Origin of the sequence: Clostridium estertheticum (assembly GCF_018861295.1) — a bacterium.
GTDB lineage: Bacteria > Bacillota > Clostridia > Clostridiales > Clostridiaceae > Clostridium_AD > Clostridium_AD estertheticum_D.
Genome location: NZ_JAHLDM010000006.1, coordinates 57,672 through 115,342 on the forward strand (window position 1 = coordinate 57,672; position 57,671 = coordinate 115,342).

General features: G+C 31.1%; 51 protein-coding genes and 1 pseudogene (2 of these 52 cut by a window edge). 37 read left to right on the plus strand and 15 right to left on the minus strand.

Annotated elements, in window-relative coordinates; all coding sequences use genetic code 11:
• Nucleotides 1-1,388 carry the 3' portion of a glycoside hydrolase family 31 protein gene (locus KPL54_RS08080; protein ID WP_216106085.1) on the plus strand. The gene continues 1,108 nt to the left of window position 1, outside the view, so 1,388 of the gene's 2,496 nt are visible here — the last part of the coding sequence; the start codon falls outside the window, past its left edge; the stop codon is at nt 1,386-1,388.
• 195 nt (nt 1,389-1,583) lie between these two features.
• The gene (locus KPL54_RS08085) at nt 1,584-3,089 is read left to right on the plus strand and encodes an MFS transporter (protein ID WP_216106086.1); all 1,506 of its coding nucleotides are present in this window, start codon (nt 1,584-1,586) and stop codon (nt 3,087-3,089) included.
• A 216-nt stretch (nt 3,090-3,305) separates the two neighbouring features.
• On the opposite strand, the gene KPL54_RS08090 is transcribed toward KPL54_RS08085, so the two are convergent.
• Nucleotides 3,306-4,307, minus strand: coding sequence for a YhdH/YhfP family quinone oxidoreductase (locus KPL54_RS08090; protein ID WP_216106087.1), 1,002 nt, complete (start codon nt 4,305-4,307; stop codon nt 3,306-3,308).
• A gap of 176 nt (nt 4,308-4,483) precedes the next feature.
• Between KPL54_RS08090 and KPL54_RS08095 the strand changes: the two genes are divergently transcribed.
• Nucleotides 4,484-4,921 (plus strand): MarR family winged helix-turn-helix transcriptional regulator, encoded by a 438-nt coding sequence (locus tag KPL54_RS08095; RefSeq protein ID WP_216106088.1) that lies wholly within the window; start codon nt 4,484-4,486, stop codon nt 4,919-4,921.
• Between the two features lie 126 nt (nt 4,922-5,047).
• Here KPL54_RS08095 and ulaG read toward each other — a convergent pair whose 3' ends face one another.
• Genes ulaG through KPL54_RS08120 form a run of 5 tightly spaced genes read right to left on the minus strand, consistent with a single transcriptional unit; the run spans nt 5,048 to nt 9,512 of the window.
• A complete protein-coding gene (gene ulaG / locus KPL54_RS08100) occupies nt 5,048-6,112 on the minus strand; it encodes an L-ascorbate 6-phosphate lactonase (RefSeq protein WP_216106089.1) in 1,065 nt (354 codons plus the stop codon).
• Between the two features lie 26 nt (nt 6,113-6,138).
• The gene (locus tag KPL54_RS08105) at nt 6,139-6,432 is read right to left on the minus strand and encodes a PTS sugar transporter subunit IIB (protein WP_071612497.1); all 294 of its coding nucleotides are present in this window, start codon (nt 6,430-6,432) and stop codon (nt 6,139-6,141) included.
• 27 nt (nt 6,433-6,459) lie between these two features.
• Nucleotides 6,460-7,926 (minus strand): PTS ascorbate transporter subunit IIC, encoded by a 1,467-nt coding sequence (locus KPL54_RS08110; protein ID WP_268037948.1) that lies wholly within the window; start codon nt 7,924-7,926, stop codon nt 6,460-6,462.
• A 23-nt stretch (nt 7,927-7,949) separates the two neighbouring features.
• Complete coding sequence (locus KPL54_RS08115) at nt 7,950-8,498, minus strand: PTS sugar transporter subunit IIA (protein WP_216106090.1); 549 nt, start codon at nt 8,496-8,498, stop codon at nt 7,950-7,952.
• 30 nt (nt 8,499-8,528) lie between these two features.
• Nucleotides 8,529-9,512 carry a sugar-binding transcriptional regulator gene (locus tag KPL54_RS08120; protein ID WP_216106091.1) on the minus strand — a complete coding sequence of 328 codons (984 nt, stop codon included), beginning with the start codon at nt 9,510-9,512 and terminating at the stop codon, nt 8,529-8,531.
• A 320-nt stretch (nt 9,513-9,832) separates the two neighbouring features.
• On the opposite strand from KPL54_RS08120, the gene KPL54_RS08125 reads away from it, so the two are divergent.
• The 25 genes from KPL54_RS08125 to KPL54_RS08240 all read left to right on the plus strand — a co-directional run bounded on the left by KPL54_RS08125 (nt 9,833) and on the right by KPL54_RS08240 (nt 39,083).
• The gene (locus KPL54_RS08125; RefSeq protein ID WP_216106092.1) at nt 9,833-10,711 is read left to right on the plus strand and encodes an L-ribulose-5-phosphate 3-epimerase; all 879 of its coding nucleotides are present in this window, start codon (nt 9,833-9,835) and stop codon (nt 10,709-10,711) included.
• Complete coding sequence (gene araD / locus KPL54_RS08130; RefSeq protein WP_216106093.1) at nt 10,695-11,384, plus strand: L-ribulose-5-phosphate 4-epimerase; 690 nt, start codon at nt 10,695-10,697, stop codon at nt 11,382-11,384. The genes KPL54_RS08125 and araD overlap by 17 nt, the downstream gene beginning before the upstream one ends.
• Before the next feature lie 28 nt (nt 11,385-11,412).
• A complete protein-coding gene (locus KPL54_RS08135; protein ID WP_216106094.1) occupies nt 11,413-12,462 on the plus strand; it encodes a hypothetical protein in 1,050 nt (349 codons plus the stop codon).
• 91 nt (nt 12,463-12,553) lie between these two features.
• Nucleotides 12,554-14,134 (plus strand): bifunctional metallophosphatase/5'-nucleotidase, encoded by a 1,581-nt coding sequence (locus KPL54_RS08140; protein ID WP_216106095.1) that lies wholly within the window; start codon nt 12,554-12,556, stop codon nt 14,132-14,134.
• 129 nt (nt 14,135-14,263) lie between these two features.
• Nucleotides 14,264-15,124: a hypothetical protein gene (locus tag KPL54_RS08145; RefSeq protein WP_216106096.1), complete on the plus strand. Its 861-nt coding sequence runs from the start codon at nt 14,264-14,266 to the stop codon at nt 15,122-15,124.
• Between the two features lie 474 nt (nt 15,125-15,598).
• Entirely contained in the window at nt 15,599-16,819 is a 1,221-nt protein-coding gene (locus KPL54_RS08150; RefSeq protein WP_216106097.1) for a ComEC/Rec2 family competence protein, read from the plus strand.
• Nucleotides 16,820-17,032, plus strand: a complete 213-nt coding sequence (locus KPL54_RS08155; protein ID WP_216106098.1) for a DUF3006 domain-containing protein — start codon at nt 16,820-16,822, stop codon at nt 17,030-17,032.
• Nucleotides 17,033-17,444: 412 nt separating this feature from the next.
• On the plus strand, nt 17,445-18,290 hold the full coding sequence (locus KPL54_RS08160; protein WP_216106099.1) for a class II fructose-bisphosphate aldolase: 846 nt from the start codon (nt 17,445-17,447) through the stop codon (nt 18,288-18,290).
• A gap of 11 nt (nt 18,291-18,301) precedes the next feature.
• Nucleotides 18,302-19,318, plus strand: a complete 1,017-nt coding sequence (iolC, locus tag KPL54_RS08165; RefSeq protein ID WP_216106100.1) for a 5-dehydro-2-deoxygluconokinase — start codon at nt 18,302-18,304, stop codon at nt 19,316-19,318.
• A 25-nt stretch (nt 19,319-19,343) separates the two neighbouring features.
• Nucleotides 19,344-20,132 carry a 5-deoxy-glucuronate isomerase gene (locus KPL54_RS08170; RefSeq protein WP_216106101.1) on the plus strand — a complete coding sequence of 263 codons (789 nt, stop codon included), beginning with the start codon at nt 19,344-19,346 and terminating at the stop codon, nt 20,130-20,132.
• A gap of 35 nt (nt 20,133-20,167) precedes the next feature.
• A complete protein-coding gene (iolD, locus tag KPL54_RS08175) occupies nt 20,168-22,102 on the plus strand; it encodes a 3D-(3,5/4)-trihydroxycyclohexane-1,2-dione acylhydrolase (decyclizing) (protein WP_216106102.1) in 1,935 nt (644 codons plus the stop codon).
• Between the two features lie 19 nt (nt 22,103-22,121).
• Nucleotides 22,122-23,135, plus strand: a complete 1,014-nt coding sequence (gene iolG, locus KPL54_RS08180) for an inositol 2-dehydrogenase (protein ID WP_216106103.1) — start codon at nt 22,122-22,124, stop codon at nt 23,133-23,135.
• A gap of 30 nt (nt 23,136-23,165) precedes the next feature.
• Nucleotides 23,166-24,062, plus strand: a complete 897-nt coding sequence (gene iolE, locus KPL54_RS08185) for a myo-inosose-2 dehydratase (protein WP_216106104.1) — start codon at nt 23,166-23,168, stop codon at nt 24,060-24,062.
• A gap of 45 nt (nt 24,063-24,107) precedes the next feature.
• On the plus strand, nt 24,108-25,463 hold the full coding sequence (locus KPL54_RS08190) for an MFS transporter (protein WP_216106105.1): 1,356 nt from the start codon (nt 24,108-24,110) through the stop codon (nt 25,461-25,463).
• Between the two features lie 191 nt (nt 25,464-25,654).
• Entirely contained in the window at nt 25,655-28,573 is a 2,919-nt protein-coding gene (locus KPL54_RS08195; protein ID WP_216106106.1) for a metallophosphoesterase family protein, read from the plus strand.
• A gap of 372 nt (nt 28,574-28,945) precedes the next feature.
• Complete coding sequence (locus tag KPL54_RS08200) at nt 28,946-29,617, plus strand: hypothetical protein (RefSeq protein WP_253203391.1); 672 nt, start codon at nt 28,946-28,948, stop codon at nt 29,615-29,617.
• Nucleotides 29,581-29,775, plus strand: a complete 195-nt coding sequence (locus KPL54_RS26020; protein ID WP_253203392.1) for a hypothetical protein — start codon at nt 29,581-29,583, stop codon at nt 29,773-29,775. The genes KPL54_RS08200 and KPL54_RS26020 overlap by 37 nt, the downstream gene beginning before the upstream one ends.
• A 6-nt stretch (nt 29,776-29,781) precedes the next feature.
• On the plus strand, nt 29,782-30,024 hold the full coding sequence (locus KPL54_RS26025; RefSeq protein WP_253203393.1) for a transposase: 243 nt from the start codon (nt 29,782-29,784) through the stop codon (nt 30,022-30,024).
• Nucleotides 30,025-30,365: 341 nt separating this feature from the next.
• Nucleotides 30,366-31,121: a DeoR/GlpR family DNA-binding transcription regulator gene (locus KPL54_RS08210; RefSeq protein ID WP_216106107.1), complete on the plus strand. Its 756-nt coding sequence runs from the start codon at nt 30,366-30,368 to the stop codon at nt 31,119-31,121.
• A gap of 662 nt (nt 31,122-31,783) precedes the next feature.
• The gene (locus tag KPL54_RS08215) at nt 31,784-33,205 is read left to right on the plus strand and encodes a sugar porter family MFS transporter (protein ID WP_216106108.1); all 1,422 of its coding nucleotides are present in this window, start codon (nt 31,784-31,786) and stop codon (nt 33,203-33,205) included.
• 197 nt (nt 33,206-33,402) lie between these two features.
• A complete protein-coding gene (locus tag KPL54_RS08220) occupies nt 33,403-33,894 on the plus strand; it encodes a PTS sugar transporter subunit IIA (RefSeq protein WP_253203394.1) in 492 nt (163 codons plus the stop codon).
• A 307-nt stretch (nt 33,895-34,201) separates the two neighbouring features.
• On the plus strand, nt 34,202-35,359 hold the full coding sequence (locus tag KPL54_RS08225; protein ID WP_216106109.1) for an iron-containing alcohol dehydrogenase: 1,158 nt from the start codon (nt 34,202-34,204) through the stop codon (nt 35,357-35,359).
• 63 nt (nt 35,360-35,422) lie between these two features.
• Nucleotides 35,423-36,562 carry an acyl-CoA dehydrogenase family protein gene (locus KPL54_RS08230; RefSeq protein ID WP_216106110.1) on the plus strand — a complete coding sequence of 380 codons (1,140 nt, stop codon included), beginning with the start codon at nt 35,423-35,425 and terminating at the stop codon, nt 36,560-36,562.
• 142 nt (nt 36,563-36,704) lie between these two features.
• Nucleotides 36,705-37,481, plus strand: coding sequence for an enoyl-CoA hydratase-related protein (locus KPL54_RS08235; RefSeq protein WP_152752042.1), 777 nt, complete (start codon nt 36,705-36,707; stop codon nt 37,479-37,481).
• Nucleotides 37,482-37,526: 45 nt separating this feature from the next.
• Nucleotides 37,527-39,083, plus strand: coding sequence for an acyl CoA:acetate/3-ketoacid CoA transferase (locus KPL54_RS08240; RefSeq protein ID WP_216106111.1), 1,557 nt, complete (start codon nt 37,527-37,529; stop codon nt 39,081-39,083).
• Between the two features lie 63 nt (nt 39,084-39,146).
• Here KPL54_RS08240 and KPL54_RS08245 read toward each other — a convergent pair whose 3' ends face one another.
• The gene (locus tag KPL54_RS08245) at nt 39,147-39,803 is read right to left on the minus strand and encodes a hypothetical protein (protein ID WP_216106112.1); all 657 of its coding nucleotides are present in this window, start codon (nt 39,801-39,803) and stop codon (nt 39,147-39,149) included.
• Nucleotides 39,804-40,155: 352 nt separating this feature from the next.
• On the opposite strand from KPL54_RS08245, the gene KPL54_RS08250 reads away from it, so the two are divergent.
• The 6 genes and pseudogenes from KPL54_RS08250 to KPL54_RS08275 all read left to right on the plus strand — a co-directional run bounded on the left by KPL54_RS08250 (nt 40,156) and on the right by KPL54_RS08275 (nt 45,978).
• Nucleotides 40,156-41,163, plus strand: coding sequence for a phosphodiester glycosidase family protein (locus tag KPL54_RS08250; protein WP_216106113.1), 1,008 nt, complete (start codon nt 40,156-40,158; stop codon nt 41,161-41,163).
• A 17-nt stretch (nt 41,164-41,180) separates the two neighbouring features.
• The gene (locus KPL54_RS08255) at nt 41,181-42,197 is read left to right on the plus strand and encodes a hypothetical protein (RefSeq protein ID WP_216106114.1); all 1,017 of its coding nucleotides are present in this window, start codon (nt 41,181-41,183) and stop codon (nt 42,195-42,197) included.
• 118 nt (nt 42,198-42,315) lie between these two features.
• Complete coding sequence (locus KPL54_RS08260) at nt 42,316-43,419, plus strand: serine hydrolase domain-containing protein (protein ID WP_216106115.1); 1,104 nt, start codon at nt 42,316-42,318, stop codon at nt 43,417-43,419.
• A gap of 27 nt (nt 43,420-43,446) precedes the next feature.
• Nucleotides 43,447-43,635, plus strand: a pseudogene (locus KPL54_RS08265) (D-alanyl-lipoteichoic acid biosynthesis protein DltD); the annotation flags it as partial.
• A 155-nt stretch (nt 43,636-43,790) separates the two neighbouring features.
• On the plus strand, nt 43,791-44,717 hold the full coding sequence (locus KPL54_RS08270) for a leucine-rich repeat domain-containing protein (protein ID WP_216106116.1): 927 nt from the start codon (nt 43,791-43,793) through the stop codon (nt 44,715-44,717).
• A gap of 403 nt (nt 44,718-45,120) precedes the next feature.
• On the plus strand, nt 45,121-45,978 hold the full coding sequence (locus tag KPL54_RS08275; RefSeq protein WP_216106117.1) for a polysaccharide deacetylase family protein: 858 nt from the start codon (nt 45,121-45,123) through the stop codon (nt 45,976-45,978).
• A gap of 325 nt (nt 45,979-46,303) precedes the next feature.
• Here KPL54_RS08275 and dltD read toward each other — a convergent pair whose 3' ends face one another.
• From dltD to dltA, 4 genes are read right to left on the minus strand one after another with little or no spacing between them, the layout of a single operon-like run.
• A complete protein-coding gene (dltD, locus tag KPL54_RS08280; RefSeq protein ID WP_216106118.1) occupies nt 46,304-47,503 on the minus strand; it encodes a D-alanyl-lipoteichoic acid biosynthesis protein DltD in 1,200 nt (399 codons plus the stop codon).
• Nucleotides 47,500-47,742, minus strand: coding sequence for a D-alanine--poly(phosphoribitol) ligase subunit DltC (gene dltC, locus KPL54_RS08285; protein WP_216106119.1), 243 nt, complete (start codon nt 47,740-47,742; stop codon nt 47,500-47,502). Before dltC ends, dltD begins: the two co-directional genes overlap by 4 nt.
• Nucleotides 47,743-47,756: 14 nt before the next feature.
• Complete coding sequence (dltB, locus tag KPL54_RS08290; protein WP_216106120.1) at nt 47,757-48,905, minus strand: D-alanyl-lipoteichoic acid biosynthesis protein DltB; 1,149 nt, start codon at nt 48,903-48,905, stop codon at nt 47,757-47,759.
• Nucleotides 48,906-50,381 carry a D-alanine--poly(phosphoribitol) ligase subunit DltA gene (gene dltA, locus KPL54_RS08295; protein ID WP_216106121.1) on the minus strand — a complete coding sequence of 492 codons (1,476 nt, stop codon included), beginning with the start codon at nt 50,379-50,381 and terminating at the stop codon, nt 48,906-48,908.
• Nucleotides 50,382-50,755: 374 nt separating this feature from the next.
• Between dltA and KPL54_RS08300 the strand changes: the two genes are divergently transcribed.
• The gene (locus tag KPL54_RS08300) at nt 50,756-51,262 is read left to right on the plus strand and encodes a hypothetical protein (RefSeq protein ID WP_216106122.1); all 507 of its coding nucleotides are present in this window, start codon (nt 50,756-50,758) and stop codon (nt 51,260-51,262) included.
• A 94-nt stretch (nt 51,263-51,356) separates the two neighbouring features.
• Here KPL54_RS08300 and KPL54_RS26725 read toward each other — a convergent pair whose 3' ends face one another.
• The 3 genes from KPL54_RS26725 to KPL54_RS08315 all read right to left on the minus strand — a co-directional run bounded on the left by KPL54_RS26725 (nt 51,357) and on the right by KPL54_RS08315 (nt 55,334).
• Complete coding sequence (locus tag KPL54_RS26725; RefSeq protein ID WP_216106123.1) at nt 51,357-52,658, minus strand: cytidylate kinase family protein; 1,302 nt, start codon at nt 52,656-52,658, stop codon at nt 51,357-51,359.
• A 41-nt stretch (nt 52,659-52,699) separates the two neighbouring features.
• Nucleotides 52,700-53,116 carry a MarR family winged helix-turn-helix transcriptional regulator gene (locus KPL54_RS08310; RefSeq protein WP_216106124.1) on the minus strand — a complete coding sequence of 139 codons (417 nt, stop codon included), beginning with the start codon at nt 53,114-53,116 and terminating at the stop codon, nt 52,700-52,702.
• 229 nt (nt 53,117-53,345) lie between these two features.
• Complete coding sequence (locus KPL54_RS08315) at nt 53,346-55,334, minus strand: methyl-accepting chemotaxis protein (RefSeq protein WP_216106125.1); 1,989 nt, start codon at nt 55,332-55,334, stop codon at nt 53,346-53,348.
• 317 nt (nt 55,335-55,651) lie between these two features.
• Here KPL54_RS08315 and KPL54_RS08320 point away from each other — a divergent pair, with 317 nt between their 5' ends.
• Together KPL54_RS08320 and KPL54_RS08325 are read left to right on the plus strand one after the other, a co-directional pair.
• Nucleotides 55,652-56,380: an ABC transporter ATP-binding protein gene (locus KPL54_RS08320; RefSeq protein WP_216106126.1), complete on the plus strand. Its 729-nt coding sequence runs from the start codon at nt 55,652-55,654 to the stop codon at nt 56,378-56,380.
• Nucleotides 56,373-57,557 carry an ABC transporter permease gene (locus tag KPL54_RS08325; protein WP_216106127.1) on the plus strand — a complete coding sequence of 395 codons (1,185 nt, stop codon included), beginning with the start codon at nt 56,373-56,375 and terminating at the stop codon, nt 57,555-57,557. Before KPL54_RS08320 ends, KPL54_RS08325 begins: the two co-directional genes overlap by 8 nt.
• A gap of 29 nt (nt 57,558-57,586) precedes the next feature.
• On the opposite strand, the gene putP is transcribed toward KPL54_RS08325, so the two are convergent.
• Nucleotides 57,587-57,671: the final stretch of a sodium/proline symporter PutP gene (gene putP, locus KPL54_RS08330; RefSeq protein ID WP_216106128.1), read on the minus strand. Its footprint extends 1,400 nt past the window's final position; only the last 85 of its 1,485 coding nucleotides appear in the window; the start codon falls outside the window, past its right edge — the gene reads right to left on this strand; it ends in the stop codon at nt 57,587-57,589.

Genomic DNA, 57,671 nt, shown 5'->3' on the forward strand with positions numbered 1-57,671 from the left:
ATGAAAATGGGAAAGAACCTCATAAAGACAGATTTTGGGGTGGAAAAGCTTCCTTTGTTGATTTTACTAACCCAAAAGCTAGAGAATTATGGAAAAAGCACCTCAAACAATCATTTATAGATAAAGGTATTGTCTGTATTTGGAATGATAATAATGAATATGAAATAAACAATTCTAAAGCTTTATGTGAATTTGAGGGTGAGAAAATTACTATAAACGCTATAAGACCATTAATGCCTAATTTAATGGCAATGGCTGCAAAACAAGCACTTAAGGAAAGCTGTCCTGATGTAAGACCTTATATTACAAATAGAGCTGGTTTTGCAGGAATCCAAAGATACGCTCAAACATGGGCTGGTGATAATAGTACAAGCTGGCATAGTTTGAAATTTAACATCCCTGTAATACTCGGAATGGGTTTATCAGGAGTGGCAAATCAAGGTTGTGACATTGGTGGATTTTATGGTCCAGCTCCAGAACCAGAATTATATGTTAGGTGGGTTCAACATGGAATATTTCAACCAAGGTTTTCAATACATTCATGTAATACAGATAATACAGTAACAGAACCTTGGATGTATCCTTCTTATACAAAATATATAAGGGAGGCAATAAAATTAAGGTATAATTTAGCACCTTATTTATACTCTTTACTATTTGAAGCGTCTACTAAGGGATCACCAATAATGAGGCCATTGTTTTATGAATTTCAAGAAGATACAAATACTTATGATGAGAGCTTTGATTTTATGTATGGTAAATCAATGTTAGTCGCAAGTATTTATGATAAGGGAGCAACTACAAGAAAGATTTATTTGCCGAAAGGGTGCATGTGGTATGATTGGTACACTAAAAAAATGTATGAAGGTGGACAAACAATAGAAATTGAAACTTCTATTGATAAAATACCATTGTTCTTTAGAAGTGGTTCTATAATACCACTTGCGGAAGATATAATGAATTTGCATTTGCAAAATATTGATAGTTTAAATATATTAGTAGAACCTTGGCAAGATTGTGAATTCACATTATATGAAGATGATGGTACCTCTAATAAATATGTTAAGGGTGAATATTTGAAAACTTGCATCAAAGTAAAAAGTGATGAACATGGAGATGTAGAAATTGATTTTAATAAAGAAGGATCCTACGTTACAAAGGTTGAAAACTTAAATTTAAGTGTAATATGTAGAGAACTTGCCCCAGTTAATATAGCTGTAGATAACAAAAATATTATATTTTACTTAGATAGAGGAAACTTTGAAAGCAGTCAAGAGGGTTGGTATTTTGATAATGAACAAAAAACAGTAAAAATAAAGTATAACAACCATTTAGGTAATTACAAGGTAAGCATTAGTTATGCTGTAAAAGATCTAATTTCAATATAGGCTTAATTTAAAAGGAATTTTATCATAAAAACAATCTAGCTACTAATTTTAGTAGCTAGATATATTAAATATAAGAAAGAGGAGTCAAATATGAAAACGTTTATTGACAAAGGCAGCTTTGAATAAAATAACATTTTGGTATTTAGGTAAATTGTTAATTATTTAAATAAATCAAATTGAAGAGAGGTAATTAAAATGTTAAAAAAATCAAAAAAGATTACAATAGGTGTGGGTCTTGGTTATGGATTAGTTGATGCTATGGGTGGAGGTGCTTTTACAATTATTAGTGCTTTTTTACTCTTCTTCTATATAACTTTTGCCGGATTATCGCCACTACAAGCAGCTTCTATTATTGCTATTGCTCGTATTGTAGATGCAATTGTTAGTTTAGGCATAGGAAGTATAACAGACAACTTTTATAAAACAAAATTAGGACAAAAGTTTGGACGTCGTCGTTTCTTTTTATTGATTGGGGTACCTTTAATGGCAGTTTATGCAACGTTATGGGTAACAGGTATGGGATACTTATATTATCTAATCTCTTATTTATTGTTTGAAATGATTGCTGCTATGATATTAATTCCATATGAAACATTGCCATCTGAAATGACAAAGGATTTCAATGAAAGAACTATACTTTCTACAGGGAGAATGTTTATTTCTGCTACAAGTACATTTTTCGCTACTTTTATTCCAGGACAATTGATTAAATATTTTGGTCAAAACAACTCATACGCATATTTTTTTAATGGATGTATATTTGCTGTAGTATATGCTGTTTGTATATTTATAACATATAAGGTTACTTGGGAAAGGGAACCTTCACCTGAAATGGAAAAAGAATTATTAATTAAAACACGTGAACATAAAAGTTTTAAGCAGCACCTCGAAACTGTTGTTAATATATTTAATGATTATATATCTACATTTAAAATCAGGAGTTTTAGAAAACATTTAGCTATTTATATATTATCATTTACTGCTAAGGATGTATTTAATGCAACCTTCATATTTTTCTGTGTTTATGATTTAAAAGTTACAGCTACTCTCGCTGCTAATTTGCTTTCACTAAGTATTGTTGGTATACCGGTGACTATCCTTGCAGGATTTTTGATGCTTAAGGTAGGCCCTTCTAATTTATTTAAGATAGCTTACTCTACAATGATTGTATGTTTACTCGGGTATTATGGTGTATATTTAATTAATCCAGTATCTAAAGTTGCTATTTTATTTATAATTTCCATTGTATATCAAATAGGCGTATGTGTATTAATATTTACTCCATGGAATGTATTCCCTTTCATTCCAGACGTAGATGAAATGGTTTTTAGAAAAAGACGAGAAGGACTTTTTGCAGCAGTTATGACTTTCACTAGAAAGAGTAGTGTAGCAATAGCTACACTTATCGTTGGACTTATATTGGAGTATGGAGGATTTGTTAAAGGTAAAACAACACAAACACCTCAAGTAATGCATGTAATTGCATATACCATGGTTATTGGATCTATTGTGTTACTTGTAATGGCGCTACTCATAACTTTTACTTTTAAATTAAATAAACAAACACATATCATATTAACAAAAGAAATCGAACGATTGAAAAATAATGGTTCAAAACTTGATGTTGATCCAAAAACAAAAGAAGTTGTTGAAGACCTTACTGGATATAAGTATGAAGATGTTTGGAAAGAAATAAGTTAGTAACATAAAAATTGAATTTATGGTTTTTATAATAAATGAGAGGATAATAATAGTAGGGACACTTATAATATTCTAAAGTGTCCCTACTATTATTATCCCTGAAATTCCACCCATTGTTTTTTAAGCTACTTTTTTTGGATAAGTTCTATTATTTTAATTATATTTCTTACTTGATTTGCAGTTACTTTAATTTCCTTTGGGAGCCCTTTCGCATTCTTATAAATCAAGATTTACTATAGTTCTACCTACTAGTTTTCCTTTAAGAATCATTTGAATTTTTGAATCTAAATTAGTTAGGCTTTCTTTCTGAACGTTTAAAGTTAAATTATCGGGTTTCCATTCATTTGAAAGCAAATTCCATAGCTTTAATCTTAAGTCCATAGGACATTGAACAGAATCTACCCCAAAGAGAGATATACCTCTAAGTATAAATGGGTATACAGTAGTTAAAAGTTCCGGAGAAGCAACATTTCCACAACAAGTTACACTTCCACCATATTTAGTGGATTTAAGTGCTGATGCTAGAATAGTTCCACCGACGGTATCTATTACTCCAGCCCACATTCCTTTTAGAAGAGTTCTTCCTGACTTATCATCTAGTTCTCCTCTGAGAATTATATCTTTTGCTCCTATTCCTAACAACATATCTTTTGCCTCAGGTTTGCCTGTAGCGGCAATAACGCTGTATCCAAGTTTAGCGAGGATGCTTACTGCACTGCTTCCTACTCCGCCAGTTGCACCGGTTACTAATATATCTCCATCAGATGGAGTAATACCTGATGCTATTAGTTTATATACAGATAAAGCAGCTGTGAAACCTGCGGTTCCATATATCATACTTTCTATCAGCGAAAGATTTTCAGGTAACTTAACTACCCAGTCAGCAGGAACTCTGATATACTGGCCGTAACCTCCAGGGGTGTTCATGCCTAAATCGTATCCTGTAACTAGTACAGAATCTCCAACCTTAAAATTTTCATTTATACTTTCAACCACAATTCCGGCAGCATCTATTCCTGGTGTATGAGGATATTTTCTTGTTACTCCTTTATTGCCCGTTGCCGAAAGAGCATCTTTATAATTTATTGATGAATATTTTACATTAATTAAGATATCTCCCTCAGGAAGACTGGAAATCTCTTTATCTACAATTTCTCTTGAATAGGTATTATTTTCATGTTCACTTACTACCATGGCTTTAAATTTTCTCGTTGTCATAAATTTAAACTCTCCTCTCTAAAATAATAGTTTGACATAAAACTAAGTATACATAAAAAATAGTTTTGTGTCAAACTATTTTTATGTATAATTTATATTGACTTGTACTTTCACATAAGATTATAATATACATGATTATTAAGTTATATACATAAGTCTAAAGTTGAGGTTTTTATATGAATGATAAATATATAATACATTTTATAAGCAGAACTAGAAAAAAAATGATAAGCTTTATAGAAAAGAAATTACTTGAAAATGGACTAAATGGATTGATTCCGTCTCATGGGAATATTCTCACTGCTCTATACGAGAATAATGGAAAGTTAGCAATGAAGAAAATTGCTGAAATAACTAGAAAAGATAAATCAACGATAACACCATTGATAAATAAGCTATTGGAGCATGGATATATAACAAAGGAAAAAGATGAAACAGATAAAAGAGTTACTTATATAATAATTACTAGTAGAGGTAATCAGATAAAAGACAAGTATAAGGCTATTTCTAATGAAGTGAATATTACTGCATATAAAGATTTTTCACAAGAAGAAAAAGAAATATTTCTAAAATTATTAAAGAAAATGAATAATAATTTTAATTCAATTACTTAATAAGAGAGATAATTCGAAATTGTTATTGTTAATATAGTTTGTAGTTTTAATTAAAAATAAATCTGACACCATATGAATAATGATGTCAGATTTATTTTTATTCCATTGAGATGTAATTTCTCATTTTTAAAGGAAACATTTAAATGGTAAATCTATGTCTCCATCAAAACAGTCATCAAAACCGCGAGGATAATGGTATTCACGTTTATCTTTATCTGCAGGATAAATGAATTTTCCTCCTACTTGCCAGATGTATGGAAGGAATTTATATTGCAATCTGTCCTTTTTCATTTCAAATAGTACATTAATTTCCTCGGTGTCTGCTTGGAAGTTTGACCATATATCATGATGAAATGGAATTACAACTTTAGTATTTAAAGCTTCACCCATTCTAAGTATATCTGATGCAGTCATTTTGTCGGTTATGCCTCTAGGATTTTCTCCGAAAGAACCTAGTGCTACATCTATTTGATAATCGTTTCCGTGTTTAGCATAATAGTTAGAGTAATGTGAATCACCACTGTGATAAATAGTTCCACCTGGCGTTTTTATAATATAATTTACTGCACGCTCATCTATGTTGCCAGGCATTTTACCTGCTAGAGTAACATCTTTTGGAACTGTAATTAATGCAGTACGGTCAAATGATTCAAGAGCAATAAGCTCTGTATCCTTAATCTTAACAACATCTCCAGGTTTTACTACAATACAACGATTTGCAGGTACGCCCCAGCTAATCCAGAGGTTAACACAAGTTTGAGGTCCTATAAAAGGTACAGATGTTTCGCAATTTTTCATAACTGCGGTTGCTACATTTATATCAATATGATCATTATGATCATGTGTTGATATTACAGCGTCAATTTGTTTAATAGCAAATGGGTCTAAAACAAAAGGAGCTACTCTAAGGTTTGGTTGCAATTTTTTACAGCCAGACATTCTTGCCATCTGATGTTCTGGTTTTATTAAAGGATTTTTCATCGTTTTTTTACCTGTGCCGCACCATAAATCAATACAAAGGTTTGCATTACCTTCTGATTTTACCCAAAGGCCTGTACAACCAAGCCACCACATTGCAAAGCTACCAGGCTTAACTACTTCTCTTTCAATTTCTTCATTAAGCCAAGTTCCCCATTGGGGGAAAGTGCTTAGTATCCAGGATTCTCTTGTTATATCATCTATTTTACTCATATTATTCACCATTCCTTTTATAATTATTATTTTACTTCGTCTAGATTTAAAGCTTCTCTGATTTTACTTTCTATTTCTACTTCCGATAAGAGATTTCTAAGTCCTATAATTTTTGTTTTAGAACGGGCATTTGTAAAATTTGATACTAATGACTCAGAGACAAAGACCATGTCAAAAGAAGATATAACGGATTTTGCCTCACCAACACTAAGGTGATCAACATCTACGTCAATTTTTAGTTTTTTGAAAACCTTAATAATCTTCATTTTAATCATTTGGCTTGATCCCATTCCATTTCCACAAGCGGCTAATACTTTCATTTTAATCTCTCCTTTTTTAATATGAGTTTAACAATCAGTGTCTACATGTGTAAAATAATTTGATTTATTTTTACGATATTGCATTTGAGGAATAACGAGCATTGCTACAATTAGAGCAAATACACCAAATATTTTAAATGTATTTGCAAAAACACCGAATGCAGGCCAAATGGTAGCCCAATCAATGTTACCATGCCATCCACCAGTAAGAGGGTTTTGAACTCCAGCACCAAAGAACCATATTGCAAAAGCACCACCGAGTACCTGAAGCATGCCACAACAAATTGGTATTATTGTAGCGGCACGGACACCACCACGTTTATTAGCAAATACTGCTAAAGTTGCATTATCAAAGAATACTGGTACGAAACCTGTGATAATCATAACAGGGGAATGAAATATGAGTAACCCTGCGATTGCTATGAACTGACCAAGTGCTCCAAAAACAAAACCATATACAACGGCGTTCTTTGCACCAAATCCATAAGTAGCGGCACAGTCAACAGCAGGAGTTAATCCTGGTATAAATTTATCAGATATACCTTGGAAAGCTGTTGTAAGTTCTGCAACAAACATTCTAACACCACTCATAAGTATAAATAGGTAAACTGAAAATGTTAAAGAACGATTTATAATATAAGCTGCGAAGGATAATGTTGCTGGAAAGTTACCAGAAGCAACTTTGCCGATTGGGTTTTCTAGTCCCCTCATGTACGGTTCACCAAGAATCAACATAATGATACCAAAGAAAACTAACATTAAAGTACCGGCGGTCACAACGTTATCATTAAATATTGAAAGAAACTTAGGTAATTTTATGTTATCTAGATTTTTATCTTTATTACCTAGTTTGCCCGCAATTTTATCTGTTAGCCAAACTGCTCCCATTTGCTGATGACCAATAGCAAAACCAGCATTGTCTGTAAGGTTGTTACATGCTTCAACTGTTAAGTTTGAGAATACAGCTTGATATGTACCAACAAGCAGACCTACTATAATAGCTCCAGTTGCATTAGCGTAATTAGGTAATGCAAAGAATACAATAAAAGTTGCTGTTGTTGCCTGCTGAAGCATGATATGACCTGTAAGGAAAAGAGTCCTTATTTTTGTTATTTTACCAAAAGCAACTAATAGTAGGTTCCATAAGAATGCGAACATAAGTGCAATCATAACCATTGAGGCTAATGAGCCTAAGCTTTTATTTGCAGCGGCTAGTCCAAAATATGGATCAATAACTGCGGCATTCATGTGAAAACGATCATTTAAACCTGCAAGAATAGGTCTGAATGTAGTAACAAGACCACCAGCACCTATATTCCAAATCATTATGCCAATGATACATTTCATTGTTCCTGCAAAAGTTTCGTGTATTGGTCTTCTTAGAAATAAATAACAAATTAATACAATTAAACTAATGAAATATTCTGGTTTTGTAAGAATATTGTCTGAAAACACTTTAAAGAATCCACTATTCGCAATGCTATTAATATCCACTAATTTGACCCCCTAATTAAATACTATTCTACATGAGATTTGTTTAATTCTCTTGCCAATGCTTTTGGGTCTGTACAATTACGTATAAAGTCCATATTTTCTTCTTCTGAGAGATAGTCGCTTAATTTTGAAAGTAAACCAAGATGATCAGTATCATTTACAGCGGCAAGTGTTATAACGATGTCTACAGGATCATTTTCACAATTAAAATGCACTGGCTTTGATAAGGAAAGCAAACTGATACCGGTTTTTAAAACGGTTACATCTGGCCTGGAATGAGATAATGCAAGTCCTGGTATTATTACAATGTATGGACCATATTCTTCAACAGTTTTAATTGTTAAGTCAATATATCCTTCAGTAATGTAATTTGAGTTAACGAGTAGTTGACCTGAAAGTCTCATAGCTTCTACCCAATCTTTAGCTGTAGCATTTAAATTAATGTTTTCTGAAAGAATGATGTTTTCATTAAGAATAATATTATTATTAATTTTAATCACTTCCTTTATAAATTTAAGTTTTAATATTCTGTATACTTTTATGATAGCGATATTATTATACAATGTCAACATATGTGTAACGATTGCACATGTGTGCAACAGCTACAATTGAACTTCATCATCCAATTCCAAAATTTTTAGCGCTGCGGTATCATCTATTATAAGTGTTTTTATATATTTACCTCTTATTGCGCCTAATATAGCTTTAGATTTTTCTTTTGATCCTGCAACGCAAATGACATCTGGTGCGTTATAAAAATCTATTAAATCAATTCCTATAATAGTGTTGTTTAACTCAGACTCAATTTGTTTGCCATTTATATCATAGTAACGCCCGCCAATGTGTCCAACAGCTCCACTTGATTGAAGTGAATATTGAGTATAGCTGTCTATATATTTGCTCCAGGCCGTATTAGAAATAGTTGAATCTATAGACCCTACGCTTGTTAGTATAACTGTGGCTCTCTTAGCAAGAGACAAAGTATCTGATATATAAGGGTCACGTATAAGTTTATCTTTCATATCTTTATCCTCCACAAAAAGTGGAGCTAATAAGTAATGATACTTTCCTCCGTAAATCTTCGCGAATTGTTTTACTAGATCTATTCCATCTATTTCTGGATTATCTTTTAAAGCAGCTCCCATTATTTGTACTACTGTGAGGGGAATGTTTTTGTTAGACTTAAGACTTTGAACAGTATTGTATATAGTGTTTCCCCAAGATATACCAAGTATAGTATTCTTATTTATTTTAGCATCGATATAGTAAGCTGCAATTTCACCAAGTTTAATCAGAGTTAATTCATATGAAGATCCCTTTGTATTAATAATTCTTACATGTTTTAGTTTGAATCTCTTCATAAATTCATTCTCGATGTCCATTAATCTTTCCCAAGGTTCTTTTATAATTATTTCTACTATTTTTTTATCCCTTGCCTCTTTTAATAATCTTGAAATTTTAGAACGCGAAGTGAACAAACGTTCAGCAATTTGTGATTGAGTCATATCATGTTCATAATAAAGACTTGCTACACTAGCTAAAAGACTGTTTTTTTCATTTTCATTCATATTATCAAAGTCATTCATAATTAAAACTCCTTTTTAATCAATATTTTAAGTAAAAGTTACATGCTCAGGGCAGTTAATTAGTAATAATTCAGTTGTTCAGTAGAAAGACAAAAATTTTAGAGCAAGTAATACTATAAATTATTGAACAAATGATATTTATAGTGAACATATACTTATAATATAATTATAATATTATAATGAAAAAAATGCAATAAACTATATATAGTAAGGCTTACGAATTAAACTGCACATATGTGCAATGTATGATAATATGTTGACTGGGGAAAAACTAGATGATATATTTAAATAAAAGTTTAGTCAAAGGGGTGTGAAGGAATATGTATGATTTAAATAGAGTTCCTATTGGTATTTATGAAAAAGCTTTGCCTTCTAGTTTTTCCTGGGAAGAAAAGTTAACATCAGCAAAAGAAGCTGGCTTCGACTATTTGGAAATTTCAATTGATGAAACAGATGAAAGGTTAGCCAGACTTGAATGGTCAAAGGAAGAAAGAGAAAAATTAAAGAAGCTTATTAGTGCTACTGGGGTTATGATTCCAAGTATGTGCTTAAGTGGTCATAGAAGATTCCCCTTTGGAAGTAAAGATGAAAATACTCGTAGTAAAGCCTTGGATATTATGAAAAAGGCAATCGAACTATCCGCGGATCTAGGGATACGGACAATTCAATTAGCTGCCTATGATGTATATTATGAGGAAGAGGATGAGATTACAAAAGCTTTCTTTATAGAAGGAATGGAAAAATCTATAGCAATGGCAAGTAAAGCAGGTGTAATGCTTGCACTTGAAATAATGGATACCAAATTTATAAGTACTATATTAAGAGCAATGCCATATATAACTAAATTTAATTCCCCTTGGTTTAAAATATATCCAGATTTAGGTAATCTGAGTGCTTGGGGTAGCGATGTTGAGGCAGAACTAGAACTTGGACTTCCACATACTGTTGCAATTCACGTAAAAGAAACAAAGCCAGGAGTATTTAAAGAGGTTCCTTTTGGTGAGGGGATTGTAAAATTTGCTGCACTTTTTAAAAAATTAAAAGAATTAAATTATCAAGGACCCTTTCTAATAGAAATGTGGGCTGATAATAGCAAGGTTATTACCAAAGAAGATGCTGTGCGTGATATTTACAACGCAAGAATATTTGTTAAAGAAAAAATGATCGAAGGTGGGATGGTAAATGCTAAAAGAGCTTAAAGAAAAAGTATTAGAAGCTAATTTACAGCTCCCTAAAAAGGGATTAGTAACATTTACTTGGGGAAATGTAAGTGCAATTGATAGAGAAAAAGGATTAATTGTAATAAAACCAAGTGGAGTTTCCTACGAAAAAATGAAAATTGATGATATGGTAGTAATTGATCTAGATGGCAAAATAGTGGAGGGTAAATTAAATCCTTCCTCAGATACTGATACACACATATTACTCTATAAAGAATTTAAAGGAATTGGAGGTATAGTGCATACCCATTCAAGTTGGGCAACAAGCTGGGCACAGGCCGGAATGGCAATACCTTGTTTTGGAACAACACAAGCAGATTATTTTTATGGAAGTATTCCCTGTACTAGAAAAATGTCGCAAGAAGAAATTAAGGGAAGATATGAATATGAAACTGGTAAGGTAATTGTGGAGACATTTAAAGGAATTAATCCGGAATTTGTACCAGGTGTATTAGTAAATAATCATGGCCCTTTTGCTTGGGGAAAAGATGCAATGGATTCAGTTCATAATGCTGTTGTAATGGAAGAGGTTGCAAAAATGGCTTATAGAAGTATTCAATTAAATAAGGAGCTAGGATCTATAGACAATAATCTTCTAGGCAAGCATTTTTTAAGAAAACATGGTGAAAATGCTTATTATGGTCAAAAATAAAATAAATATATTAGATGAGGTGGCAAATATGAAAATTAATAAAAAGGTCATTGCAAATTTAACAAAATGTTATTCAGTAGCTCCCTTAAAATATAATGGTACAAACTGTTTTTTAGTAGCAGCTGAAAAAGTTGATCGTTGTATACTTTTTGATTTAGAAGGAAATGAAATTGAAACAGTATGGAATGAACCTGGTGGTGTTATGAGTATGGTTCAGGTGCCAGGAACTAATGGACAGTTTTTGGCAACGCATAAGTTTTATTCGCCAAATGATTCAAAACAAGCGAAAATTGTAATAGTAACACCTGGCACGGACGGGCGATGGAGTGTTAAAACTTTAGTAAACCTTCCTCATGTCCACAGATTCGACTTAATCAAGCGAAACGGTAATATATATCTAATAGCATGCACTTTAAAATCAGGTCATGAATATAAAGATGACTGGTCAAGCCCTGGAAAGGTATATGCAGCTAAGCTTCCTAATGATTTAAGCAAATTTAATGAGGAGTTTCAGCTTGAGCTAAAGGTAATAAAGGATGGTATGCTAAAGAATCACGGATATTATAAAGTGATGGAAGAGGGAGTAGAGACTGCTGTAATTTCATGTGAAATTGGAGTTTTTCAGTTTGTACCTCCAGAGGTAGAGGGGGTGGAATGGGAAATTAAGCAACTAATAAATACTCCTTCAAGTGATGCGGTTCTAGTGGATATTGACAGTGATGGGGAAATGGAATTGGCTGTACTTGCACCTTTTCATGGAGAAACTGTACGAATATATAAGAAGATAGAAGGAACTTACACGGAAATGTATGCACATCATGAGCCGGTAGAATTTACCCATGCCCTTTATGGAGGAAATTTGTGTGGAAAGCCTTCTATTGTAGTTGGACATAGACAAGGTGAAAAATCCCTATTTGCACTTACGTATAATATTGAAAAAGGAAAGATACAATGCGAAAATATTGATACAGGGTGTGGACCTGCTAATGTATATCATTATGTAAAAGATCATAAAGATATTATTATAGCTACAAACCGTGAAATTGATGAAGTGGCTATGTACACAATTGAACCTTAGATAGGAGGAAATCAAATTTATTATCATATAGACTTGTTTTATGATAAAATTAGTTATTAGAATTATTTATCTTTTGATTGGAGAGTTTAATATGTGTATTAATGAAAATTTTAGACTAACAATATTAGAAACTAGTGATGTTCATGGAACAGTCTTACCTATAAATTATTCGGACAACTCCTATGCAAACTGTGGCCTCGCGGCTTTGTCCACTATAATTGCAAGGGAAAGAGAAATAAATCAGGCTACCTTACTTATAGATAATGGGGATATGGTTCAAGGTACAGCTCTTACATATTTTCATGCTAAAATTAATAATAGTAGGCCGAATCCAATGATTGAGGTCATGAACATTATGGGATATGATGCTGCTGTAATTGGCAATCATGAATTTAATTATGGAAGGGCTTATTTGGATAATGCTATAAAAACTTCAAATTTTCCATGGTTATGTGCTAATATTACAAAAAAAATTACAGGGGAAAGTTTTATTAATAAGCCTTACATTGTTAAAACTTTTGATAATGGTTTAAAGGTAGGTATTTTAGGGCTAACAACTAAGTATATTCCTAACTGGGAAAGTGAAGGTACAATTAAGGACTTAGATTTTAAAGATGTAGTAAAGAGTGCAAGTTATTGGCTCCATATAATGAAAGATAAAGAAGCTACGGACATAAATATAGTATCCTATCATGGCGGGTTTGAAAGAGATTTAGAAACGGGGGAACTTTCTGAAAAACTCACAGGAGAAAATCAAGGTTATGAGTTATGTACTAAAGTGAGTAATATGGATGTGCTTCTAACTGGCCATCAACATAGAGTTATAGAAAATTTATTGGTAAATGGTGTTTTAGTTGTGCAACCAGGTTACAATGGTAATTGTATTGGCAAAGTAACTATGGACTTAGTTAAAATATCTGGCAAATGGTCAGTGCGAAGCAAAGTGTCTAAAGTTATTGATGCAAATGCTTTAGATGTTGATAAGAAAATTTTGAATGTTACATGCCCAATAGAAACAGAAACGCAAGCTTGGCTTGATATTCCAATTGGACATGTAGAAGGGGACATGCTTATAAAAGACCCATTAAAGGTAAGGCTTAAAGATAATGCTTTTGTTGAGTTTATAAATAATGTTCAGATGGATGCAGCAAAGGTTGATATATCCAACACAGCTATCTTTGATAATAAATGTAAGGGTTTTAATTATAAGGTTACGATGAGAGATATAATATCAAATTACAAATATCCGAATACATTAAAGGTAATTAGGATAAAAGGTTCTGACATAAAAGCGGCTCTCGAGAGAACAGCAGAATATTTTAGTTTAGTTGATGGTGAGATAGGGTTAGCAAAGAATGGTAATTATCTTAAACTCCAACATTATAATTATGATATGTGGGAAGGCATAGATTATGTTATAGATATTACAAAACCTATAAACTTTAGAATTACGAAAATTAATTATAAAAACGCTCCTCTTAATATGGAGGGGGAATATGCTGTAGTAATGAATAATTACAGAGCAGGTGGCGGTGGTAATTATTTATTGTTTAGGGGTAAACCGGTCCTTAAAGATATACAAACAGATATGGCTGAACTAATTGCAAATTACATACTAAAGAGAAAAACAATTAAAGCAACCGTTAATGATAATTGGAAAGTTATATACTAATTAAAATTAAAGAAAAAGCAACAAAAACTAAAATAGTTTTTGTTGCTTTTTTTTATTAAATGAAGAAATAAACGAATAGTATAGAATATTAAACATATTATTAATAGAGCAAAAAGGAGAACTATAATAATGAGTGAGATTGAGTATAAGAAAGTTGTTTCTAAAGATTGTCCAACAATACTAGGCCAAAAGCATTTATTAAATATAAACGATGAATATCTATTATCGAACGGTGGAGTTTTGATAGATAATGGAGGAAATTTGATTTGGAATACTAAGTGGGAACATTATTTTTCAAGAGCTATATATATAAAAGAAAAACAAATAATTTTGACCAATAGAACTCTTGATTTTGGTATAGAGGGGGAGTATAACTGTGGAATAGCTTGCATTGACATGAAAACAGGGAATTATATATGGAAACATTTCTATGACAAATATGAATCTAAGTTTAATTTAAGAAAAAAAGAACCGGACATTAACATGATTAGAAGTATAAAAAAGGTATGTGTTGATGAAAATTGCGTATATGCTGATGATTTTAAAGTTAATTTGGATGATGGGTCTTATTCATATATAGGAGAAAGAAGAATAAAAAAAAATAAAACACCAAATGAAATTTATCCGGAGTTTGCAAAATCATTTAAAGAAAAGATCCATAATAATGCTGAATATAAATTAAAGTTTAATATCAAAGATAATATTATTAAAATCAATAATCAAAAATTATTTAAAGAAGGATACTTTTTTAATAAATGTGATTTTATTATGGAAACAGATCAAAGTATACATTTTTTTGGTACACCTGCAAAGAGAAATCACCAAAATGCAATATTATTTAAATACTCAAAAAAACTAAAAAAAATGGTGGAAGAAATTGATCTACCATTTAGGAATGCACCTTTTGAAGCCTATGACTTTTTTGGAAAGGGTATGCTGATTTTTGTAAGAGACGATATATATTTATTGAAAGACTTTTTCTTAGAATAGAGTATAGATTATTAATATAAAGAAGAAAAATTATGCCAAGTTAATAAGGGCATAACTTTTCTTCTTTTGCTATTTTACCACTGTTTAAATCTATTAGCATTACGTAAAGATTTAGAAAATTTAAAAGCAAAATACTGCATTTGGGGGGGACCCAATGCAGTATTTTTTATACATATAACAATAAAGTTGGTATATTTAAATTATTGACTATTCTACAAATTTTATTCGTTTTATTTGTAAGATTTTTATAAAACTCCGGGAGTAGTATACGGGAGTTTTATTATTTATACAAAAATTGAAGGGTATTTGCATATATTTGTTGAATAATGACAGTGGAATGATTTAATTGTAGGTAGAGCATTTTAAACGCGATATAAAAATGTATTAGCAGTTATGTAATTGCTCGAATATAATTATATATACGATTATGTTATTTTAGAACAAAAGTAAAAAATATATTACAAGGGGATTAAAATGAGAAATATTAAAAAATATCTGACTTCTATTTTGGGGGTAATACTTATTTTCAGCTTGACTGGTTGCTCAAGTATATCTGAAAATGCTACAAAAACAACTTTATCAAGTAAAGTATCATCAAAGCAGAATACAACTGAGAAACAGCTTCAACCTACTAAAAATATAAGCTTAGCTAATAAAAAGACAGTTAATGGTAATCTAAGAGTTTCATATATAAATGTAGGACAAGCTGATAGCATTTTAATAGAGCAAGGAACAAGCTCAATGTTAATAGATGCAGGAAATAATGAAGACTCAAGTACTGTTAAAAATTATATAACAAAGCAAGGTATTACGAAGCTTGATTATATTGTAGGTACGCATCCACACGAGGACCACATTGGAGGGCTAGATTACGTAATAAACAGTTTTCAAATAGGTAAAATTTATATGCCAAAGGTTACATCAAATACTAAGACTTTTTTAGAGGTGGTAAGTGCCATTAAAGCTAAGGGAATGAAAGTAACTACACCTACAGTTGGGGAAACTTTTAAAGTAGGGGGTGCAACAGCTACAATTTTAGCACCCAACAGTACTGGCTATGAAGATTTAAATAATTTTTCAATTGTAATAAGATTAACCTTTGGCAATAATAGCTTTATTTTTGACGGGGATGCGGAGGGAGCATCTGAGAATGAAATATTATCCAAAGGTTTTAATATAAGTGCTGATGTGCTTAAGGTAGGACATCATGGTTCGAGCTCATCAACTACTCAGGCATACTTAGATAAAGTAAATCCTAAGTATGCTGTTATTTCATTAGGTAAAGAGAATAGTTATGGCCACCCTCACAAATCAACAATGGATAAATTAAAAGCGAAGGGTGTTAAGGTTTATAGGACTGATGAAAGTGGAACAATAGTTGCAACATCTGATGGTAAAAATATAACCTTTAATACTAAACCAGGTAGTTATGCTTTTTTAGGGTCAGGTTCAAGTTCTGCTGGTAAAAGTTCTTCAAGTAGCGGAACCTCGACAGTTAAAAAAGTTGCGATAAAATTGCCTAAATCATCAAATAATAGTAAAGTTGTATATTATACCCCATCAGGGAAATCATATCATTATGATAAAAATTGTAGAACACTCGCAAGAAGTAAGACTATATTAAGCGGAACGTTAGGTGAAGCATTAAGTTCTTCACATAATGATCCTTGTAATATATGTGCAGGAGGTAATTAAGTGAATGTAATAATCGATAGATTTGAAGGGAATTATGCTGTTTGTGAAAAAGAAGATAGGACTATGATAGATATTAAAAAATCTAAAATTCCTAGTATAGCTAAAGAGGGGGATGTACTGAGTATTGATAATGATGTGATTATTATTGATATAGAGAAAACTAAAAAGAGGCTTAACGAAATTGAAAAATTAACAAAAGGGTTATGGGAATAGTTAATATTAATTTAAATATATAAAAGCTGGTGAATAAATTCACCAGCTTTTATATATTTAAGGTGTATATTGACCTTCTACTTTTATCACTGTGACCACACATTTTTAGATTCAAATTCTAAATTTGCCTATAAGATACTCAACATTTAATAAATAAACAAAAAAATAGCCAATTGGTATTGACAAGTGTTGGTTAAGTTATGTATAATATAATCAATAAGTAACAATAAAATAACAACATAGGAGGTTGAAAAATGAGCAACTTTATTTTAAAACCAATTTATATAAATAATGTGGAGAAATTTGTAGGGGCGATGATAACGAATACACAAAAACAATGATTGTTTGGCGAAATCGAATTTAAAGGTAAATTGTTATAAATATATGAATCATTATGAAAGAGGTGGAATAAATGTCATTAGTAGGTATGAAAGATTTATTGAGTAAGGCAGAAAAAGGAAAATATGCAGTTGGATCTTTTAGTATAGCAAATATGGAGATGATAATGGGAGCTATAAAAGCTGGTGAAGAATTAAAATCACCGATGATACTTCAAATAGCGGAAGTAAGATTAAATCATACACCATTATGTTTAATAGGACCGATGATGATTGCAGCAGCAAAAAATGCAAAAGTTCCAGTATCTGTACACTTAGACCATGGAATTACAATAGAAAGAATAAAGGAAGCTCTTGAGATTGGATTTACTTCAGTTATGATAGATGGTTCAAAACATACACTTAAAGAGAATATGAAGTTAACAAAAGAAGTTATTTCTGAGTCAATAAAATATAATGCAGACGTAGAAGCTGAAATAGGGCGTGTTGGGGGTAGTGAAGATGGATCAGAAAATTTATCAGCGTTATGTACTGGGGTAAATGAAGCGAAGGAGTTTTATGCGCAAACGAGTGTTGATGCATTAGCAGTAGCAATAGGGAATGCTCATGGAGTATACTTAGAAAAACCAAAATTGAATTTTGATGTATTAGATAAAATAAATAAAAGTGTAGAGATTCCATTAGTACTCCATGGCGGAACAGGTATAAGTGAGGATGATTTTAGAAAATGTATAAGTCTTGGAATTAGAAAAATAAATATAGCAACTGCAACATTTGCGTCAGTTGAAGAAAATGTTAGAAGATTATATGAACAATCGGAAAAGGTTGATTACTTTGAATTGCATCAGGCAGAAATAGAAGGGGCATATCTTAATGTAAAGAGACATATGTTGATATTTGGAAGTCAAAATAAAGCTTAGGAGGCAAAATGATGGGTTACATTAAATTTGATAATAGTAGGAAATTCGATATTGTTCCAATAGGTAGAGCTGCAATTGATTTTAATCCTATTGATATAAATATGCCACTTTCAGAAAGTACAACTTTTAAAAAATATTTAGGTGGGTCACCAGCGAACACTGCTGTAGGACTTGCAAGATTAGGTAAAAAGGTAGGGTTTATTGGCAAGGTTTCAGATGATAGATTTGGTGAATTTATTATTAACTATTTTAAAAAAGAAGGAATAGATACGTCGCAGGTAGCCATTGCTAAAAATGGAGAATCTTTAGGGCTTACCTTCACGGAAATACTAAGTCCAACAGAAAGTAGTATATTAATGTATAGAACCGGTGTTGCAGATTTAGCTCTCGAAGCCTGCGAAATAAGCGAAGAATACATTAAAAATTCTAAGGCTATTATAATATCTGGAACTGCTCTAGCGCAGAGCCCTTCAAGAGAAGCTACTTTGAAAGCGTTAGAGTATGCAAAGAAAAATAATACGGTAGTTATATTCGATATTGATTATAGAGAATATACATGGCTTAATAAGGACGAAATTGCAATTTACTATGCTATTGTTGCAAAGGCTAGTGACGTTATAATAGGTTCAAGCGAAGAATTTGAGTTAACTCAAGGAATAATTGGACAAGATAAATGTGATCAGGAAATTGCTAATAGATGGTTCGGTTATGGGAATAAAATTGTTGTTATAAAACATGGAAAAGATGGATCAACTGCCTATACATCAGATAAAAAAAGTTATAATATAAAGCCTTTCCCAGTTAAACTCCTTAAATCTTTTGGTGGTGGAGATGCATATGGTTCTGCATTTGTTTACGGACTACTTGAAGGATGGGATATTATTGATTGCTTAGAGTTTGGCAGCGCTTCAGCTGCAATGCTTGTTGCAAGTCACAGTTGCTCAGATGCAATGCCAAAAGCTAAAGAGATTAAAGAATTTATAAGAAAGAGTAAAGAAGAACATGGAGAAATGGTTGCACGAGTTTAAAAAAGATTTATAAGGGGGTATTAACATGGTTTATAGTTTAGGTGGCATAAAGTATGGCGGAAACTACTTGTGTGAAATTGATGGTAAGAACAAAGATATGTTAATGGATATAGTAGTTGTGAAACTCAGAAAGGGAGAAAGGAAAGAATATTATGAAAATGATAAGGAAATGGCATTACTTCTCCTAACAGGAAATATAAAAATAAGTTGGAAAGAAAACGAAAAAATAATGAAGAGAGATTCTGTATTTGATGAGGATCCATGGTGTCTTCACGTATCAAAAAATACAAAAGTTGAATTAACTGCAGAGGATGAAAGTGAAATACTTATTCAATCTACAGATAATAAAGAAAAATTCGAACCTAAATTTTATGCACCTGAAGATTGCCAAAGTGATATTTTTGGAGAAGGTACATGGAATGGTACTGCAAGGCGGGTCGTTAGAACTGTATTTGATTATAAGAATGCACCTTATTCTAATATGGTCATGGGTGAAGTTATAACCTATCCTGGCAAATGGTCAAGCTACCCACCACATCATCATCCACAACCAGAGGTATATTTCTATAAATTTAATAAACCTCAAGGTCTAGGTTTATGTTTAATTGGTGACGAGGCTTATAAAATAACTGATGAAAGTTTTGCTACAATACCAGGAGGTCTTGTTCATCCACAAACATCAGCTCCAGGTTATGCAATGTATTATTGCTGGATGATTAGGCATTTAGAAAACAATCCATGGACAGACAGGATAGATGTACCAGAGCATCAATGGCTTTGGAAAAAAGATGTTAAAATCTGGCCTGATAAATAGTATTAATGACAAATTAAGATATGAGGAGGTTTGAAATGGCTACAATTAGACTAACTACAGCGCAAGCATTAATCAAATTTTTAAATAACCAGTTTGTGAGTTTTGATGGTAAAGAAGAAAGATTTGTTGAAGGGATTTTTACAATATTTGGGCATGGAAATGTACTAGGTCTTGGGCAAGCATTAGAGCAAGATCCAGGTGATTTAATAGTTCGTCAAGGAAGAAATGAACAAGGTATGGCTCAAGCGGCTGTAGCTTTTGCAAAGCAAAAAAGAAGAAAACAAATATACGCGTGCACATCATCTGTAGGACCTGGTGCTGCTAATATGATAACTGCTGCAGCAACAGCAACAGCAAATAATATACCTGTACTATTATTGCCAGGTGATACATTTGCTACAAGGCAGCCAGATCCTGTACTTCAGCAAGTTGAACAAGAACACAATGCTTCAATTAGTACAAATGATGCTTTTAAACCTGTAACTAAATATTGGGATAGAGTGAGCAGACCGGAACAATTGATGTCAGCTATGATAAATGCAATGAGAGTATTAACAGATGAGGGAGATACTGGCGCAGTATGTATTGCACTGCCACAAGATGTTCAAGCAGAAGCTTATGATTATCCAGAATATTTTTTCAATAAGAGAGTTCATAGAATTGAAAGAAGAAAAGGTACAGATGCAGAACTAGAAGATGCTATAAGCTTAATAATTAGAAAGAAAAAACCATTAATTATTTGTGGTGGAGGAGCCAAATATTCAGAGGCCGGTGAAGAACTAAAGAAATTTGCGCAGGAATTTAACATACCTATTGCTGAAACGCAGGCAGGAAAAAGTACAGTAGAATCAACTCATTATCTAAATTTAGGTGGAGTCGGAGTTACAGGCAATCGTGCTGCAAATCTTATAGCTAAAGACGCTGACTTAATAATAGGACTTGGAACAAGATTTACAGATTTTACAACGGGTTCTAAAGGATTATTTAAAAATGATGAAGTTGAGTTTTTAACAATAAATACATCTAGATATAATGCAAATAAAATGGATGCTACTAAAGTTGTTGGAGATGTATTGGTTAATTTAGAAGAACTTATGTATAAGCTTATTAAAAAAGGATATAAGAGCAAATATAACAAAGAAATTTCTGATGCGAAAAATAAGTGGGAAAAAGAAATTGATAGATTATATAGTATAAAATATGGTGAAGATGATTTCAAACCAGAAATAGCAAGGCAAAATGAAGCAAGTTTAAAAGAATTTTATGAACTTTGCGGAGAAGCTCTTCCACAAACTACAGCTATAGGTGAAATTAACAAGTTCCTTGAAAAAGATTATGTTGTAGTTGGTGCTTCAGGCAGTTTACCAGGAGATCTACAAAGGTTATGGGTTTCAAAAGATAAATATAGCTACCATATGGAATATGGTTTTTCATGCATGGGATATGAAATATCAGGAGCTTTAGGAGTGAAGCTTGCAGAACCTAATAAAGAGGTATATGCAATGGTTGGTGATGGAAGTTACTTAATGCTTCATTCGGAACTTGTAACCTCTATTCAAGAAAATAAGAAGATAAATGTATTGTTATTTGATAATAGCGGATTTGGTTGTATTAACAATCTAGAAATGGGAAATGGAATGGGTAGTTTTGGAACCGAATTTAGATATAGAAGTGAAGAAAGTGGTAAGCTTGATGGTGGACTAATTTCAATAGATTTTGCAAAATGTGCGCAGGGGTATGGAGTGAAAAGCTATACAGTTAAAACAATAGAAGAGCTTAAAGCAGCACTAGTAGATGCAAAAAAACAAACTAGATCTACTTTAATAGATATAAAAACACTTCCAAAAACAATGACAGATGGTTATGATTCTTGGTGGCATATAGGTGTTGCTGAGGTTTCTAATAAAGAATCAATAAAAAAAGCTTATATTGATAAAAAAGATAATCTTATAAATGCAAGGAAATACTAAAACTAGAGGAGATGCTATTATGTTAAAAGTTGGAATTATTGGTGCAGGAAGAATTGGGAAGGTACATGGAGAAAGTATATCAAAATATGTGAAAAATGCTGAAATAAAGTCAATTGCGGATGCATACTTAAATGATGAAACAAGAGAATGGGCGAAAAGTAAAGGAATACATGAGGTGTATTCTGATTATAAAAAAATATTAGAAGATCCAGAAATTGATGCAGTATTAATTTGCTCTTCAACAGATACGCATTCTCCAATCTCAATAGAGGCAATAAGAGCAGGAAAACATGTTTTTTGTGAAAAGCCAATTGATCATGATTTATCAAGAATAAAAGAAGTTATTAATGAATTAGGTAAAACTAAGGTTAAATATCAAGTAGGTTTTAATAGAAGATTTGATCATAATTTTATGTCAGTTAAGAATGCGGTTGTTGCCGGAAAAATTGGAGAACCTCGTATCTTAAAAATAACTTCAAGAGATCCTGAGGCACCTTCAATTGATTATGTAAAAGTTTCTGGTGGCATGTTTTTAGATATGACAATTCATGATTTTGATATGGTAAGATATCTTTTAGATAGTGAAGTGAAAGAGGTATATGCAGCTGGTGGGGTATTAATTGATAAGGCTATAGGTGAGGCTGGAGATATTGATACAGCAATTATAACATTAAAGATGAAAAATGGAACTTTAGCAGTTATTGATAACTCAAGGCAATCAGCTTATGGATATGATCAAAGGGCAGAAGTATTTGGATCATTAGGTCAAGTTGCAGTAGCAAATGACAGCACTTCAACAGCCGTAATATCAAATGAAAATGGTGTTACAGGAGAAAAGCCTTTATTTTTCTTCCTAGAAAGATATATGCAAGCTTATGCACTAGAAGTAACAGAATTTATTGACGCAATTGTAAATAATACACCTACGCCTGTAAATGCAGAAGATGGTTTACAAGCTGTATTAATTGGTGTAGCCGCTACAAAATCATTACATGAGAATAGACCAGTTAAAATATCTGAAATTAAATATTAGATGCAATTTTAGAATTGGGGGGATTATATTATGTTTAATAACAATAAAGTAAAATTGGGAATTTGTCCAATAGGTTGGACGAATGATGACATGCCAGATTTAGGAAAAGAAAATACTTTTGAGCAAGCTGTAAGCGAAATGGCTCTTGCAGGATTTAAAGGTACAGAAGTAGGCAATAAATATCCTAAAAATGTGGAGGATTTAAAAAAAGCCCTTGATTTAAGAGGATTACAAATAGCAAGTGCTTGGTTTAGTTCATTTCTAACAACTAAGCCATTTGAAGAAACTAAGAAAGATTTTATTGCACATAGAAATTTCTTGTATGCTATGGGGGCTAAGGTAATTGTTGTATCAGAGCAAGGGCATAGTATACAGGGACAGATGGATGTTCCAATATTTGAAGGTAAATATCATATGAATGAAAATGAATGGAAGAGCTTTGCAGATGGACTTAATAAATTAGGCGAAATTGCAAAAGAAAAGGATATGAAAGTAGTTTACCACCATCATATGGGAACGGTAGTTCAGACTACTGAAGAGATAGATAAACTTATGGATATGACAGATGATAGTTTAGTTTACTTGTTGTATGATACAGGACATTTGGTGTATTCAGGAGAAGATCCATTAGCTATATTAAAGAAGTATGTAAAAAGAATAAAACACGTACATTTAAAAGATGTACGACCAGAGAAAAAAGCTAAGGTTAAAAAAGAAAAATTAAGTTTCCTTAGGGGAGTTAGAGAAGGAGCTTTTACAGTTCCGGGAGATGGATGTATAGATTTTGTACCAATATTTAAAGTACTTTCTGATAACGATTACGAGGGATGGCTATTGGTAGAGGCTGAACAGGATCCAGCAATAGCAAATCCGTTGGAATATGCAAAAAAGGCTAGGGCATATATTTATAAAACAACCCAATTATAAGAAAACACATTATTTGTGTAATAGTATAGGGAGGAAGTGTTAATTATGAGTATATTTAAATGGTTTTTATCCGGTGATGAAAAACCTCGTATTAAAGATGAATCAAAGGTCAAACACATGTTTAAGCGCGCTAGGGTTCAAGGATTAACAGCCATGATTATTGGTTATGGCATGTACTATGTTATGAGATTGACGCTAGGTGTTGTAAAACAACCGATGATTAGGGAAGGATTTACGCCTATGCAACTTGGCTCAATCGGTGCTGCGATGACAATTGCAATTGCATTTGGTAAATGCATAAATGGATTCCTTGCTGACAGGTGTAATATTAAAAAAATTGTTCCAATAGGATTATTGGGTGCAGCAGTAGCTAATTTGATTTTGGGATTTTCTCATAGTTATTGGGTCTTTTTAGTGTTGTGGTTTATAAACGGATGTTTTCAATCAATGGGTTCAGCTCCATGCATTGTATCTATATCACAATGGTTTTCAAAGAGTAAATTAGCAACATATTATGGTGTTTTTAGTATTGCACATTACGTTGGTGAAGTAGCAACTTTTGTTGGTACATCAATGTTAGTAGTTGCATTTGGTTGGCATTCGGCATTTTATGTTCCAGGAGTTGTATGTATTTTCTTGGCAGTTATGATGCATAGATCTATGTATGATCGTCCTCAAGCTTATGGTTTACCTTCTGCAAATGAATTTGAGGGTGAGGCGGTTATTGCTAAAAAAGAAAAAAATATATCAACAAAAGAAGCTCAATGGGAAGCAATTAAAAATCCATATGTTTGGATAGTAGCTGTGAGTGCAATTTGTTTGGGTATTGTAAGGTACTCTATTGATAGTTGGGGTGTTTTATTTCTACAAGAACAAAAGGGCTATAGTCTAGTTATGGCAGGGAGTATTATTGCAATATCACCAATAATGGGAGGTCTTGGTTCACTATTATCAGGTGTCATATCGGATAAAGTTTTTAAATCACGTCATGCTGTGACAACAATTGTTTTTGGATTGGTAATGTTAATAGGTATAATCGGGTTCTGTTATGCACCAGCTGGAAGTCGAATTCTTAATATGATTTTTTTAGCTATATTTGGTTTTGGATTAGGTGTCAATTTATGTTTTATCGGAGGCATGCTTGCTGTAGATTTTTGTTCGCAAAAAGCTACAGGTGCAGCAATGGGGATAGTTGGCTTACTTGCATATTGTGGCGCAACATTACAAGAGTTTGTTAATGCTAAACTAATGAGTATCAGTAAAATCGTTGTTAATGGCACTGTTACTTACAATTTTAATTATATTATGTTGTTTTGGGTAATTTCAGTTATTATAATGACATTAGTTATTGTTCCAACATTATGGGCTAAAAAGGTAAAAAAGGAAGCAGTATCGATGTAACTATAAGATAACTGAACACTGTTCAAAGTTTTAAAAGAACTTTTAAATTTAAAATAAATCATACAAAATATCCTCATGATTTTTGTATGATTTATAATTATATAGTCGATTAAAAACAATATTAAATTATTTTTAAAGTGTAAGCTACTGTAGAAAAACATAAATTCATTTATATTGGAGGAAATATTAAAATGGTTGAGGATGTTATGCTGAATGGACCGTATTTGCTATCACCAACTACAAACAGTATGACTGTAGTTTGGGAAACTCGAACCCGGATAAAAACGAATGTATTTTATGGAATATATGGACAGCTGGATCAAAGTATAGAAGTATGCATTCACAAAGAAACATCCTGTAAAGATAATGCTGACGGCAACTTTATTTGTATGGCTATTATAAATAACCTTGATTCAAATACTCAATATAGTTACATGATTCAGTTAGAATCTGGAGAAAAGGTGCGAGGTAATTTTAAAACTCTAAATGATAATCCCGATAAAATAAAGATTTTCACAATAAGTGATTCTCATTTATTTTATACGAACAAGCAATTTTCAAACATAGTTATGAGAAATAAACCGGATTTCATTATTCATGTTGGAGATATTCCATTTGGGACAGGTTATCAACGTGAACAATATGAAAATAATTGGTTTAAAAAAATCCCTGAAGTACTAAAAACAATACCATTTATCTATATACCTGGTAATCATGATGATGGTCCATTTTACAACGATTTTTTTACTTTCCCGCAATCAAAAATTTACCACTGTGATGAAACTGGGAGGACATTTTCATTTGACTATGGAAAAACACATTTTTTAATGATTGATAGCAATTCTTGGGGTCTGTTTGAAATGAACGCAGTTAATTCGGGCTTACTTGTTGATGTTAAGACTAAAAAACTAATTAAGGATACATTAGATTGGGTAATTGATGATTTAAAATTAGAGCAATCGCAAAGTGCGGAATGGAGAGTAATGGTGCTTCATCATCCATATACAGATGAATTTAATAATAAATATATTGTTCCTATTGCTGAAAAATATAATGTTAATTTTGTGCTCAGTGGTCATCTACATTACTATATTAAGAATATATCTATAAATCCTAAGATTGGTGCGAAGACAGTTTACATAACACAAGGAAGTGCACAAGATGGGGAAAATGAATTAAATTTAGGAGAGTCTGATAAACGTTTATTAGCTGAATTTCCAGAAGTTATCGCTACTGGAAAAGGAGATTATGGTTGCATAAACATAGTAAAGGATAGGTTTGATTATCAAAGTTTTGGGTTTGAAAATGATAATCCACAAGAAATTTTGGTGGATACAGTAATTTTAACCAATGAAGAGCCTAAAATTATTATTTCAAACGTTCAAATTACTACTCTTGATAATTTTGGGCATATTCAAATTACTGGTAAAACTAGAAATGTAGGAAGTGGTATAGCGGCTGTAACAGTTAGGGTTAACGATAATGAGATTGAACATGTAATTAATTTGTTTGGTAATAAAGGCGAAGAGAGAGTTATTGCATTAAATTGTAATGAGGAAATTTTTTTTGTGGCAATATATGAAGCAAAAATTCCTGGACAACATGGATTACGAGTAACAAATGTAACTAAAAATATTATAGTTTCTGAACCTAAGCAATTAACATTTGAATATATGAAACTTAAAGTTGACAATGATAAAAATACGAATTTGTTAAGTGCTAGTGTTGAAATTACAAATAATCTAAAAAATGATCTACATGTTCCGGTTGAGTTTTTTATTGACGAAAATATTATTGAAACAAAAATGGTGTCATTAAGGGGATATGAGAAGAAACTTATCCAGTATTATCATAAATTCTTACGTGGTGGAAACTATCGTGTGAAAATAGCTAACTTAGAGGAGAAAGAAATTAAGATACAAAGCACTTTACGCATAATACCAAGAGTTAAAGATTTATCTGGAAATGGTAATGATGCACTTTTACACGGTACACCAAGGGTTGTTAAAGAGGCTGACAGGGTGGTGGTGAAGTTAGATCAATACAGCGATTATTTAGAAATCCCTGATAGCGATAGCTTGCATGTAAATGAAGGTTTTACGGGCGTGGTATGGGCAAATATTAGCCGATTGGCTAAGAATACGGAGATGGGGCATAATCCATTGATGGCTAAAGGAAAGTCAATTGGGTGGGGTGCAACATATTTATTGCGTATGGTAGTTGAGCGAGCAGGAAGTTTAAAATGGGGAACATGTTATGATGGTACAGAATACCATTGGCAGGGTGGTAATATAAGCTTAAATGAATGGGTTCAATATACAGTTAGTTTTTGTAAAAAAAGTGGTGGTGATTCTTATTGTAATGCAAATAAAGTTGCATCGATTTTAGGTATTCCAATGGAATCTAAACTAAGGAATTGGGAAAATGAACCATTATTTATTGGATATTCGTATATTGGACATGTTATTACAGAAATTGGTAGACCAAAATATTTTACGCATTTGCCAGCGCAGATTAGTCAAGTTAGATTTTATAGAACAAAGCTAACCTGTGATGAAAACCAGTTTATTTATGAAAATCCTATTGAAATTGGACCTAAATCCGACGAATTAGCGGTTTGGTTAGACTTTAGTAATATTGAAAACAAAGGCACACATATCACTGAATGGAGACGCCCAGCACAATTTAAACCTTCTTATAAAACAGAAAAAAAATGTTGGAATTTTAATCAATTAAAAATCACTGCTGTTGTACCAAGTCCAGCTTATTTAGAGGCAATAGTGGAAATTTCTGATGATGGCGAGTTGGTAAAGGATTCAAAGAATATTTGTATTGAAAATGGGACTAGATATGTTGATCTGTTAGACTTACAACAGGGACAGTATATTAGAATAGTGACAAAATTTACAGCTGAGGTCGGTGGTAAGGGTACTTTTATCCCTGAGTTGTCAGAATATCAAGTAACTGCTTCAACCGAGAATGATTTTACGGAAATAATATGGGGAACGCGAAGTGATTGGGAAAAAGGTAATTTGATAGGTGCAATTGGTTTCGAATCTAGTGATAGGCTAAAAACTTTTGATGAATATACAGATGTTATTCATGGATGATTATGTTATGTATTATGATTAGATTTAATTATTTTTATTTGTAAGCAGAAGTTTAGCACATGAATTTTTTTAAGGCGGTAGCCTGTTGATTTGTAATAGTTTATTGGTGATTACCAACAAAACCATAAATTCCGATTTTTACTGGAAATTAGAGTCAAAAAATTTGCAAAATAAAAGCATCCTTTTTATAATAGTTTTGCGAACAATAAAAAAAAGGATGCTGATAAAATAAGCAAAAGTTATTTAAAGCAATTACTCACTTATATTAATAAGGTATATCATATAGGTGAAAAAATCAATACCTTAGAAGATAAAAGAATAAAATCTCCAGTAAAAGTTTCCACAATTATTTTTGTTGTATTATTCGGATTTATGCTACAAATAAGAAGTTTTAATAGGTTAAATCACTGGCTTGAAAAAGGTAAATTCAAGAAAGTATTGCCCAAAAGAACTAGAGTTCCACGTATTGACGCCGTTAGGCGGTGTTTGAGTGATTTTGATTTAAAAGGCTTGAATAATGTTCATACCGATATAGTAAAAACTACTATAAAAAATAAGGTATTTAGAGCTGGTACTTTAGACGGGCTAAAAGTCGTAGCTATAGATGGTGTGGAGCTGTTTGAGAGTGCTAAAAAGTGTTGTGACAACTGTCTTTCACGTACTCATAAGAATGGAGTTACTCATTATTTCCATAGGACAGTAGTATGTGCAACCGTAGGTTCAGACCAACATATTATTTTAGGGCAAGAAATGCTTGAACCTAAGAAAGACGGTTCAAAGAAGGATGAAGGTGAAATCACAGGCGGCAAGAGGCTAATAAAAGACCTATATAAAAAATATCATCATTTTGCAGATATTATAGTTGCTGATGCTTTATACTGCAAGTCCACTTGGATTAAAGAGGTGCTTTCCATAGGCATGAATGCAGTTGTAAGAGTTAAGAATGAAAGGCTTCACATCGTAAAAGATGCATTAGCTTTATTTAAATGCAAAGAGGCAGATGAAAGTTGGACTGTGAAGAAAAAAATAACAACTACACCATAATTAAAGCTTGGGACGAAGCTCATTTTGAAATGCCAGCTTCAGATATAAAAGTAAGATTTATAAAATTTGTGGAACAAATTCATACTGGAGATAGTGTAGAAATTAAAGAAGCATGGATTATAACAACAGATAAATTCACCTCAGTAAAAAGTTTGTGACTAATAATGCATAAGAGATGGGATATAGAAAACAATGCATTTCATCAGTTGAAAACAGAATGGCATTTAGATCATTGTTTCCTTCAAGGCCCTACGGGCGTAGAAACAGTTTTAATGTTTATAATAATAGCATTTAATTTGATGCAACTATATTTTTTTAAGTGCATAAGAAGTTTTAGAAAGAAGCGTATGCTTCAAATAGACATTATAGAAGATAGTTGGGATAACCCACTATTTGTGAAGACATAATTCAATATTAAAACTGGAAATTGATTATTAATATTTATTGGGGTGGGGGGAATTATAACTATTTTTAAGAAACAGTAGTCTGTGCACTTCCCAGTTATTCAACAAAATTTTAAAATATACAATTTCAGTAAATTGAAAATTATTACTGGAAATTTGCTGCTAAACTTCTGTATAATTAGATGTGCTATTGACGTATGTTGGTTAAGTTGTGTATAATTATAATTAAAAATCACAATAACTTACCAAAGAATATTAGATAATGCTGGACACGTTTCTATTAAACTATGTAATTAAAGTCGGCAATATTTAATACAAAAAACATGAAGAGAGGATATCTTATAATGAAAACTAATAGGATCAAAGAAATCGAGGAATATATACTAAGCAATGAGTCAGTTAGTTTAGACTCATTATGTGATGTATTTAAAATTTCCAAAAACACAATCAGGCGAGATATAAATGAAATTGAAAAAAAAGGTAGCATAAAAAAAGTATATGGTGGGGTAACGGCTGTTGTTAAAGATTTAATACCATTCGAAGAGAGAAATATTAAAAACAACTATAAAAAAATAGCAATAGCTAAGGCCGCATGTCAATTTGTAAAGGATGGAGATGTTATATTCATTGATTCTGGTACAACAACACTTAATATGATAGAATTCTTAAAAAACAGAAATGATATAACTATATTGACTAATAACTTGAATGTTATAGTAAGTGCACTTCCTTATCCAAATTTAAATGTTATTTGTACAGGAGGTAGTCTAATAAGAAAAACAAATTCTTTTGAGGTCATTAATACATTATCTATTTTTAAAGACTATAACATAAGTAAAACATTTATGGCAGCCACAGGCATTTCTATAGCTAATGGAGCAACAAATTCTTCACCATTAGAATATAAGCTTAAAAAAGTTATAGTAGAAAAGAGTAATGAGTTATTCTTGCTAGTAGATTCTACTAAATTTGATGTTTCAGCACTTATGACTTATTGTGAATTAAGCGAGATAAATCATCTTGTAACAGATAAAAAACCGCCTGAAAAATATATGGAATTTTTTGAAAAAAATAAGATTAATGTTATTATATCGGAATAATGGTTAAAGAAGAACAATTAGATATTATAAATTGTTCTTTTTTCTTTTTGATGCTTTTTTTATAAAGTACATTATGGTTAGATTTAAGACCATAGTCAGCGCAAAACGCAGCAGGCATATTTTACACCATGTCTTCAATAGTGGTAGATGTAGAGCTCTTCAATGAACCACATAACCTATTTGGAAAAGGTTTTTACTTCTTACTAATTGCAACTATCATATCTAGTAATTACATTAATATTATTTTTTTGCCAATAATAAAACTTCATTAATGTAGTTTAATAGAAAAACGATAGATACTCAATATATAATCAATACATGATATATATGTAATTGTTATTGACTTTTTGACCTTAATATAAGTATAATATAACCATAACATAACAAACAAATAACAAAAATGAAACTAAAAAATACTATTAGGGGGTAATGTAATGAATAGTTATTTTATAAAAACAATGGAAACATTTACGATTAGTAATAATAGTTAATACATTCTATGTAAACGATTTGTGTAAACGATTTATAAAAATCATCAAAAATAAACATAGTGAGACTTTGCAATAAAAATTATTTTGAATAAGGTTTCACAGCTAAAAATTAGGAGAACCGATGTTTTAGGGGTTTTACAAGCTACTAATTATATAATAGGAGGAATTATTATGGAATTTGAACAAGATCCTAAGAAAAAAAAATATTTTAGAAGAATAGCTACTGTATCAACTTTTGGTGGACTTTTATTTGGTTATGATACGGGGGTAATTAATGGGTCACTGTCTTACATGACAAGAAAGGATCAATTAAATTTAAGCACTATGACGGAAGGACTTGTTACAAGTGGATTATTATTTGGTGCCGCTATTGGTGCAGTAATAGGAGGACGTTTATCTGATAAATACGGTAGAAAAGCAATAATTAAGCTTCTTGCTATAGTTTTTGTCTTTGCAACACTAGGGTGCGCAATTTCACCTACTGCTTCGATTTTAATTGCTTGTAGATTTATATTAGGGCTAGCTGTAGGAGGTGCATCAGTTATTGTGCCAACATTTTTAGCCGAAATATCGCCTACAGAAGTAAGGGGCAGTATTGTTACTCGAAATGAGGTAATGATTGTAATTGGACAATTATTAGCTTATATATTGAATGCAATTTTAGGAAATGTTTTCAATACTCCTAGTATTTGGAGATACATGATAGTTATTGCTACTATACCAGCACTTATTTTATGGGTTGGAATGTTTACAGTTCCTGAAACCCCAAGATGGTTAGCTGCTAACGGAAAAATATCCGAAGCATTGGAAGTTTTAAGGAAAATCCGTACTCAACACCAAGCAGACGATGAAATTAAACAAATATCAGATATTATTGAAGCTGATAAACATTTAGAGCGTGCGACCTTTAAAGATTTAAATATCCCATGGATTCGTCACCTTGTATTAATTGGAATTGGAATAGCCATCACACAACAAATTCCAGGAATTAACATAATGATGTATTATGGAACATCAATTTTGGAGAAAGCTGGATTTGGAACTCAAGTAGCATTAATAGCTAATATAGGAAATGGATTAATGTCTGTTACTGCAGCACTTGTTTATATGAAGTTTTTTTCAAATAGGTTTGGTCGTAGATTCCTATTATTAGTAGGACTTACTGGAACAACTTTAACAATGCTTGCGATGACTATTCTTACGAATACTTTAGCAGGTTCACCTATTCTTCCATATGTTGTACTTACACTAACTATAGTTTTCTTGGCTTTCTTCCAAGGATGTCTTGGACCAATTGCCTGGCTGTTATTAGCTGAAATTTTTCCACTAAGAATAAGAGGACTAGGAATGGGTATTTCAGTATTTTTCCTATGGATTACTAATTTTTTCATTGGTCTTCTTTTCCCTACAATGTTAAGTAATTTTGGTTTATCTGGTTCATTTGCAGTATTTGTAGTGTTAGGTGTTATTGGATGGACATTTGTATATAAGTGTGTACCAGAAACACTTGGTAAATCCCTAGAAGAACTAGAAATACATTTTAAAAGTTACAAATCAAAAAAACAAAAATCAGAAATAAGCGCAAATAGATAAATAACTTGTCTGAATTGACATGTATTGCATAAGTTATGTATAATAGAATCAACAGATAACAATAAGAGAGCCAAGTGATGAGCAAATTGTTTCCAAAATAGAAATATTTAAATTCTTGATAATGGGTTTAATTAGTAAATAATATGTAGCAATTGATTAATAATTAATTGTTAATTTACAGAAAGGTGATGAGAATAATGTTTAAATTTATCAAAAAAGATAAAGAGGAAATGTGTATAATTTTAAAATCCCCTATTGTGGGAAGGTGTTTTGATATGTCAGAAATGCCTGATGAAATGTTTTCAAAAAAATTATTAGGAGATGGAGTAGGATTTGAATCAACTGATGGGATATTATATGCACCAGTTGATGGTGAAATCCTTCAAGTGTTCCCTACAAAACATGCCTTGATTTTAAGGACTAAAGAGGGGATAGAAATATTACTTCATATAGGAATTGATACATTACAGATGAAAGGTGAGGGTTTCGAAGCTTTTACTGAGAAGGGAAAACATGTTAAAGTAGGAGATAAATTATTAACTTTTGATAATGAATTAATAAAAGCAAAAGTTAAATCTAATTTGAGCGTACTAATTGTTACAAATAATAATTTAATAGAATCTATTGATATTAAATTAGGTACTGTAGATAAAGATAATGAAATACTAAAAATAAGATTAAAGAAATAGAGAACTTGCCAACGTGATTTTCTATCACATTATTTAAGACGCTTGGACATATATGTAAAAGTAGTATGGAAACATTTTATAAAATTTTTAAGCCCTACGTAAAGATATATCTTTGCATAGGGTTATTTGTTTTAATATTTAAGATATTCTATAACACAGTTGCATAAGTAAAACCTAAATTCAACTAAAACATACTCAAATTTTATAAAAATGATTTAATACACGATTACTATTGACAGGTGTTGGTTAAGTTATGTATAATGTAACCAAGACATGAGAATAAAACAATGATATAGGAGGTTCGATGATGAGTAACTTATTTTTAACACCAAGATATATAATTACTGGAAAGGAAGCACTTAGCCAAGCTAGTGAAAATGTTAAGCAGCTAGGAAAGAAGGCTTTGATTGTAACAGATAATATGATGGTTAAACTTGGAAGTCTTAAAAAAGTAACGGATATGTTAGATAGTATCCATATTGAATATGCGGTTTATAGTGAAGTTAATAGTGAGCCCACAGATACTATGGTGAACGGTGGAATATTAGCTTATAAACAAGAAAAATGTGATTTCTTAATTGGATTAGGTGGCGGAAGTCCTATAGATACAATGAAAGCTGTAGGAGCCATGATAACGAATACAGGAAATATCAATGAATATTTAGGTAAAATAATTCCTAATGCAACACCTCCTTTAGTTGCATTACCTACAACAGCAGGAACGGGTTCAGAAGCAACTCAGTTTACTATAATATCTGATACAAAGAGAGATATAAAGATGTTGTTAAAAGGACCTAATCTAATGCCAACTTTAGCAATAATAGATCCAATTTTTACAACGACAGCTCCGCCTAATGTAACAGCAGCTACTGGATTAGATGCATTAACTCATGCAATTGAAGCATATACATCGAAGAAATCGCAGCCTATGTCAGATACATTTGCGCTTTCGGCAGTTAAAAGGATAAACAAATATTTACTAAGAGCTTATAAAAATGGAAATGATGTTGAAGCTAGAATAGAAATGTCAATAGCCGCACTGGAGGCTGGGATTGCTTTTAACAATGCCTCAGTTACAATAGTTCACGGTATGAGTAGACCAATAGGTGCACTTTATCATGTACCTCATGGATTATCTAATGCTATGCTACTTGAAGATTGTTTGAATTTTGCGCTACCTGGAACGCCAGAAAGATTTTGTGACTTAGCTAAAGCTGTAGGTATTTATAAAAAAGGTGATAGCGATATAGAGGCAGGAGAATCGTTTATAAAAGAAGTTGGGAGGTTATGTAAAAATTTAAATATTCAAACCCTTGAGGAGTTTGGTGTTAATAAGGAAAAATTCACTGAAAATTTAGATAAAATGGCAATTGATGCATTAGACAGTGGAAGTCCGGGAAATACAATAAGAAACACTAGTAAGGAAGATATAATAAATATTTATAAATTATTATGGAAGATGTGAAATAGATTCAATTACTAGGAGTTTTTAGCTTAAATTAACATTAAAACTTAGGAGGCTGTAAAAATGAATTTTAATTTAACAAAGGAACAAGAATTAGTTGTAAACAAAGCTAGAGAGTTTTCACAAAAGGAGCTTAAACCTATAACAATTGATAATGATGAGACTAGGGAATTTCCTATTGACGCATACAAGAAGTTGGGCTCAATGGGGATGCTCGGTTTACCATATTCAAAAGAATATGGTGGCTCAGGCGGAGATTATTTATCATATGTTTTAGCAGTAGAAGAAGTTTCAAAGATACATGCGTCACTCGGCATTGCATATTCTGTCAGTGTATCTCTTTGTGCAGGAGGAATATTTAGCAGTGCCTCAGAGGAACTAAAGAAAAAATATCTTCCAGATATACTATCAGGAAAGAAACTTGGTTCGTTTGGATTAACTGAGCCAAATGCTGGTTCAGATGCATCAGGTGCTCAAACTATAGCATTGAAAGATGGAGATCATTATATATTAAATGGTTCTAAATGTTTCATTACTAATGGACCTCTATCAGATACATTTTTAGTATTTGCTTTTACAGATAAAGATTTAGGGACAAAAGGATTATCAGCATTTATTGTTGAAAAAGATTTCCCAGGATTTTCAATAGGAAAAATTGAAAATACATGTGGAATAAGAGCAGCTCAGGTTTCAGAACTTATTTTTAAGGACTGTATAGTTCCAGTTGAAAATCTAGTAGGACTAGAGGGGAAAGGTTTTGGAATAGCAATGAAAACTCTTGATGGTGGAAGGATAGGAGTTGCAGCGCAAGGACTTGGTATTGCAGAAGGAGCATTTGAGATAGCAAAAGAGTATTTGAAAGAAAGAAAACAATTTGGAAAGCCATTATATAAAAATCAGTATTTAGCATTTAAAATGGCTGAATTAGACCTAGAAATTGAACAAGCTAAGTATATATTGTATAAAGCAGTTCTTGATAAACAAGACGGAAAAAATTATTCGATATCAGCAGCTAAGGCAAAACTTGCGTGTACAGATGTTGCTATGCATGTAACTACAGAGGCAGTTCAAATGCTTGGTGGAAATGGATATATGAAAGAGTATAATGTTGAACGAATGATGAGAGATGCGAAGATTACTCAGATATATGAAGGAACAAATGAAATACAAAAAATGATTATTAGTGGTAGCATTTTTAGATAATTTAAATAACATAATTACTTATTGCAGTTTGTTTTAACAAAAGCAGATTGCAATAAGATAACGTTTAAATATATTTAAGATTAGTCTCTAAATAAAACAAAGATAGTGTTAACACTATCCTAAAAAAATAGGGGGAGTAAAAATGAATAATATTATTTTTGAAGAGGGAAAAGGTATTGCAAAGATTATTATTAATAGACCTAAGGCTCTTAATGCTTTAAACAGTGAGACTATAAAAGAGTTAGGAACAGTTATAAATGAAATATCAGAAAGAGACGATATAAAAGTCGTAATAATTACTGGCGCAGGCGAAAAGTCGTTTGTAGCGGGTGCTGACATAACTGAAATGAAAGATTTAACCGCGATACAAGCTAAAGAACTTTCACGTAAAGCGCAAAAAGTGTTTTCAGAAATTGAAAATATGCCTCAGGTAGTTATTGCTGCAGTTAATGGGTATGCTCTTGGTGGTGGATGTGAACTTTCTATGTGTTGTGATATAAGACTTGTTTCATCTAAAGCAAAGTTTGGTCAACCAGAGGTTGGCTTAGGAATAATTCCAGGATTTGCTGGAACTCAAAGGCTCCCTAGATTGATTGGAAAAGGAAGAGCTAAGGAACTTATATTTACCACAGATATGATAGATGCTGATGAAGCATACCGTATAGGTCTTGCAAACAAGGTATATAATCCGGAAGAATTATTACAAAAGGCATATGAAATGGCTGAAAAGATAATGAGCAAAGCTATGTATGCAGTAGGTTTAGCAAAAGCTTCAATTAACAATGGTCTTAATATGGATACTGAATCATCTTATAGCTATGAAAATAGTTTATGGACAATATGTTTTGCAACTGAAGACCAAAAGGAAGGTATGCAAGCATTTATTGAAAAAAGAAAAGCAATTCTAAAAGGATGCTAATCTATATTAATAAATTTATAATATTGTAAAAGGGGATGCAATTATATGAAAATATTAAAAGCTAGAGAAGCTGCTGAATTAGTAAAGGATGGCGATTGTATTGTAACTGACGGGTTTGTTGGTAGTTGTTGTCCTGAGACTCTTACTATAGCTTTAGAGGAGCGTTTTTTAGAAACAGGTAAGCCTATAAATTTAAATCTTATGTATGCTGCGGCTCAAGGCGATCAAAAAGGAAAGGGTGTGGATCATTTTGCACATGAAGGAATGACTAAAAGAGTTGTGGGTGGTCATTATAACATGTCACCAGCTCTTGGTAAATTAGCTGTAGAAAATAAAATAGAAGCATATAATCTTCCACAGGGAACTCTTGCGCAGCTTATGAGAGATATTGCTGGGAAAAGGGTTGGTACAATAACTCATGTAGGATTAAACACATTTGTTGATCCTAGAATTGAAGGTGGAAAATTAAATGACATTACAACAGAGGACATTGTAAAGGTAATTGAAATTGAAGGTGAAGAAAAGTTATTATATAAATCATTTCCAATTAATATCTGTTTTCTAAGAGGCACCTATGCTGATGGAAATGGGAATATAACTCTAGAAAGAGAAGTAGCTACTCTTGAATCAACATCTATTGCTCAAGCAACAAAGAATAGTGGTGGAATAGTTGTAGTTCAAGTTGAAAAAGTAGTAGCTAATGGCAGCCTTGATCCACGCCTTGTAAAAATTCCTGGAATATATGTAAATTATGTTGTTGTCGCGTCTCCTGAGGAACATGAGCAATGCTTTGGAGTTGAATATAACCCAGCTTGCACAGGAGAAATAAAAGCATCAATGGATTCAATAGAAAATACACATTTAGATGCCAGAAAAATAATAGCAAGAAGAGCTGCGTTTGAGCTTGAAGAGAATAGTGTTGTAAATTTAGGAATTGGAATACCTGAGGTAATATCATCAGTTGCGAGTGAAGAGGGTATTTGCGATTACATGACACTTACAGTAGAAGCAGGAGCAGTTGGTGGAGTACCCCTAGGTGGTTCAGCTTTTGGTGCATCAGTAAATCCACAAGCAATTCTAGACCAAGCCTACCAATTTGATTTTTATGATGGCGGTGGGGTCGACTTAGCATTCTTAGGCCTGGCTCAAGTTGATAAAGAAGGAAACTTAAATGTAAGTAAGTTTGGTACACGTATTGCAGGATGTGGTGGATTTATCAACATAACCCAAAATGCAAAAAAAGTTATGTTTTGTGGAACATTTACAACTCAGGGACTTAAAGAGGAAGTAAAAGATGGAAAGCTTGTTATAAAACAAGAAGGTAAGATGGTTAAATTTATAGAGAAAGTTCAGCAAATTACTTTTAGTGGGAAATATGCACGAAAAGTAAATCAGCCAGTAATGTATATCACTGAGCGAGCTGTGTTTGAACTTAGATCGGATGGTCTTTACCTTACTGAAATAGCACCAGGTATTAATTTGCAAAAAGATGTTTTAGATTTAATGGGTTTTAAACCTAAAGTGGATGGAACACCGAAACTTATGGATGAGCGTATTTTCTATGATAAACCAATGGGCTTAAAATCAAAAGTACATGCTTAAAATAAAGAGAAACTAAAACACAAATAAGCCCTATGCAGTAACTTGCACAGAGCTTATTTAAATTTAAGGTGTATATTGTCCTTCTACTTTTACCACTATATCATTTTGAGTATAGATATAACATAACATATGTCCATTCCTACTATTAGAGACACGTTTGAAAGTAGCGTAGGTAGTAGGTTGGTTATTAATATCATTGTTAAGTGGATTTATCAAAAATCCAAGAACGTTTAGTGAGGCAGTATTAGCTATAACATAGTTTTTTATAGTTTTGTTATTATTAAAAATATAGTAATCATCGTATACGTAATATTTTCCATCTTCATATAGGGCATTTCCATCCTTTTTAGCTGCTTCAATAGCATCATTTCTAATTAGAAAATTTACATCGTCAAAGCTCAAATATCTTTTGCCATTTTTGTCATATACATTAGAGATATAACCAATTTGTTTTGATTTTATTATTGGTTTAGGACTAACAATAACCTGCGCTTTCATTTCTTCTATTGATACTTTTTTAGAAAAAGAAAATGTTCCATTTTGATAGGCTAATTCTTTTAAATTTAAATTAGCAGAGCTCTGCTTAATGTTTTGATGGAAATTGTCAACTAGTACCTTGTTTTTAGAATAACCTGAGGTTAATACTAAAATAACAACGCAAGTTACCATAGCTAGTATTATTGAAACTTTTACTTTGGGTTCATTTAAATTAGAACTCATAAAATATTCACCACCTTTTATAATCAAATAAATAACATCATTATTGTAGTATTCGTAAAGATATTACTTTTATAACAAAAGTAACTGTTATATTAAACAAAATTAACGGCATTTTAATCTATTTTTATTAGTGCTTGTATTTATGAATGCTTTAAAATAAGTGGTTGACATTGAATCTCTTCACTTTTGTGAGGAGATTTTTAACTAATATAAATATAAACTTTTTATTGTAAATTGATTGAACATATGTCACAATAGTGTAATGTTAGATGTGCTTTATATTATTTTATTATTTATCCGTAACACTTAATTTTAAGTCATGTATGAAATTATGAGAACATAGGAGGAAAAGATGGGATCCAAGAATATATCACAGCGAAAACGAAAAAAAAATTATAAGCTTAGAAATTTTATATTTTATTTGGTTTTTATATTAGCATTTACAGGAGTTAGTGCTCCATTAATTATATTTCATGGTCCTTTTACTAATGTAAAAAAAACGATTGTAGATGCAGCAATGACTACACTTAGTCATCAATGGATTGCAAAGCTATTTTTATCTGATGCAGAAATTCAGAAAATTCGTGATGAAGATACAGTTCAAGTTATGCAGCAGGGTAATAATATCAAGTTTAGTAACAGCCATGACAATAGTATTGAAAGATATAATATTTCAAGTGGAATAAAGTTCAAAGGATATTTACTTATTATTAAAGATCCGGCTAGAGTTAAAGTTGGCTACAGTAACAAACTTGGAACCCAGGGAGAGCTAACAAGCCAGATAGCCCAGGATAATGGTTCTATAGCAGCTGTTAATGCAGGAGGTTTTTCTGATTCTTCCTCAACGAATGCAAAATGGACTGGCACGGGAGGAAAACCGACGGGTATTATTATGAGTAATGGAAATATTAAATTTAATGATATAACAGATCCAGACAAAAAGGTCGATATCACAGCTATTACAAGCAAAGCTCAACTTCTTGTTGGACTTCACAGTTTGAATGAGTTAAAAACGCTTGGTGTAACCGAAGCGGTGTCATTTGGGCCAGCCCTTGTAGTTGATGGTCAGGGAATGATAAAATCTGGAGATGGTGGACAGGGAATTGCACCGAGGACAGCCATTGGTCAGCGCGCGGATGGTGCTATATTATTGCTTGTTATTGATGGAAGAACAACTAAAAGCTTAGGTGCATCACTTAAAGATGTACAAAATGTAATGCTTGAATATGGAGCATCTAATGCCTCTAATTTAGATGGTGGTTCATCAACCACAATGTACAATAATGGTAGTGTCATTAATAACCCTTGCAATGCACTTGGCGAAAGAGCCGTTCCATCAGCTATTATCGTTAATCCTTAACAGATAGGAGAGTAACTATGAAAAAAGTATTTAAAAAAATGATAATATTAATAATCATTTCATTAATCGTACAAAGTGGCGGACTTTTCTATTTGAATAACTACTTTTTAACTTCAAATGCTGCTTTGAAATCTCAAAAGGTAGGAGATTCAGCGCAAAGTAAGAAAACGTCTGTTTCGACATTCAAAGTACCAAGTAACGCCACCACTATAGATGTTTCTTATGATGCAGGTTATATTTCATATTATTTGAATAATCAGCTATATGTTGTTAATACTATAACAGGTAAGAGCATTAATGTATCCTCTTCTAATGGAGTTAAAATATCATTTTGTAAATGGCTTCCGGATAGAAATAGAATGCTAGTTGTAGAAACTCAAAATAGAAATCTTTCATTATCATATTATGATGTTACTCAATCACAAAAAAGTAAAGTATCTGATATTTTAATGATTAGTTCTGCGTCTACTGTAAAGGATATTGAAGTATCACCTTTAACAAATGTAATTTATATAAAAGTTAAAAATGGTTATAAGTATTATTCTATATATTGGGTAAATATAATGAAATCAAGAAAAAAAATTGTTACTAAATCTGAGTATGTAGGGAATATTAGAGTAATACCTCATGAAGATAAGATGGTGTACGAAAATTTAACCAATAATAAGGTTTATGCAACTGGGCCAGACCACGCTTTGAACTTTAGTGGCTCTACAAAATCATGCTTACTCGCAATAGATAATAATGATCAGGTTTATGTTGGAAATGTGAATAGTAGTAATAAAATTGATAAGATATATTATGGTAAATTGGGCGGTGACTGGAAGTCACTTCCATTAAGCACAGCAGTAAGTAAAGATAACTTGTTTGTCACTGGTAGTGGTAAGGTTTATAAAAATGATAAGATTAAATCTATGGTAACAGAAATCCAAACAAATAAAGAAACAATTTATAAAGGTACATTCCTGCAATCATATAGTACTGGAGTTGCATCATTAAGTGATGGAAATTTAGTTAAAACACCTTTCAATTAAACTAAGAGTATATTATTTTCAGTTAAATCATGGAATATTCCAAAATATAATTGAAATATGTAAATAGGTGATTGAGGATCAGAAATTTTTCCTGTTAATAATCTGGAGGAATATAGTTATGGTAAAGAAAATTATAATAAAAGTAATAGTTTTACTATTTATATTTATGATATTATTAATAGGATGTGTAAGTGATACGAGTCCCCTAATGAAGTGTGCGAAAATAGATAATAATGATATTCAATCTAAAATGTCTAAATATATAGATGATTATTCTCCAAAAGATAAATTTAGCGGTACGGTTATTGTTGCGAAGGATAATGAGATTATATTAGATAAAGGGTATGGAATGGCAGATTATAATAATAAAATTATTAATAAATCAAAAACAGTTTTTGAAATTGCATCCATAACAAAGCAATTTACGGCTACAGCGATTTTAATGTTACAAGAAAAGAATCTTTTAAGTGTCCAAGACACAGTTGATAAATATATTCCTGATTATCCAGAGGGAAATAAAATAAAAATATATAATCTTCTCAGTCAAACCTCAGGAATTATTGATTATAGTCAACCTTCGGAAAAAGGAAAACTTACCTATACACCATTGGAAATTATTGAACTTTTTAAAAATAAACCGCGCAAGTTTGAAACTGGAACAAAGTATGAGTACAGTAGTTCAAATTATATATTGCTTGGATATATAATAGAAAAGGTGTCAGGTATGAAATATGAGCAGTATTTAGAAAAGAACATATTTAAACCTTTAAAATTAAATAATACCGGATTTTTAAGCAATAAAATGATTACAAAGAATAGAGCAATAGGATATGCTCTATCTGAAAATTCGGGCAAATATACACCAGCATCTAATGCAGAAAATTCAACATTATACTCTGCTGGAGGAATTTATTCAACAGTTAATGATTTATATACATGGGGTATTGCATTATTTGAAGAAAAGTTAATTAGTAAAGAGTCATTAAATGAAATGCTTACACCATTATTAAACACTTATGGGTATGGATATGGATTGATTATTAGCAAAAATGCTATGGAAGATAAAATGGTTTGGCATAATGGAACTCTATCAGGCTATTCATCATATATAGGGAAAAATATTAATAAAGACTATGTATTTATTATACTTAGCAATAAAGGTTCATACAATGTTGTACAAATGGTTTCAGGATTAACAGATATCTTAGAAGTGAAAAAATAACTTAGAAGAAGCAAATTTAACAAAAGTGACAGAGTAGCTTATTATAAGAGTATAGATAATATGGTTAATTCTTATGGTTTTGAAGTCACTGATTTTTCAAAATATGAAAGATTAGATTATTTTATGAACAAATATAACATCCATATCTTTAGGAAGATATGGATGTTATATTTTTTTCTAAAGTTATGGGAGACTTTCCTTCGGAAATTTTATTGAAAATTAAAAATAAAAAAAGGAATATAATGGAACATGGAGAATTGGTATATTATGTAATTAATTAATAGTGAATATAAAATGTAAAACAATAAAAATAAGTTTAAAGAATTAAGGAAGTTTCAAATTCAATAAATTATTTAGAAGGAGCTAATTATATGAATTGTAAGCATTGTGGAAATATATTATCTGAAGATAGTAAAGTATGTCCTAATTGTGGAATTCACGAAGACACAAAGAATTTACAAAAGTTAAATGATGATTCAGAAGAGAAAATCAATAATTCTAAAAATTACATCCTAAATTTTAAAAAAATTATTTTCAATAAAATAACAATGGCTGTTTTAATTTTCTTGATAATAACTTCAGTAGTGATCATAGGTAAACTAAAAGTTTTCAATAATAATGATAATATAGAAAGTAATCTAGTTCTACAAAACAATTTGGGCGGTACATATTATAATAGAAATTTAGACAAGACAGTTAGCGATAAAGATGTTATTATATTCCCTGATAAAAATTTGGAAAAGGTAGTTAGACATGCGATTAAGAAATACAATGGAGACATTTTAAAAGGTGATGTAGCTAAGATAAAAGAGTTAAAGGCTTCTAATACAAATATAAGTAACCTTTCAGGCATTCAAAATTTAACTGATTTGACTTTGTTATATTTATATAATAACAAAATAGACAATATAGATTATTTAAAGGGACTTACTAAGTTAACTGTATTAGATTTATATAATAATAAAATTGAAAATATAAATGCTTTAAAGAAACTCACTAATTTAACAACATTATATTTATGGAATAATAAAATCCACAATATAGATGGTTTAAATGGGCTTACTAATCTGACTGTATTAGATTTATGGGGTAATAAAATCAGCGATATTGATGCATTAAAGAGACTTACTAATTTGACTGTATTGGATTTATCTAATAATAAAATCAACAATATAAATAGTTTAAAGGGGTTTACTAAATTGAATGCATTATATCTAGGAACTAATCCAATTACAGATTATTCAATAACAAGTTCTTATTATAGCGATCTAGAAGATAAGGATTTTATATTACAATGAAAAATTTAAACATTCAAAAAGTGGGAGACTTTCCTTCTGAAATGCCGTCAAATGATGTATTAAAATATCCTCAGTTAGATAACTACTTTTCAATAATTAATTATTGAAAAGTAGTTATTTTTACGTTCTTAAAATAATGATATAACATTGTATAAAAGTTTATAATTTGTTTAAATATAAGAATTTATTGATTAATTTATATTATATGTAAAAATCTTGACAATATTAGTAGTTAGGTATTATTATTAAGTAATGATAAAATTTATTTTTAAAAACTAAACCTAAAATATATTTTAAAACAACATAACAATAAAGATCTAAGTATTTAACGTATCAAATAATTTGAAAGGAGAGTTATTTAAAATTTAAAATTTAAATGATAATATGAATGGTGTGATAAATTATGATGAAACTTAAAAGTAAGAAAAAAATAGTAATTATTAAAAAGAAAAGATTTATTTTAGTAATATCAGTATTTATTATACTTTTGTGTTTAATATTTTATATTGGTAGTAAAGTAAGTGCTAAGAAACAGGTAGTTAAAAATGTTAACACAACAAAAGTTACACTACCACAACCACGAACTGATGTAAATATGAATGCAAGGGAAGGTAAATCTATTAATAAAGAATTAAATTCGGATTCTTCAAGTACGAATGTTTATAATTCAGATGGACATAAAGTAGCCTATCTAACTTTTGATGATGGACCTTGTGATAAGACTACCCCAGGAATTTTAAAAGTTTTAGATAGTTATAATATAAAGGCAACTTTTTTTATAGTTGGTAGTTACGCAATAAAGTATCCTGATTTAGTAAAAAAAGAAGCAATGGATGGTCAAGCTATTGGAAATCATACCTATTCGCATAATTATAATTATATTTACTCTAATACTAATACATTTTTAAGTGATATTAATAAATGTGAGACTATATTGAAATCAATACTAGGTAGTGATTTCAATAGTAAACTAGTAAGATTTCCAGGTGGGTCATTTGGTAAGAAATTGGAACCTTTTAGAGTGGCACTTAAAAGTGATGGATACCATTATATCGATTGGAACGACTTAACGGGGGATGCAGAGGGTCAAAATATACCAGTGGATAAGTTATTAGATAATCTTAAAAAGAACACTGAGGGAAAGGGACATGTGGTTATTTTAATGCATGATCTTTCAACAAAGGCGACAACTGTCCAAGCACTACCAAAAGTTATTGATTATTTAAAATCTAAGGGATATTCATTTAAAACGCTTAGTTAAATTCGGTATTTTTTCGAATAATAGATATAGTAAGAATACTTAGATACATCAAAAAAGTAAATTTAAATCTCTGAGGGACTCCTCGGAGATTTTTTTTTAGACATACTGTCTTTCTGATTTTTTCGGGCATAATAATTCCCCCAATCATAGGTTTAGTATCCTACAGTTGGGGGAAATTTGAAATGTTTTAGAAAGGTTTTTGTTTTAAAAATTATATATTTAAAACTGATTATATATATAAGTAATTCTCACATCTGACTGAAATAAAAACAAATAACTGCAACCTAAAATGACAGTGGTATAAATAAGTATCATAAAAATCATATTAGTTTTTATTTTTGTTATAATATTTATCAATAGCTTCATTAACATATACCCAACCCTTCCAGCCTATGTGAGCACTATCCATTAGAAAGTAATTTTCATTTTCATATTTTGAAAAATCAGCAATTTCAAATCCATAAGAATTAACCATATTATTTATTTTTTTATAATAAGATAACCTATCATTTTTATTATATCCAACATAGTCATACCATTTGCCATTTACAGGAATATTTAAAAATAATGGTTTAATTCCTTCATCCTTGCAAACGTCTAACAGCAATTTGAAATCCTCATATTCTGGAGATTTTATACATAAATCATTATTAGGAGATACCCTTATTGTTTCTGGGTTTCTTTTAAATGCATGCTCATATACTCTATTGTCCATACCAAATTTATTATTAGTAGACTCTGACTTAGCCATTTTTGAAGCCTTTTTTAATTCTGAGTTCCAATTAGTAATTGTATGCGGTGGTTTTAAACCATTTGCAAGCTTACGATCGGACTTAAGATATTTATTGCTTTTTATATCATCTTTTAAAACTAATAGTTCATATCTTAGCCAGTAATATGGTGTCATTAAGTACCTTTTAGAGGTACTTAATAAGTCCCTATTGCTATAAAGGGAACAGTAATCCCGCATAAGAGCAAAGTGCTTATTGACTTTTTTACCAGAAATCAACACTATTCTTTTAGAAAAATCTTGTTTTGTAGTTAAACTTATATTCTTATTAAACAAAAATCCATATACTTGTAGTTCAGATGAATTGGCTTCAAAAGTATTTTCATCAATACCCTTTTTTACAAACCATTGTGGGGAAAGTACGAAAACTACCTTTTGTCCCTTAAGTTCATGGCCTAGTGCTCCAAAATCGGCAGCATGTACTAAGCATGTATAACCTGCTTTTCCTATAAGATTAATTTGAAAGCCATCTTTTTTACCGTTAAAAAATTTAATGGGTTGAGTATAATATCCAATAGTATGTTCAAGTTCAGAAGAACCGAACATAAAAAGATTATCATTCTGCCTTGCGCCCATGCTTTGAAGTATCGGACTTTTAAATTTATGATCAGTTAAATTCTCTCCAAACTCGTTATAATATTTTTTTGAAATAAGACCTTCATAATGGTTTTGATAAAAAAATAAAAAACCAAAACAGATAATAATAGAACAAATAAAAGTTATGACCTTTTTCATTCTATTTTACTATTAGAGAGAGCTTTAAGGTATTCAATTAGTTTATTTGGTGTCTCTATATCTTTTCTTCCAACAATAGCAGGATCAAGTTTAATGTTAAAGTTATCCTCTATAGCTACAATAAGTTCAATTATTCCTAATGAATCTAATCTCCCGCTGTCAAATAAATTCTCATTACTCTCTTCACGTAAATCCTCACCAGTAATTTCTTCTAATATATTATAAATTGTTTCTTCCATATAAATTCCCCCTTTTATTTAAATAAAAATCCTGAAAATATTAAAAAGCTAAAACATACCAAATTAAAAGTTAAAAAAGTTGAAGCAATTTTAAAATAAACTTTTTTCTTGTGTTTTTTGTAGAATGATTTTCTCTGAAAATAATCTGTAACTATGAGTAAAACACCATGAAAGGCACCATAAACAACATAATTAAGTTGAATTCCATGCCATAGCCCCATGATTATCATGTTTATCATGAACCCAATGTAGGAGGCTGTATATCTACTCTTGAACCACTTTTTCTTAATGGCACTCATTACGAATCTATTATAAATAAAATCTCTAAACCAAAAAGATAAGCTCATGTGCCATCTGTTCCAAAATTCTTTTATATCTTTACTTATAAATGGAAGATTAAAGTTATCAGGTGTTTTTATTCCCATTATGTAACTTACACCTATGGCGATTAAACTGTAACCTGCAAAATCAAAAAACAAATAAAAGCTATAAGAATACATATATGTAATTGTATTTAATAAGGTGTGTGGTCTTAATAGGATTACGTTAATAAAATGCGTTTGTATATAAAATCCTATCAGAAATTTATATCCTACTCCTTGTAAAATCTTAAATATTCCATCACCTAAATATTCAACATATTGTCTGGATGTTATAGCCTTGTTGCTTTCCTCTGTAAATCTAATTGAACGGTCAATGGGACCAGAACTTAAGGTTGGAAAAAACAAGATAAAATAGGCTAAATCAAACACATTTATTTTAGTAATATACCCGTCAAAAATTTGTATTAATATCTGAATAATTTTAAAAGTCAAATAAGAAATTCCTAAAAATCCAAGTTCTTTGTGTATAAATATATTGCCTAGTTTTGAGTATAGTAATGGTGATAGACCTATTGCTATCATTATCCAAAGCAACCATCTTTGTTTAAACTTTTTTATAATAAAGCTGTAAAATATAATTAATAAAAATTCCATTATAAAAAACAAAATTAAGTATTCAGCTTGTTGTTTCGATTTACCAAAAATCAAATAAACCATAAGTAAGCTTGCGGGTAGCCCGTACCACTTTATCCTTTTGCCAAGTAAACCAACAATAATCGCCGGGATTAAGGCCAAAATCATTAAATAGAAATATAAAAAATCTCCATAAGGAACTAACATCTAAAATTCCTCCATTATCTTTTTTCTATCTATTTTGCCATTAGCGTTCATTGGTAAAACTTCTATTACCTTTACTTTACGCGGTATCATATACGAAGGTAATAAGTCCCTTAAGAATTTTTTAACTGTTAGAATTATGTTTCCTTCAAATTTTTCATGTAATACTACTGCTGTTGCTAAATATTTAATTGTGCCATTTTCTTTAATTGGTACTACAACTGCATTTTTTATAAAAGGTAGTTGTCTGATATTGTTTTCAATATCTTCAATTTCCACTCTATAACCATGAAGTTTAATTTGGTTATCTATTCGACCTTCATAATATAATAGGTCATTAACAGTATAACCCATATCTCCTGTTCTGTATCCTCTTTTTTTTATACCAGAAATTTCGCTGTTAAAGAAGAATTTTTCTGTTAATGTAGGGTCAGCAAAGTAACCTACACTTACACTATCGCCTAATATTAATATTTCATTTGTATTTTCTTCTATGATTATTTCACAATCTTTCTTCACGTATCCAACTGGAAGAGTTTCTTTACTTAAAAGCATTTCTTTTTTTATTTCAACTGCGGTTACTGCAACTGTTGCCTCTGTTGGACCATAAAAATTTATTATTTTAATTGTAGGGAATCTTTCAAACAATCTTTTTACGCATTCCTTGGAAAGAGTTTCTCCACAAAATAACATTTGATTTAATTTAGGTAATAATTTTTCGTTAAACTGTTCACTTTGTAAAGCCATTTCTGCGAAAGATGGAGTGGAGACCCAGGTTGTAATCCCTGAAGACTTAAAATTAACAAAAAGTTCAGGTAAATTAGCTATCATATCTTTATCAATACTATATAGTATTGAACCAGAAACCAATGATAAATAAGTGTCCATTACAGATAAATCAAAAGAAAAAGGTGCTTGATTCATGAATATTTTGTCCTTTTCATTAATTAGAGTTATACCCCAATCAAGGAAGCTTTGAAGGCAATTTTTTGTTATTTGCACTCCCTTTGGTTTGCCAGTGCTTCCTGAAGTATAGATTATGTAATAAACATCTTCACCCTTAAGTCTATAACTTATATTGGGTATTTTATTCTCGTATTGCAATAGTCTTTTTTCTAAATCACTTTTATTTAGTAATATATCTGCAGGAATATCAGATAAATCATCCGATGTATTTATAATTAATTTAGCACCAGAAATAATTAAAATATCCTTAAGTCTTGTAATTGGAGTCGAGATGTCTACTGGAATATATGGATGTCCACTTTTAACGCAAGCTAAAAAGCTTATAAGCATTAAATGATCCTTATGTCCAAAAACTATTATAGGCGTTTTGTCTTTGCCGAATAATTCTATTATATTTACAGCAAGTGAATCTGATTTTGTTTTAAGTTCGCTATAAGTTAGATTAGTGTTTTTATAAATATGAGCTACTTTATTAGTAGTACAATAATTTTCAATTGTATTAATAAAATCCATACGTCTTGTCCCCCTATACTTTAAAATCCATTTTATCATTTTGTTACATAACATAATAATTACATAATGATTACACATTAATCATACAAATCATAAAAATCACCCAAATTACACATGTTTTTTTGACAATTATTAGCATAAAAGTAATCCATTAAATATGTCCTATGTCATTATAAGGCATATTTATAATAAAGGTGTGAATAAATTGTAAATATTATTTTAGAAAACGTTATATTAAGAAATTTAGGCCTATATTGTGTATTTTCAATAATAGAATAAAACCTGGAGTTACAACATTATAGTAATAATTATAACAAATATGTTATAATTAGAATATAGATAAGTAAAAAAAATTATATGAGGGGGAATCATTAATGAAAGAAATGAATAAAACTGAATTGAAAAAATTGGATGGTAACGTGTCAGAATTTAAAAATAAATTAGAGAAATTTCACTTAGATATAAATTCTGAAAACCCAATGCAGATTATATTAAAGGGAAATCTTTATATAGAATATGCGCTTAGAGAAAGACTGAAGAAGCACCTTAAGAATCCAGATATTTTAGACTGTGATAAGTTGACATTTGATCAATTGGCAAGATCAGTATTTTCATTAGGGTTGCTTCCAATTGATATATTTAAAACAGTTATGAAAGTAAATTATATAAGAAATTTATATTCTATTAATCTTAAATATAATTTTAATGAAGAAGAGTATAGAAAACTCGAAAATACATTTTCACCTGATTTTAAGGAAATGTATTTAGTATTTTTGGGAACACACGAATATCCAGTAAGTACGTTAATAAAATTACAGACTGCTATATTTACAATATGGCAATTAATTTTAAACAGATATAATGTGCTAGAAAATATGTAATCCCATAAGGTAGTTCAAGATAAAAATAATAAGGTTATATTCCTAAATGATATTTTTAGGAGTGTAACCTTATTATTTTTATCTTGAATATATATTATTTATTAGCTTCTTTTCCTTTAATGGCTTCTTCTATTAATTCAGTAGTTTTAGCTAGTCCAAAAACCGCACTATTAACCGTCAAATCATAGTTCTTAATACGTCCCCATTTACGTTCCGCATATATTTGATAATAGGTTTCTCTTGCCCTATCAGTTTTGTGTAGCGTTTCTTCGACATTTTTTTCTGATATTCCATATTCATATTGAATACGCTTCATTCTACTTGCCTTATCTGCATGAATAAATACATGGAAGCTCCCTTTGTAATCAGCTAAAATGGAATCGGAACAATGTTCCATAATCACACAAGATTCGGTATTTGCAATCTTCATAATAGCTCTCTTTTCTGATTCATAAATAGCATTTAGAGGATCTTTCTCTTTTTTAGAAAAGGCATATCCTTGGGATAATAATTGGTTTAGTAATAAATTCGGAATAAATTGGTCGTTTTCTGCAATGAATTTTTCAGAAAGGCCAGTTTCTTCGGCGGCGGTTTTTAATAATTGCGTGTCGTAGAAAGAAATACCTAAATCGGCTGCTATTTTTTTACCAATATCACGCCCTCCACTACCATATTCACGACTAATTGTCACTACTAGTGGATGAATTTCTTGAGAAGTTGTTAAAACTTGACTCGTATTCACAGTTATTGATTTACCTTTAAATACAGTATCCATAAAACTCAAATGCTTGTTAATTAAACGAACAAGGGTTCCAACTAATAAAGCAGCTAAAACTGTTCCTTCTCTTATTCCATTTAGTCGATGAAAAAGAATAAACGAAAAAAGAAAACCGCAAATTACAAGTGTAACATCGAAAGCTACTTTTAATTTTCCAAATTCCTTCTTCGTAACTATTGAAATGGCACTAACTACCCCTTCACCAGCCATCATGACAACATCAGCAGTTACTTCCATACTTACTCCAAGAGCAAGAATTAAGCAACTAAGTATAAATAATCCTATTTGAGCGGGGTAACTGGTCACGCTTATCCATGATAACAATCCCATAGTAAAATCGGTAAAATAGGCAAATAAAAAAGCTACCACAACTTGAAGTAGCTGAATGGGCTTGAATTGTTTTCTTAATAATAAAATTTGAAAAATTATAAATAATAAGTTCATTAAGAAAGTAAATTGACCAATGGTCATAGGCAATCCCAAGCTCAACACGTATGGCACACATGAAATCGGAGACGTTCCTAAATTAGACCTGGTGGATAACACAACACCCACCGCCATCATGAATAACCCTAAAACAAAAAATAAATAACGTTTCACTATCTCGCGAATTGACACTTTAAAGTTCACTCTCCTTCACTTTTTTCATTGTTTTGTTTCTAATCAGATAAATTATCAAACATCTTTGTTAGTAGACGAAACGTCACTTCCTGCTGCTCAACTGTAAAACCTTCAAAGGCTTTCTTCCTCACCTCTTCAAAAATTTTTAAAACTTCTTTGGTCACTATTTCTCCTTCTTTTGTTAAAGAAACATGTAAAGAACGTCGATTCCCATTTAGCTGTTTTCGTTCAATCAGATGAGCCTTCTCCATTCTGGCTAATAAATTAGTGACCGTTGCTGGCTCTATTTCACAAGCTTTGGCAATTTCTTTTTGCTCGCAGCCATTGTGATATTCTAGAAATTCCAAAATTTTTGGTTGACCTGGGGATAATCCTAAGGTACTTGTTTGTAACAAAATTTTTTTGTTACAGAGTGTGTGACAAAGCCGTAATATGTAATGCAGCTCTTTGTTCATGTTTAGTCCCTCCTTTTGATTAGAAATGCAACAGTTAGAAAGCTAACTATTGTATTATATACCTAAATAGAAAGTGAGTCAATCTTCAAGAGCAAAAGCGCCTACGCCTCGCTTTTTAATGAAGAAGAGTATAGAAAAGTTAAAATAAAAGGTAAAGACCAGAGAAAATGATAAATCACTACTTCTGGTCTTTACCTTTTATATATAAATTGTAAGATGTTTTATTATATTAGACTTTAAATTTGTCAACTGCGTTTTCTAGTTTATTCACTAACTGTTTCAAATCTTCTGCATGAGATTCTGCCTTATTTATTGCTAATAATTGCTCAGCAGTAACAGCTGAAACTTCTTCTGTAGCTGCGCAAGTTTCTTCGGCAGCTGCAGAGATATTAGTTATATTAGCAACTATAGCTTCTTTTTTATTTGTCATATTCTCACTAAATTTACTTATCTCATTCATCTTATCCATTAACGCTTTAAAAGATTCAGATATATCTTTAAATTGTTCTCCGGTTTGATATACAGCCTCATTTTGCTCTTCAACTATGATTTGAGTATTTTCCATAACTGTTACAGCAAATTTTGCGTTGGTTTGAACTTCTGTTATCAAGGTTCCAATCTGATTAGTAGCGTCAGAAGATTGTTCCGCTAATTTACGAACTTCATCTGCTACAACTGCAAAGCCTCTACCACTTTCCCCGGCTCTTGCAGCCTCTATAGCAGCATTTAGTGCTAGTAAGTTAGTCTGTTTAGCTATATTATCTATTGTTTCTATTATTACACCTATCTTCTGGGAGCTTTCATCAACTCTCTGAATTACTTCACTTACATCTTTGTTAGCCTTATTATTCTCATTATTTTTATCTGAAAGTAATTTAACTACCGACCTACCTTTTGTAGTGATTTTAACAGTGTGGTTAGAAATGTCCTTCATTTCACTAGCAGCTACAGAAACATGCTCAATATCTTGAGTTATACTAGATATTTCACTTACACTGCTTTCGGTATCTTTAGCTTGCTCCGTAGCGGTTATAGCTATGTCTTCAATAGCTTTGGCAACTTCCTCTGAAGCAAGTGCAGTCTGTTTAGTTATGTCCGTAAGAGAGTTAGATGAATCTAATAGAGTTCCAGAAGAATTTTTTATTTCTCTAATTAAATCACCAATACTACCTATCATATAATTAAACTTATTAGAAATTTGACCGAACTCGTCATTCCTTTTTAAAATATTTCCTTGTAATGTAGATTTATCTAGATGACCTTCTGACGCAAGCGAAATTTTCTCCGTTATGTTTTTAAGTGGAGTTGTAATATAAATGGAAAGGAAATTCGCTATAATTAAAGATAACAATAATGCACCTGCAATAATAATCAGCATAATCATTATAATCAAATTCAATTCATTAAAGGCCTCACTGGAATTTACTTCAACTATTACACCCCAATTAATCTTATCAATAAATTTATAGGTAGATAGTTTAGCAACATTATTACTTGCGTATTCGATTTGTCCGGTTTGTTTTTTTATAACCTTAGCTACAGGGTTAAGCTTTGTTAAATCCGTAAGTTGGTCAGCCAGTTTCTTATTACTATGGCCAATTGCTTTTCCAGCTCCATCAACTAAATAAACTTGTCCTGATTTCCCATAACTTTCTTTTATTACTAAATCACTAAAAACACCCAATGAAAGGTTAGCAGCTAATACACCTACGACTTTTCCATTTTTCAAAATAGGGGTAAAACATATTATTATTGGTTTCTTTGTAGTACCAGATATCAATACATTAGAAAAACCAGATTCACCTTTCATTCCCATTTTATAATAATCTCTATCAGACCTATCTGCTAGCTTATTTTTCCCCATAGAACTATAAAACATCATACCTTTTGGGTCTAATGCTGTAAAATCTAAAATCATTGGGAATTGTGTTCTAAATGTTTTACATATACTATCAAGTTTGTTGAAATCCATAGATTGAACTTCATCCGTAGCGACTAGACCAGTCATCAAACTTTGAATATCATTTAGTGTTAATTTTATTTGTTTCTCAACAGCATTTGCCTTATTCATTTGTTGAGTATAAGCACTTTTCTTCATAATACTTGAATTTTTTACTCCAATAATTGCAGTAGATATAATAAGTGGTATTATAATAATAATTACGATAATAATTGAGATTTTAAATTTAAAGCCATTTATAGTTTTTATATCAATCACTCCCAGCAAAATATTTTCAGTGCAATTTATAATTACCTTTCATTTTTATAAATTCACACAATAGGTTATAAATACATATTCGACATAATATTGTAAAAACCTTTTAAATTTTTATATCCAAGAAAGAAATAAATAGTTATCTATTATCTTTATTGAATTATTTGCTTCATAGATAAGTCTACATTCCTTAAAATTATTTTAAAGGAATATGTACTTATTATGTGGAATGTATTAGGAATGAGTTAATAATATATTAATAATTTGTCAAGATACTATTTGAATACATAGTATAATATTTTACGCAAGGAGGAATTAAATTGTTAGAGGTAAAAAAACTTACTAAAAAATTTAAAAGTTTTACTGCAGTGGATGGAGTTTCGTTTGTTGCTAATGGGGGAGAAATATTAGGTCTTATCGGAGAAAATGGAGCTGGGAAAACAACTATAATGAGAATGCTTGCAACTATGCTTAAGGTAACAGAGGGGGAAGGAAAGATTTCAGGACATGATTTAGTGAAGGAGCCTGAAAGCATTAGAGGAGAAATAGGGATTTTATTTGGTGGAGAGGTTGGTCTATATGACAGGCTTACAGCAAGAGAAAATATAATGTATTTTGCCCAATTGAATGGGATGAGTGAAGGCGATGCAAAAAAAAGCATAGAAGAACTTACTCGAGAACTTGAAATGAATGAATTTATAGATAAAAGGGTAGGTAAATTCTCAAGAGGTATGAAACAAAAGGTAGCAATTGCAAGAAGTATTGTCCATAAGCCTTCCGTTATGTTATTTGATGAACCAAGTACTGGCCTTGATGTTTCTGCCACAAGACTTATCCAAGACTTTATATTTAAATGTAAGTCAGAAGGTAAGGCTATAGTTTTCTCAAGTCATAGCATGACAGAGATTGAAAAGCTTTGTGATAGAGTTGTAATAATACATAAGGGAAAAGTTGTGGAACATGGAACAATAACTTCATTAAAGGCTAAATATAATAATGAAGATATGGAAGATATTTTTGTGAAACTTATAGGGGGTAATCATGAATAAATTAGTTAGTGTAATATTACTAAAAGAACTTAAGGATATGCTTAGAGATAAAAAGACAATAATAGTAAGTTTACTTATTCCTCTTTTGTTAATGCCAGTACTTAGTTTTATTATGGGGAAAACTATGAATAGTGCACAGGATGATGTTAATCAAAATACCAAGATTGTAATGGTGGATAAGGGGAATAGTAATCTTGGTAAAATATTAAAAAAAGATAAGTCTATAAAATTTTTAAGTGGCACTGATGGACAAGGAGCAGTAAAGGATGGAAAGGCACTATTGTCCATCGAAATACCAAAGGATTTTGACGCATTTATTTCAAAGGGTAATAATTCTGGTATAAAGATTTTTTACGATAATACAAGTCAAAAATCATCGATTGCACTCAGCAAGGTAACTGGTATAATAGATGAATTAAGTAAGGAAATAGTGGGAAGTAGATTAACAAAAATGAATATTGATATAAAGATATTAACGCCGATAACAGTTGCTAAAACAAGTTTCCAAAAGGAAGAAAATGCACAAGGGCAGATAATATTAGGAATGCTTATTCCTATATTCGTGCTTCTATATAGTGCAACGGGAACTATTGCAGCAGCAACAGACCTAGGGGCGGGTGAGAAGGAACGTGGAACACTTGAACCACTTTTAACTACCAAAGCTGGAAGACATTACATATTAACAGGAAAACTCTATGCAATAACAATAATGGGTTTTATAGTATCAGTATGCTCAATGATTGGACTTCTAGTTTCAATGAAAATTCCTGGTGGGATGTTCGGAAATGGAAGTTCATCAATTAGTCTAAGTTACAAAGCAATTGCATTAATTGGAGTAATAACAATAATAACAACAATGTTTTTCGGTGCACTTGAACTAGCTGTAAGTATATATGCTCGTTCTTTCAAGGAAGCTCAAACTTATTTGACACCATTTTCAATTATTCCTATATTTGCTGCTTATGGAACTATGTATATGGATGCAAAAAACATACCTTTTCTTTATTTCAACATACCACTACTTAGTGTAAGTTCAGTGGTTAAGGAACTTACAAGTGGAATTTACAATTATGGTCATATTGGAATAACAATAGGATGGTCCATAGTTTATACTATAGCGGCTGTTATTCTAGCAAGACATATGTTTAATAAGGAAAGTGTAATATTTAGATCTTAGAATTCAAAAATAGATATAACAAAAGCACCCTAGGGTGCTTTTGTTATATCTATTAAGTTTTTTTCCATAGTTTTAAATTCACATATTACTGATTCATCAGGCCTCTTTGTTAAA

Coding starts and splice junctions, on each gene's coding strand:
- KPL54_RS08085 (WP_216106086.1), top strand. CDS start 1,584: ATGTTAAAAAAATCAAAAAAGATTACAATAGGTGTGGGTCTTGGTTAT.
- KPL54_RS08090 (WP_216106087.1), bottom strand. CDS start 4,307: ATGACAACGAGAAAATTTAAAGCCATGGTAGTAAGTGAACATGAAAAT.
- KPL54_RS08095 (WP_216106088.1), top strand. CDS start 4,484: ATGAATGATAAATATATAATACATTTTATAAGCAGAACTAGAAAAAAA.
- ulaG (WP_216106089.1), bottom strand. CDS start 6,112: ATGAGTAAAATAGATGATATAACAAGAGAATCCTGGATACTAAGCACT.
- KPL54_RS08105 (WP_071612497.1), bottom strand. CDS start 6,432: ATGAAAGTATTAGCCGCTTGTGGAAATGGAATGGGATCAAGCCAAATG.
- KPL54_RS08115 (WP_216106090.1), bottom strand. CDS start 8,498: ATGTTGACATTGTATAATAATATCGCTATCATAAAAGTATACAGAATA.
- KPL54_RS08120 (WP_216106091.1), bottom strand. CDS start 9,512: ATGAATGACTTTGATAATATGAATGAAAATGAAAAAAACAGTCTTTTA.
- KPL54_RS08125 (WP_216106092.1), top strand. CDS start 9,833: ATGTATGATTTAAATAGAGTTCCTATTGGTATTTATGAAAAAGCTTTG.
- araD (WP_216106093.1), top strand. CDS start 10,695: ATGCTAAAAGAGCTTAAAGAAAAAGTATTAGAAGCTAATTTACAGCTC.
- KPL54_RS08135 (WP_216106094.1), top strand. CDS start 11,413: ATGAAAATTAATAAAAAGGTCATTGCAAATTTAACAAAATGTTATTCA.
- KPL54_RS08140 (WP_216106095.1), top strand. CDS start 12,554: ATGTGTATTAATGAAAATTTTAGACTAACAATATTAGAAACTAGTGAT.
- KPL54_RS08145 (WP_216106096.1), top strand. CDS start 14,264: ATGAGTGAGATTGAGTATAAGAAAGTTGTTTCTAAAGATTGTCCAACA.
- KPL54_RS08150 (WP_216106097.1), top strand. CDS start 15,599: ATGAGAAATATTAAAAAATATCTGACTTCTATTTTGGGGGTAATACTT.
- KPL54_RS08160 (WP_216106099.1), top strand. CDS start 17,445: ATGTCATTAGTAGGTATGAAAGATTTATTGAGTAAGGCAGAAAAAGGA.
- iolC (WP_216106100.1), top strand. CDS start 18,302: ATGGGTTACATTAAATTTGATAATAGTAGGAAATTCGATATTGTTCCA.
- KPL54_RS08170 (WP_216106101.1), top strand. CDS start 19,344: ATGGTTTATAGTTTAGGTGGCATAAAGTATGGCGGAAACTACTTGTGT.
- iolD (WP_216106102.1), top strand. CDS start 20,168: ATGGCTACAATTAGACTAACTACAGCGCAAGCATTAATCAAATTTTTA.
- iolG (WP_216106103.1), top strand. CDS start 22,122: ATGTTAAAAGTTGGAATTATTGGTGCAGGAAGAATTGGGAAGGTACAT.
- iolE (WP_216106104.1), top strand. CDS start 23,166: ATGTTTAATAACAATAAAGTAAAATTGGGAATTTGTCCAATAGGTTGG.
- KPL54_RS08190 (WP_216106105.1), top strand. CDS start 24,108: ATGAGTATATTTAAATGGTTTTTATCCGGTGATGAAAAACCTCGTATT.
- KPL54_RS08195 (WP_216106106.1), top strand. CDS start 25,655: ATGGTTGAGGATGTTATGCTGAATGGACCGTATTTGCTATCACCAACT.
- KPL54_RS08200 (WP_253203391.1), top strand. CDS start 28,946: ATGCTACAAATAAGAAGTTTTAATAGGTTAAATCACTGGCTTGAAAAA.
- KPL54_RS26025 (WP_253203393.1), top strand. CDS start 29,782: ATGCATAAGAGATGGGATATAGAAAACAATGCATTTCATCAGTTGAAA.
- KPL54_RS08210 (WP_216106107.1), top strand. CDS start 30,366: ATGAAAACTAATAGGATCAAAGAAATCGAGGAATATATACTAAGCAAT.
- KPL54_RS08215 (WP_216106108.1), top strand. CDS start 31,784: ATGGAATTTGAACAAGATCCTAAGAAAAAAAAATATTTTAGAAGAATA.
- KPL54_RS08220 (WP_253203394.1), top strand. CDS start 33,403: ATGTTTAAATTTATCAAAAAAGATAAAGAGGAAATGTGTATAATTTTA.
- KPL54_RS08225 (WP_216106109.1), top strand. CDS start 34,202: ATGAGTAACTTATTTTTAACACCAAGATATATAATTACTGGAAAGGAA.
- KPL54_RS08230 (WP_216106110.1), top strand. CDS start 35,423: ATGAATTTTAATTTAACAAAGGAACAAGAATTAGTTGTAAACAAAGCT.
- KPL54_RS08235 (WP_152752042.1), top strand. CDS start 36,705: ATGAATAATATTATTTTTGAAGAGGGAAAAGGTATTGCAAAGATTATT.
- KPL54_RS08240 (WP_216106111.1), top strand. CDS start 37,527: ATGAAAATATTAAAAGCTAGAGAAGCTGCTGAATTAGTAAAGGATGGC.
- KPL54_RS08245 (WP_216106112.1), bottom strand. CDS start 39,803: ATGAGTTCTAATTTAAATGAACCCAAAGTAAAAGTTTCAATAATACTA.
- KPL54_RS08250 (WP_216106113.1), top strand. CDS start 40,156: ATGGGATCCAAGAATATATCACAGCGAAAACGAAAAAAAAATTATAAG.
- KPL54_RS08255 (WP_216106114.1), top strand. CDS start 41,181: ATGAAAAAAGTATTTAAAAAAATGATAATATTAATAATCATTTCATTA.
- KPL54_RS08260 (WP_216106115.1), top strand. CDS start 42,316: ATGGTAAAGAAAATTATAATAAAAGTAATAGTTTTACTATTTATATTT.
- KPL54_RS08270 (WP_216106116.1), top strand. CDS start 43,791: ATGAATTGTAAGCATTGTGGAAATATATTATCTGAAGATAGTAAAGTA.
- KPL54_RS08275 (WP_216106117.1), top strand. CDS start 45,121: ATGATGAAACTTAAAAGTAAGAAAAAAATAGTAATTATTAAAAAGAAA.
- dltD (WP_216106118.1), bottom strand. CDS start 47,503: ATGAAAAAGGTCATAACTTTTATTTGTTCTATTATTATCTGTTTTGGT.
- dltC (WP_216106119.1), bottom strand. CDS start 47,742: ATGGAAGAAACAATTTATAATATATTAGAAGAAATTACTGGTGAGGAT.
- dltB (WP_216106120.1), bottom strand. CDS start 48,905: ATGTTAGTTCCTTATGGAGATTTTTTATATTTCTATTTAATGATTTTG.
- dltA (WP_216106121.1), bottom strand. CDS start 50,381: ATGGATTTTATTAATACAATTGAAAATTATTGTACTACTAATAAAGTA.
- KPL54_RS08300 (WP_216106122.1), top strand. CDS start 50,756: ATGAAAGAAATGAATAAAACTGAATTGAAAAAATTGGATGGTAACGTG.
- KPL54_RS08310 (WP_216106124.1), bottom strand. CDS start 53,116: ATGAACAAAGAGCTGCATTACATATTACGGCTTTGTCACACACTCTGT.
- KPL54_RS08325 (WP_216106127.1), top strand. CDS start 56,373: ATGAATAAATTAGTTAGTGTAATATTACTAAAAGAACTTAAGGATATG.